The organism is Sphingobacterium micropteri (assembly GCF_014692515.1).
Lineage (GTDB): Bacteria > Bacteroidota > Bacteroidia > Sphingobacteriales > Sphingobacteriaceae > Sphingobacterium > Sphingobacterium micropteri.
The window spans coordinates 1-57,671 of record NZ_JACOIK010000003.1 but is presented as its reverse complement, the minus strand read 5'-3'; the positions used below and the strand labels follow the sequence as shown (position 1 = coordinate 57,671).

At 43.6% G+C, this 57,671-nt stretch carries 39 protein-coding genes; 21 read left to right on the top strand and 18 right to left on the bottom strand.

Features of this window, described 5'->3' with window-relative positions; translation table 11 throughout:
- The first annotated feature begins 143 nt into the window (after positions 1–143).
- A complete protein-coding gene (locus H8B06_RS04475; RefSeq protein ID WP_190993114.1) occupies positions 144–836 on the top strand; it encodes a hypothetical protein in 693 nt (230 codons plus the stop codon).
- 15 nt (positions 837–851) lie between these two features.
- On the opposite strand, the gene H8B06_RS04470 is transcribed toward H8B06_RS04475, so the two are convergent.
- The gene (locus H8B06_RS04470) at positions 852–1,106 is read right to left on the bottom strand and encodes a DUF3050 domain-containing protein (RefSeq protein WP_317170852.1); all 255 of its coding nucleotides are present in this window, start codon (positions 1,104–1,106) and stop codon (positions 852–854) included.
- A gap of 120 nt (positions 1,107–1,226) precedes the next feature.
- On the opposite strand from H8B06_RS04470, the gene H8B06_RS04465 reads away from it, so the two are divergent.
- Positions 1,227–2,189: a PD40 domain-containing protein gene (locus tag H8B06_RS04465; RefSeq protein ID WP_190993112.1), complete on the top strand. Its 963-nt coding sequence runs from the start codon at positions 1,227–1,229 to the stop codon at positions 2,187–2,189.
- A gap of 58 nt (positions 2,190–2,247) precedes the next feature.
- Complete coding sequence (locus tag H8B06_RS04460; protein ID WP_190993111.1) at positions 2,248–4,500, top strand: ATP-binding cassette domain-containing protein; 2,253 nt, start codon at positions 2,248–2,250, stop codon at positions 4,498–4,500.
- 297 nt (positions 4,501–4,797) lie between these two features.
- Here H8B06_RS04460 and H8B06_RS04455 read toward each other — a convergent pair whose 3' ends face one another.
- The 9 genes from H8B06_RS04455 to H8B06_RS04415 all read right to left on the bottom strand — a co-directional run bounded on the left by H8B06_RS04455 (position 4,798) and on the right by H8B06_RS04415 (position 20,086).
- Complete coding sequence (locus H8B06_RS04455) at positions 4,798–6,072, bottom strand: Gfo/Idh/MocA family protein (protein WP_190993110.1); 1,275 nt, start codon at positions 6,070–6,072, stop codon at positions 4,798–4,800.
- A 15-nt stretch (positions 6,073–6,087) separates the two neighbouring features.
- Positions 6,088–7,905 carry an alpha-L-fucosidase gene (locus tag H8B06_RS04450; protein ID WP_190993109.1) on the bottom strand — a complete coding sequence of 606 codons (1,818 nt, stop codon included), beginning with the start codon at positions 7,903–7,905 and terminating at the stop codon, positions 6,088–6,090.
- Positions 7,906–7,907: 2 nt separating this feature from the next.
- Positions 7,908–8,867 carry an SGNH/GDSL hydrolase family protein gene (locus H8B06_RS04445; RefSeq protein ID WP_190993108.1) on the bottom strand — a complete coding sequence of 320 codons (960 nt, stop codon included), beginning with the start codon at positions 8,865–8,867 and terminating at the stop codon, positions 7,908–7,910.
- A 12-nt stretch (positions 8,868–8,879) separates the two neighbouring features.
- Complete coding sequence (locus H8B06_RS04440) at positions 8,880–10,331, bottom strand: alpha-L-fucosidase (protein WP_190993107.1); 1,452 nt, start codon at positions 10,329–10,331, stop codon at positions 8,880–8,882.
- Between the two features lie 4 nt (positions 10,332–10,335).
- Positions 10,336–12,738 (bottom strand): glycoside hydrolase family 31 protein, encoded by a 2,403-nt coding sequence (locus H8B06_RS04435; RefSeq protein ID WP_190993106.1) that lies wholly within the window; start codon positions 12,736–12,738, stop codon positions 10,336–10,338.
- Positions 12,739–12,805: 67 nt separating this feature from the next.
- Positions 12,806–14,647, bottom strand: a complete 1,842-nt coding sequence (locus H8B06_RS04430; protein WP_190993105.1) for a RagB/SusD family nutrient uptake outer membrane protein — start codon at positions 14,645–14,647, stop codon at positions 12,806–12,808.
- A gap of 12 nt (positions 14,648–14,659) precedes the next feature.
- Positions 14,660–17,977, bottom strand: coding sequence for a TonB-dependent receptor (locus H8B06_RS04425; protein ID WP_190993104.1), 3,318 nt, complete (start codon positions 17,975–17,977; stop codon positions 14,660–14,662).
- A gap of 262 nt (positions 17,978–18,239) precedes the next feature.
- A complete protein-coding gene (locus tag H8B06_RS20890; protein ID WP_190993103.1) occupies positions 18,240–19,421 on the bottom strand; it encodes a FecR family protein in 1,182 nt (393 codons plus the stop codon).
- 65 nt (positions 19,422–19,486) lie between these two features.
- Positions 19,487–20,086, bottom strand: coding sequence for an RNA polymerase sigma factor (locus H8B06_RS04415; RefSeq protein WP_190993102.1), 600 nt, complete (start codon positions 20,084–20,086; stop codon positions 19,487–19,489).
- 436 nt (positions 20,087–20,522) lie between these two features.
- On the opposite strand from H8B06_RS04415, the gene H8B06_RS04410 reads away from it, so the two are divergent.
- The 10 genes from H8B06_RS04410 (at position 20,523) to H8B06_RS04365 (ending at position 37,624) form a co-directional block, all read left to right on the top strand.
- Positions 20,523–21,116, top strand: coding sequence for an RNA polymerase sigma-70 factor (locus tag H8B06_RS04410; protein WP_190993101.1), 594 nt, complete (start codon positions 20,523–20,525; stop codon positions 21,114–21,116).
- Positions 21,117–21,206: 90 nt separating this feature from the next.
- Complete coding sequence (locus H8B06_RS04405) at positions 21,207–22,214, top strand: FecR family protein (protein WP_190993100.1); 1,008 nt, start codon at positions 21,207–21,209, stop codon at positions 22,212–22,214.
- A gap of 81 nt (positions 22,215–22,295) precedes the next feature.
- Complete coding sequence (locus tag H8B06_RS04400) at positions 22,296–25,517, top strand: SusC/RagA family TonB-linked outer membrane protein (RefSeq protein ID WP_223857474.1); 3,222 nt, start codon at positions 22,296–22,298, stop codon at positions 25,515–25,517.
- Between the two features lie 11 nt (positions 25,518–25,528).
- Positions 25,529–27,022: a SusD/RagB family nutrient-binding outer membrane lipoprotein gene (locus tag H8B06_RS04395; protein ID WP_223857473.1), complete on the top strand. Its 1,494-nt coding sequence runs from the start codon at positions 25,529–25,531 to the stop codon at positions 27,020–27,022.
- Positions 27,023–27,058: 36 nt separating this feature from the next.
- A complete protein-coding gene (locus H8B06_RS04390) occupies positions 27,059–29,539 on the top strand; it encodes a phosphocholine-specific phospholipase C (RefSeq protein ID WP_190993099.1) in 2,481 nt (826 codons plus the stop codon).
- Positions 29,540–29,629: 90 nt separating this feature from the next.
- The gene (locus H8B06_RS04385) at positions 29,630–30,244 is read left to right on the top strand and encodes an RNA polymerase sigma factor (RefSeq protein ID WP_190993098.1); all 615 of its coding nucleotides are present in this window, start codon (positions 29,630–29,632) and stop codon (positions 30,242–30,244) included.
- A gap of 112 nt (positions 30,245–30,356) precedes the next feature.
- Positions 30,357–31,292, top strand: coding sequence for a FecR family protein (locus H8B06_RS04380; protein WP_190993097.1), 936 nt, complete (start codon positions 30,357–30,359; stop codon positions 31,290–31,292).
- Positions 31,293–31,382: 90 nt separating this feature from the next.
- Complete coding sequence (locus H8B06_RS04375) at positions 31,383–34,550, top strand: TonB-dependent receptor domain-containing protein (protein ID WP_190993096.1); 3,168 nt, start codon at positions 31,383–31,385, stop codon at positions 34,548–34,550.
- A gap of 12 nt (positions 34,551–34,562) precedes the next feature.
- A complete protein-coding gene (locus H8B06_RS04370) occupies positions 34,563–35,999 on the top strand; it encodes a RagB/SusD family nutrient uptake outer membrane protein (RefSeq protein ID WP_190993095.1) in 1,437 nt (478 codons plus the stop codon).
- Between the two features lie 11 nt (positions 36,000–36,010).
- The gene (locus H8B06_RS04365) at positions 36,011–37,624 is read left to right on the top strand and encodes a calcineurin-like phosphoesterase C-terminal domain-containing protein (RefSeq protein ID WP_190993094.1); all 1,614 of its coding nucleotides are present in this window, start codon (positions 36,011–36,013) and stop codon (positions 37,622–37,624) included.
- Between the two features lie 49 nt (positions 37,625–37,673).
- On the opposite strand, the gene H8B06_RS04360 is transcribed toward H8B06_RS04365, so the two are convergent.
- Positions 37,674–37,934 (bottom strand): hypothetical protein, encoded by a 261-nt coding sequence (locus H8B06_RS04360; protein WP_190993093.1) that lies wholly within the window; start codon positions 37,932–37,934, stop codon positions 37,674–37,676.
- A 168-nt stretch (positions 37,935–38,102) separates the two neighbouring features.
- Here H8B06_RS04360 and H8B06_RS04355 point away from each other — a divergent pair, with 168 nt between their 5' ends.
- The 5 genes from H8B06_RS04355 (at position 38,103) to H8B06_RS04335 (ending at position 48,345) form a co-directional block, all read left to right on the top strand.
- Positions 38,103–39,080 (top strand): FecR family protein, encoded by a 978-nt coding sequence (locus H8B06_RS04355; RefSeq protein ID WP_190993092.1) that lies wholly within the window; start codon positions 38,103–38,105, stop codon positions 39,078–39,080.
- A gap of 167 nt (positions 39,081–39,247) precedes the next feature.
- The gene (locus tag H8B06_RS04350; protein WP_190993091.1) at positions 39,248–42,583 is read left to right on the top strand and encodes a SusC/RagA family TonB-linked outer membrane protein; all 3,336 of its coding nucleotides are present in this window, start codon (positions 39,248–39,250) and stop codon (positions 42,581–42,583) included.
- 10 nt (positions 42,584–42,593) lie between these two features.
- On the top strand, positions 42,594–44,195 hold the full coding sequence (locus tag H8B06_RS04345) for a RagB/SusD family nutrient uptake outer membrane protein (protein ID WP_190993090.1): 1,602 nt from the start codon (positions 42,594–42,596) through the stop codon (positions 44,193–44,195).
- A gap of 71 nt (positions 44,196–44,266) precedes the next feature.
- Positions 44,267–45,919 carry a glycoside hydrolase family 28 protein gene (locus H8B06_RS04340; RefSeq protein WP_190993089.1) on the top strand — a complete coding sequence of 551 codons (1,653 nt, stop codon included), beginning with the start codon at positions 44,267–44,269 and terminating at the stop codon, positions 45,917–45,919.
- Positions 45,916–48,345 (top strand): alpha-L-rhamnosidase-related protein, encoded by a 2,430-nt coding sequence (locus H8B06_RS04335; RefSeq protein WP_223857472.1) that lies wholly within the window; start codon positions 45,916–45,918, stop codon positions 48,343–48,345. Before H8B06_RS04340 ends, H8B06_RS04335 begins: the two co-directional genes overlap by 4 nt.
- Before the next feature lie 10 nt (positions 48,346–48,355).
- On the opposite strand, the gene H8B06_RS04330 is transcribed toward H8B06_RS04335, so the two are convergent.
- Complete coding sequence (locus tag H8B06_RS04330; RefSeq protein ID WP_190993088.1) at positions 48,356–48,922, bottom strand: RNA polymerase sigma factor; 567 nt, start codon at positions 48,920–48,922, stop codon at positions 48,356–48,358.
- A gap of 217 nt (positions 48,923–49,139) precedes the next feature.
- Here H8B06_RS04330 and H8B06_RS04325 point away from each other — a divergent pair, with 217 nt between their 5' ends.
- Positions 49,140–50,003 (top strand): AraC family transcriptional regulator, encoded by an 864-nt coding sequence (locus H8B06_RS04325; protein ID WP_190993087.1) that lies wholly within the window; start codon positions 49,140–49,142, stop codon positions 50,001–50,003.
- A 77-nt stretch (positions 50,004–50,080) separates the two neighbouring features.
- Positions 50,081–50,800, top strand: coding sequence for an FAD-binding oxidoreductase (locus H8B06_RS04320; RefSeq protein ID WP_190993086.1), 720 nt, complete (start codon positions 50,081–50,083; stop codon positions 50,798–50,800).
- 25 nt (positions 50,801–50,825) lie between these two features.
- Here H8B06_RS04320 and H8B06_RS04315 read toward each other — a convergent pair whose 3' ends face one another.
- Positions 50,826–52,064 carry a BamA/TamA family outer membrane protein gene (locus H8B06_RS04315; RefSeq protein ID WP_190993085.1) on the bottom strand — a complete coding sequence of 413 codons (1,239 nt, stop codon included), beginning with the start codon at positions 52,062–52,064 and terminating at the stop codon, positions 50,826–50,828.
- 298 nt (positions 52,065–52,362) lie between these two features.
- A complete protein-coding gene (locus tag H8B06_RS04310; RefSeq protein WP_223857471.1) occupies positions 52,363–55,179 on the bottom strand; it encodes a glycoside hydrolase family 2 TIM barrel-domain containing protein in 2,817 nt (938 codons plus the stop codon).
- A 245-nt stretch (positions 55,180–55,424) separates the two neighbouring features.
- Here H8B06_RS04310 and H8B06_RS04305 point away from each other — a divergent pair, with 245 nt between their 5' ends.
- A complete protein-coding gene (locus H8B06_RS04305; protein ID WP_190993084.1) occupies positions 55,425–56,069 on the top strand; it encodes a hypothetical protein in 645 nt (214 codons plus the stop codon).
- A gap of 54 nt (positions 56,070–56,123) precedes the next feature.
- On the opposite strand, the gene H8B06_RS04300 is transcribed toward H8B06_RS04305, so the two are convergent.
- Genes H8B06_RS04300 through H8B06_RS04285 form a run of 4 tightly spaced genes read right to left on the bottom strand, consistent with a single transcriptional unit; the run spans position 56,124 to position 57,527 of the window.
- Positions 56,124–56,294: a hypothetical protein gene (locus H8B06_RS04300; RefSeq protein WP_190993083.1), complete on the bottom strand. Its 171-nt coding sequence runs from the start codon at positions 56,292–56,294 to the stop codon at positions 56,124–56,126.
- Positions 56,278–56,472 (bottom strand): hypothetical protein, encoded by a 195-nt coding sequence (locus H8B06_RS04295; RefSeq protein ID WP_190993082.1) that lies wholly within the window; start codon positions 56,470–56,472, stop codon positions 56,278–56,280. Before H8B06_RS04295 ends, H8B06_RS04300 begins: the two co-directional genes overlap by 17 nt.
- Complete coding sequence (locus H8B06_RS04290; protein ID WP_190993081.1) at positions 56,469–56,975, bottom strand: DUF5675 family protein; 507 nt, start codon at positions 56,973–56,975, stop codon at positions 56,469–56,471. The genes H8B06_RS04295 and H8B06_RS04290 overlap by 4 nt, the downstream gene beginning before the upstream one ends.
- Before the next feature lie 3 nt (positions 56,976–56,978).
- Complete coding sequence (locus tag H8B06_RS04285) at positions 56,979–57,527, bottom strand: fibronectin type III domain-containing protein (RefSeq protein WP_190993080.1); 549 nt, start codon at positions 57,525–57,527, stop codon at positions 56,979–56,981.
- Between the last annotated feature and the right edge of the window lie 144 nt (positions 57,528–57,671).

The window sequence follows — 57,671 nt, the reverse complement described above, 5'->3', positions numbered from 1 at the left end:
CATTATGTACACCCGGAGCATACGCTCCGGGTGTTTTATTATTGCTATCGAATGCGATATACGCTCTTCTTATTTCCTAGTATCCACCTGTAAAACCTATTTTTGTTTGATAAATGAAAAAATTATCTTAGCTTGCTTAGTATATGGACAGATCGATACGCATTTCTCAACGTTTCTCCTTATATTGGTTTATCTATTGCATCCTCTTACTCGTTGCACTACAAGCTTGCCAATCATCAAGCAAAAACGATACGCAAGCGAGACAAGCAGACCTTCTCGAGTTACAACCCCGATCGGTCAAATTTCTTTGGCGCGAGGAACAATTCATGGAAGAATACGACGCGACTGTCAGTACCATCATGCTGGACGAAGCCTATGTAGATAGTATATCCGACCCCGAAAAGGCCGCACTAGGCTATGTTGCCACTTTCATCGGCAACGAATGTGCCTGGGATGGCAAAGCAACCGCATCACGCAGCAACCTAAAATGCAAGATACTTACCGCACTAAATCTCGGTTATCAATGTTCAGATACCCACCTTGGCTTCCTGCGCAAGTGGTTTCGTGACGACAAAGCTGTCTTGAAAAAACTGGAAAGCTGTCCCACCATCCCCGATGGTGCTACTTCTCAAGAAACTTTTGACCGGATTGACCTCACCGTTGCTGATGGCAAAATTGCCATCGCTTATGAGGTTACAGGCATCAATACACGGGAAGGTAAACAGTGGACGTGGAAGGCAACAGATCTCTTTATATATCAGAACAATGGCCTAAAGCTGGTCAAGGCCGAAAAGTCGGATCCTGTCATTACCGATTTTGAATGGGACGTTCCGTAAAAAGTTATCAGCTATTTAGTGGTCAGACATTAATCCATCCGCGATAGCATCCCATTTAGATTCGTCATCTCCACCGAGCTCGCGTATCCTCTCCATAGCTAGTGGCCCGTGCTCATCGCCATCTAATTCGATATGCCGTTGGAAATAATATGCCAATGGCTTCATATCTACTTCAGAAAACTGCTGTTGCAATTCACGTAATATAGACGTGAACATATCTGGGATTAAATCTTCCCGCCCGAAAGTAAACGCGGAAGCGATCCCAAACACTCCTAAGCTCCCTTGGCTGGGCGAGATTTGCTATTCGTTATAAAATCCCTGTATTCGTGGATTGACCGATCTACCGAAATAACCGAAATTGGTGTTTTATTTACATAAAGAGGTAAATCGATGAAAACAAATACTATATATCTACTGCTATTGGTATTCCTAGTATTCGGATGTTCAAAAGATTCAGATACGGGTGAACCAAATGATAACGGGATGCTTTCTGGAAAGCTCTTCTTCCAAAACTATGACGGACATACGTCGATAGCGCTTCCCTCCATGACGGAAGTAATATGGAAAACAAGTCGAAGCTGGTATGATTGGGACATATCGCTGGACGGCGAAAACATCCTGGAAATGCGGGATGGCCGAAGTGATGGCATGCCGGACCAAGTCAAATTTACCTACCGACGTTTTGCTGAAGAGCAAGCTATTAACGAGTTCTACTACAGGCCAATAAACGGCGGTACAGTGTACATTTCGGGAACGCTATCACCCGATAAAAGCCTATTTTGCATTGATCCAACATTTGATGAAGGCTTTGTAGTCTTATCACCTCAAGAAGGCAAAATCATTGCCCACATCGAAAGAATAAACAATGAGCAGGTAGATCGCAACTCCAATTCTTGCTGGCTACCCGATAACTCGCTGGTGATCACCTGGAAAAACGCCCTTGTAAGATTCCCGCCTCCTTATACCAAAGGTGAAATCATCAAGGAATTTCCTAATGAGAATTTTGGACAGATTACGGCAGATCGACAAGGAACAAAGCTGGCCATGATTTACCAAAAGCGGATCTGGATACTAAATCTCACAACCGATGAGTTTTACCAAGCTACGGAAAGTCAAGAAAGAGAAGCCAGTCCAGCGTTCTCGCCCGATGGCCGCTTTATCGTGTTCGGAGCTGGACAAACTACAATAGGTGTACCGGGGAGTGTGCCGAGCTATCAAAGTTACATGAAGATCGTCCCTGTCGATGGAAAGACCTATCAAGTGGATACGGATGGTCATGGTGTTATTCCGGTCATTGCTGCAGGAGAAATCTCGTCTGAAGCATTGAAAGGCCCTGTTGTGTGGACAGAATAAAAACTTTCATCCTTATAACGGAACATTTATTGTTAGCTATTTTCAATAGTCAACAAATATGAAACACATTCGCGTCACAAATGCACGTCAAAATAACCTGAAAAATATCTCTTTACAGATACCCAAAAATAAGATAACCGTATTTACAGGTGTGTCCGGTTCGGGTAAATCGTCATTAGTATTTGAGACAATAGGCGCTGAAGCACAAAGACAATTCAACGAAACACAGGGGAGCTTTATCCGAAACCGTTTGCAGCACATTGGCATCCCAGACGTGGATAAAATTGACAACTTAAATGTTCCTAATATTATTAACCAAAAGAGATTAGGAGGAAATGCGAGGTCGACCGTTGGAACAGCCACCGACGTTTATGCATCTTTAAGATTACTTTTCTCCCGTATGGGAAGCCCTTTTGTAGGCTATTCAAATGTCTTTTCATTTAATAACCCTTTAGGAATGTGTAAAGAGTGTGAAGGGCTAGGTTTTGTACAAACCGTCCGTATAGACACCCTTATAGACAAGCATAAGTCTTTAAACGAGGGTGCGATCATGTTTCCGACTTTTCAACCCGGTGGGTGGCGTTTAACGAGATATACGTTATCAGGTTATTTTGACAATGACAAAAAACTTGAAGACTATACGAAGGAGGAATGGAATATACTTTTGAACGCTACCGAACACAAACCGAAGAACCCTAATAAAGAGTGGGGAAAAACAGTCAAGTATGAGGGTATAATACCCCGAATTGAAAAAGCATTTTTAAAGAAACAGTCAAAGGAAAATATTAGTCGAAAAGAAGTTTTAAAAAATATTGTTATCACCAAAACTTGTCCTCTATGTAATGGACAAAGGTTGAATGACAAAATTTTATCCTGTAAAATAAATGGAAAAAACATTGCCGAATGTGCCACTCTTTCGGTAGACGAGCTCTTGGAATTTATTGGTTCTTTGCAGTCGTCGTCCTTTGCGATAATTCTCGACGAACTAAAAAAGAAACTTCAAAACATCGTTCAGATAGGCTTACAATATTTGACATTGGATAGAAGAACAGACACCTTGTCGGGTGGGGAAAGTCAACGCATAAAAATGGTGAGGAACCTTGGAAACAGCCTTACCGATTTACTCTATATTTTTGACGAACCCAGTATTGGACTCCATCCTAAGGATTTGCAAAATATCTCTTCCATTATTAAACAAATACGGGATAAAGGCAATACGGTATTAATCGTTGAGCACGATCCGGATTTAATCAAAATCGCTGATTGGGTTGTTGACATGGGTCCCGAATCAGGAAGAAAAGGCGGAGAAGTTATCTACGAGGGGACATTCGAAAACCTGAAAAATTCAAGAGGGAAAACCGGTCTGTACTTTGCAAAAATCCCAAAAATTAAGGACAAACCCAGAATTTCGAATGAATATTTACAAATCCGAAACGCTAATCTGTATAATCTTAAAAATATCCAGATTGAGATTCCCAAAAATGTCATAACGGTCGTTACAGGAGTTGCCGGTTCAGGCAAAAGTACACTGATCGGCAAGGTACTGCCCAAATTTTATCCAGAAACCACGATAATCGACCAATCGTTATTTGCGGCAAGCATACGCTCAAATCTACTTACCTATCTGGGGTTGTCCGATGATATAAGAAAACTGTTTTCAACGACAAACCATGTATCAGACAGGCTTTTTAGTAGAAATAGCGAAGGAGCCTGCGAAAATTGTAAAGGAATTGGAGTGGTAAAAATTGATCTGGCATTTATGGATGATGTGGAGCAGCCCTGCGAAGTGTGCATAGGCTCTGGCTTCAAACCGCAGGTCTTAACCTATCAATACAACAACAAAAATATCGTCGAAATAATGGATATGACCGTGGAAGAAGCCGTTGATTTTTTCCGCGATGATCGATATCAAAAATCTTTCGACACATTGCTCCAGTTAGGTTTAGGGTATCTTACATTAGGGCAAAGGCTGAGTAGTTTTTCCGGTGGCGAAAGGCAACGATTGAAATTAACCAAAGAACTGAAGAACTCCAATAAAATAATCGTTCTTGATGAGCCAAGCACAGGCTTACACCCAAGCGATGCCAAAAAGTTATTGAACTTTATGAATAGTATCATTCACAACAATAATACGCTCATCGTTATTGAGCATAATCTTGATATAATCGCTCAAGCAGATTGGATAATAGATATCGGGCCTGGAGCAGGCAAATATGGTGGTGAGGTTGTGTTTTCCGGGAATGTTTCAGATTTATTGAAAGATCCTAATTCCATTACAGCCGATTGTTTACGGCGGCATATCAATTTATAATCTGCATATACCTACAGCGACGTACTGAAGTACGTCGCCATAGGTTGAACGCCTCTTTGCTCCCAGTTGTTTTTTGTAATTTCATTTATAGAAGATGCAGTAGAGATAGAAATGCGAAGATTCGTTTTTTGTTAAAATTTACCCATTCGTGTTTTGCAACCATCAGATCAATACGATGAGCGGCGCGATTAATTTAATGATCATAACTTGCTATTATTCCATAAAGATACTCAAGATTATAAAATGACGGGTTGCAAAAAAACAACAAAATAACGTACCAGCGAGTATTATTCCTGACTATAAACTCCAATCTCCTCGATAAGGTCGGCTTCGCATCATATTGGCAAATGGATCGTCAAATTCCTCTTTTACTGGATCCCATCGCAATTTCCTTTGTAACTCATAAGCAATATTAACTGCGTTACAAACTGTCGATGTACGCTGACCGATCTCCACGTCACAAATCGGTTTTGAACGGTTTTGAACAGCTTTCACCCAGTCCTGATAGTGATTATCACTATAATACAGACGCTTATCGTTAACCGTTAAGTTTTGGTCGGCAAGTGCCGTCGGATTTGTTTTTAAAAACGACCGGCCTACTTCTATGATGCCGTCGGTTCCTATGAACTGGATGGCATTAGGTTCTCCCCAATCAACATGATTGACACGTGTACCCTGCTCATAGATATATGTCAAGCCCTTTTCTGCCTGTGGAGCTTCAGGAGGTATAAACTGAACTGGCCCACCATTATCCATACCTAAAGCCCATTGAATAATGTCAAACATATGTGCTCCCCAATCCGTAATATACCCTCCACCAAAATCCCGATATCCTCGCCACCATGCCCATTTATCGTCTTCTATAGGTGGGGATAAAATGGGGTTATAGCCACGGTACAAAGAGGGGCCGATCCACATATCCCAATCTAAATAATCAGGTATAGGAAAGGAAGGCAGGTCACATTGTCTTACGGGCTCCCCTACCGACACATTGATTTCCTTCACATCCCCAATATATCCGTTGTATACCAATTCCGCCGCTTGTCTAAAGTTAAACGACGAACGTTGCATGCTCCCTGTTTGAAAGACAATCTCATATTTCCTGGCGGCGTCCACCATAGCTCTTCCTTCTGCTATGGTCAGGGCTAGTGGTTTTTCGCAATAAATATCTTTTTTTGCTTTGGCTGCATCCACAGCGATCTGCGCATGCCAATGATCTGGCGTTGCGATAACGACAGCATCCACTGATGCTGACGCCAACAGTTCTCGAAAATCTACATATTTACCAATGGAGGAGTTTGATTTCCTCATCGTACTTTGGGCCGTTGCAGCCGCTTTGACAAAGTAATCTAATTTCTTACTATCCACGTCACAAGCCGCCTGAACAACCACCTCCGGGCACCCGTTCAATCCCTCCAACAAATTCAGACTCTGTTTTCCTACACCGATAAAGCCAACTTGAATTTTGTCACTTGGCGCCAAAAATCCGCTTCCGCCCAAGACACTGCGCGGAACAATGGTAAAAGCAACCGCAGACTTCCAACTTCTATCTATAAAATCTCTTCTTTTCATTGTTCTCGTGTTAAATCAATCTTGTTTAGGAACTAAGTTCACAGCACTAATTTCCGGCAAAGCGTTTCCCTCAATAGAGAGCGCTTCCAATACAAACGGAACAAATGGCTCCCCGATTGCTTTTTGCGGTATTTCGATCGTGCCAATTTTTACTTCTTCAAACGCTTTTAATTCCTTTGCTTCAAAGCGGTAAGTTAACTTGGTGCCGTCCGTGTGGAAAACAATTGTTCCTCCGTCTTTAGGTAACGGTAAATAATTTATCAACACATCGTATTCCCCCGGCCGCTGTATCTTTACTTTCCAAGACACTTTATCATCGGTATGGCTCCATCCGGCGAGGGCGTTAGGACGTTTAAAATCATGGCTCGCACCACTTAAACTCATCCCATGTGTCGTATGGATATCGGCGTTATCAGCGGATAGGACAATCCTTCCGTCCGATAATGCCTGTGTCACATTCTCTTCTATCTCCAGAGCTCCCTCGACCTCCATCACCAACACCTTGGGTCCATCCTCCAACGAAAATGAGGGTATAGAAATTCCTATACCTATTTCCTGCGGAACTGCTTCCATCGGAATATCTTCCGACCCCATCTCGTGGAGACTTTTCACGGTATTTTTCAGAGGCACATTAATTACATTACCACTCGGGATATCAAAGACATGTAGATAAAGCTTGTTCCCTTTTATGGTACAATAACCCCAATCCAGCTTTCTAAACGGACTCGCCTGTGTTCCATAAATGGATTCGCTATTTACCGACATCCACTGTCCTACCCTCTCCAATATTTCCATCGCCTGGTCTGGAATCTTACCGTTACCATCAGGCCCCACATTTAAAAGAAAATTTCCACCCTTGCTAACAGTTTCTATCAGCAAATGCATAATCTGTGGAAAACTTTTCCAGTTTTGGTCATGTGCACTATAACCATAACTTTCGTTCATCGTATGATTTACTTCCCAATTGATTCCAGCAATACCTGTAGGTGGGACATATTTCTCTGGTGTTCCAATATCTCCATTTTTATTTTCCAATCCGTTCCAGAACCTATTATTAATCAATATATTCGGCTGCCATTTAATAAGATCCGCTAACATTCTTTTGGTTCCCCAACTTTCGCCTTCATAGTCTTTATTACTAAAATCAGCCCATAATACGTCCAGTGAACCGTAATTGTTTGCCAACTCCTTTACTTGCCCATACAGATAATCCTTGTATCGTTCATGGTCGGGAACATGCCCTGCTGGATTAGGGTTTAACTGAAAAGCTTCATACGAATCTGGATGTTGCCAATCCAATAACGAGTAATAGGCCCCTGTTTTTAGCCCTTCTTGCTGGAAAGCTTCCATAATCTCCCGGTAAAGGTCGCGTCCGGCAGGCGAAAGATTCGCCGTTCCGGTTACATCATTAGCCATAGCAAAAGGTTGCCTACTGTTAAATAAGCTGAAGCCCTCGTGATGGCGTGATGTCAGGATCATATACTTTGCCCCCGACTCTTTCACTAACTTGGCCCATTGTTTCGGATCAAAATCACGCAATGTAAATTTAGGTCTTAAATGTTCTGCATATCGCTTACTAGGTACTTTACCCCAAGTTTGTATCCATTCCGCATAATGCTGTGGATACGTTTTGCCTTCAAAAACACCTCCGGCAGCACTATATAACCCCCAGTGAATAAATATACCGAACCGTGCTTCCTTAAACCAAGCTAGGCGCTTTTCCTGGGTTTCAAGCCATCCTGGAACACCTTCAAAAGGCTCGGATTTACTTTGAGCAGTTAAATCTTTAATGGGTAGCAACAGAAGAAGAAAAATGATAATCTGATATTTCATTGTTATTGAATTTGATTGATGTTTTGTAATTTATGTATTTCATTTTTGATGCGCATACTTTCTTTGTTCGCTTCATCAAGTGGAAGTCCAGCCGGCAATCCCGGTCGTTTATGCCCTGTATATGTTAGCCATGCATTTTTTACTATTTCCTGTCGCTCTTCCAATAATTTATAAAGGGAGTAATAACCGGAAGTAGGATCAAGGCAACGGGATAAAAAATCCTTTGCGGCAAAAGTATCATCGACATAACGTATTAGTTTTTCTGCTATGAACCGATGTCCTTCCAAACCAGGATGTATACCATCTTCTGCTAGTTTAAAATTAGGTTCAAGGGTCTTTTTTGCCATCAGGTAGTCTTGCATAGGAAAATGTATATCTATTACTTCCCAGTTTCTTTCCTTTCGTTGATCAATTAGCCATTGCGCATATCGATTAAGCACGAGGTTATAGCCGTTAAGCCCCAATATAGGATCTTCATGTACACTTGGTGTGATAAAGATGATCCGTTTAACCTGTGCCGCTTTAAGCTTTGTATATAAAGCGGTCATCCCCTCTCTGTAACGCTGAAAATTCGACTCACTAAAAGGCTGATAGATTCCGTCATTCATACCATAGCACGCAAAGACAACGTCCGGTTTTATCCGTTTGATGACATTATCAAGCCTGCTAAACAGCCATGGACGAACAAATGCTCCATCAGCATGACCATCTTCACTAAGACCCGAGACAGTTTCGCTCGGCAATCCTAGATTAATGGTTTCAATTTCTGCGGTTGGAAACGCCGTTATCAAAAAACTTTCGAATAGGGCCACATAGTACCCCGCATACGTTATGCTATTTCCCAAGAACAGTATTTTTTGAGCATCTCGTATGGAAGAAGGATTTTCTAAAGGTCGGGTTTGGCCACTCCCATCGACACCAAAACCTAAAAATAAAACAAAAACGATATAGATGCGGTTCATTACTATCTGGATTTAATTTTGTGTTATTTTTAAGGTATACCCTTTCGGTAATTTCCGAACTAATTTTGGTAGTTTTACTGTAAGTCCTTCTTCTGTTTGTCTAAAAGCAACTTTGCCGACCCCCAGTATCTCCACTTGTTTCACATCAACTTTTCCCCTAGCTAAGCTTTTCACAAGGGCTATATGGCTCTCGGGCAATTCCAGTGATATAGCATAGAGTTGATTCCCACGTTCCGTAAACCAAAAGTCTTCCGATGTGAATTCAGCTTTAAACCCTTCCTTCTCGCGTTGTTCAGTATCTGTTATACTAACGGTCGTCGGACCTTCGCGCTGCACTTTCCAAGGTTTAGATCCGTATATTGCTTGGTTGTTCACCGTCATCCAACTACCGAGTTTTTGTAGGTTGTTCATGACTGTTGGTGCAACATTTCCTTTCGCGTCCGGACCAATGTTTAGCATATAGTTGCCACCTTTACTCACAATTTCAACAAGCCAGTAAAGTAACTCATCTACATTTTTCCAATCTTGATCGTACGCTTTGTACCCCCAGGAATGGTTAAATGTGCCAATGGCTTCCCAAGGTTTATCAAATTGGTCGTCTGTCGCCGGGATACGGTTGTCTCCAGGAATTGCATAATCCCCCATATCATTGCCAATACGTTCAGCGATAATGACATCTGGGTTGATATCATATACCGTTTTATAAAATGCATAGCTCTGTTCCGGTGTCATCAGCCCTGGCATATCGAACCAAATATAACGGATATCCGGATATTGCTCCAGTAATTCTTTTACCTGCGGAATTGCCTTGCTTTTAAGATAAGAAGAAAAGGTATTGGGACTAGGATCCCATAAATTTGCGCCGAAGCCATCCGTATTTTTACCCATCAGATCATTGGCTGCTTTTGTTGTCGCATATTGTGCGTCAGTCCCATCTGCCCAATCAATATTATGGGAGTAATACACCCCGAACTCCAACTGGTGCCGTTTACAGGCTTCATACAATTCCCGCACAATATCACGCTTAAACGGCGTTGCATCCATGATATCGAAATCGCTGACTTTCGACTCGAATAGTGCAAAACCGTCATGGTGTTTGCTAGTGATGACGATATATTTCATTCCGGCTTCCTTGGCCATGGTGACAATATGGTCCGCATCGAAATCGACAGGATTAAATAAAGCGGCTAAATCGGCATATTCTTTTCGGGGGATCTTCGCAACTAACTGTATCCATTCTGCTACACTGGGAATCCCCATTTCCTCCATTGTTTTTCCATTCCATATCCCACCGGGAATAGCATATAACCCCCAATGTATGAACATACCAAATTTTTGCTGCTGGAAGTCCTGTAATGCACGCTCTTTTGATCGATTCATCTTATGCCAATCGTTTTCCATCGATTGACATAATACTTTACCACTCCAGAGAGCGATCAATAATAACATTATAAAATATTTCATACACCTAATCCTCCATTGAAATTTTTAACAACTGCTGCCTATGAATATCCGATTGCTGTACCGAAACATGTAATACACCCTTTTTCGTTTCCCAAGTTTCGAGTAACCGACCATTTAATTCGACGCGGGAAGGCGTACGATGCTCATTAAACACAATCTCATAAACTCGTTTTTCTAACATTCCTTCGTATGAACCTACTGCGGGAGATATGATGAATTCGATTTCATTTTCTTCTTCTTTGCATTCGAAGTAAATTTTGGAAATCTTTGCTTGTTCAAAATCAAACGATACACCATCGTCTTCCAATAAAGTGTATGCACTGCTCCCTGCCGGATAAACCTTCAAGATTAGTGTGTCTAACGAATTTTGACCAACATATTGCATCGGCTTTTGGAACGGAATTATGGCACCAGCCTTCACAAAAAGCTGACCACCAGTATGTGCAGGAATGCTTGGCGAAACGGTCTGCCCACCCTTTATCTTTTCACCCGACCAATAGTTCACCCATTTACCTGCCGGCAAATAGATAGAATCTGTAAACGCACTAACCAACAGATGTTCTCCAAACATAAACTGCGTCGTCATATTTTCCACTTCCTTATCCTGTGGAAATACTAAGGGCATTGCCCGCAGGATGGGCATTCCAGTTTGGCTGCCGTATATAGCGGTTGAGTAGATATACGGCAATAAGCTGTTACGCAATTGTGCATAGAAGCGGAATGTTTCCTTGTATTCCGGAGAAAAATACCAAGGATAATGCATACTTGCCCAACTATTGATTTGCACCCATGGCAGGAAAAACCCAAAATGAAAACCTGCTTTCACATCTTCTACCGCATCCAATACATCCGCAGAAGTATTAAGGAATCCGCTCAAACCGAGATTCAGTTGGTCATAGAGTGCATCCCGACCACCGCCATTATCACCGGCGGTGGATGCTCCCCAATGTTGGCTTCCAGCATATCCGCCACAATAGTGATGAAAAGACCGAACTCCTTTATGTTCGCGGAAAACACGATACATCTGTTTGGGCAACAACACTTGATTTAAATTGTGCATTTCCCGGTCCGTATATCCATTGTAATATATTCTATCGGGATGCTCGTCCAACGTACGTCCCGGATCTAGCTTAAACCCCTCTATTCCCTGATCAACAAATTTCATCAGATGGGGGAACCAATGCGCTTGGCCCGATTGTTTACCGCCGTGTTGAGCAGCCAAATGATCTTCCTCTTCAATACTCAGATCATGATCGATACACAACCATAACGCTACATGGTAACCTAGCTGGCGTAATTTGGATAAAAATAACTGTTTGTTCTCATAACGGTTACCTTCGCCTTTCTGCCAGAAAAAGTAAGCCGGAAATTTGGACAGATCCCAATCTTTCTCCGCAGAATAATCATAAAATTTAGCCATCCACTGCGGTTCGATCCAATATACATCAACCGGAATATTTTCCTTTCGGAACTGTACTGCATTGTTCAACATCCGGAATTGATCTTCCATCATATTCCCTCCGAACGCTAATCCATAAGCCCATTTAGGTAACAGATATGGCTTACCCGTTATCGTGGTATACAGATCGATGGTGTTTTCCAAGGAATGCCCCGTCATCAAATAAAAGTCAACTGTTCCATCCGTATTGTACACGTAAAGTTGATCTTCTTTAAAATGTCCTACATCAAAATAGTTCAAAGCCGTGGTATTGTTGAAAATCCCCCAACCACCTGAGCTAACAAGAAATGGCGAAACCATATCCGACTGCTGATACGTCGCCCATATTCGCAGGAGTGATCCTCGGTGCTCAATAGCTTTACGACTGGCCGCACCAGCACCATAGAAACGTTCATCTGGTCTAATCGATAGACGCGCTATAGCCGGTTCTAAGGGGTTTTCTCCTTGTTTAACAACTTCCGAAATGCGATCTTCGCTTGTCGTATCTCCGATAATTTCCCTTTTGGTTAGTGCTTGCTCATAATCCGTCACAGCTTCATGCAACCCTTTGTAGGTTTTATTCCCCTTTTCCAATACCGACAAACGGGTGATAATTTCCCTTCCAGATTGCGACCTAAGGACAATCTCCCCATCTTTCCCATTGATTTCCAACAGATTTTGATCTGTTGTTATCCGGTAATCCGAACCATGCTTTATTACTTTTGTTTTACCATCCCAATCTTTCTTTACAATTCCATAGCGCTCCATCAATGTTTCGGGAAAACTGTTCGACGGTGAAACTCTTATTCTGAATGTTTGGTTATTACACGTTTGTATATTTAAAAAATTGCCATTTGAAAGTTCAATAGTATGTCCTTGCCCAAACGAACGCATCCCCAACGAACAGCTTAACGCTATCATCACCAGCCAGCCCATACGGAGAGCTAACTTCCATTTTATATTCATCATATTTCTTAAATTAAAGCTGTGCGGCTATATATACCGCACAACCTATTAGAACAGACTGATTGACCGATCAATAACCAGGATTTTGTATGAGTAAATCGTTTTTGAGTATTTCATCGCGCATAATGGGAAAGAAATACAACTTGTTATCCCAAATTCTCAAATCACCAGGAATCTGAATACGATTATACACAGGAGTGCCCCATGTTGATCCATCAGGCTGCCGATAAGACGCGACTTGTGTTCTATTCACCGTATAACGGATATCTACCCCGTGTGTTTGATGAGCAGCCTCGGGTCCGATAAGCCATCTTCTTACATCCCAAAAGCGGTGGTCTTCAAAAGCAAGTTCTATACGACGCTCCTGTCTAATTGCTTTCCGTAAAGCGTCTCCGTTGGTCGTTTCAGGTAAATCGGGTTGTCCCGCACGCTTACGCACCCTATTGACATAATCCCTTGCTTCCGCGTCTTCACCCAGTTCGTTACACGCCTCCGCATAGATCAATAGTATCTCAGCATACCGCATGTACCGAAATGGTATATCTTGCTTTTTCCCATCCGTCGGCGAAATGGTGGGATCCACCGCTTTACGGAGATAATATCCAGAATAACTACCGTTCCAATCCTCAATTGGTCCTTTCCTGGTATCTAGGCCAGCTTTGATCAGGGTACCGTTAGTGTTATAAACATATCCTGTCTGAATCTTGCTATAAGGATCCATCACCAGCGCATCCGAAGGTCGAGTCGCCCATTGTACCCCTTCGTAAAGCACCGTAGCATAAAACCGCGCATCACGATCAACGTAAGGATTCGCTTTGTGCACTGGATTTCCCCAATCGAATTTAGAACCGTCCTTCATTTCGTAGTCATCCACCAGATCGCCGATAGGATTCTGGTTGCCTGTTCCATGATATCCATTTGGATTGGACGCAATAACGGGATCTACCCAACCGCCGGTTGACGTTTTGGGTGTATAGTGTATCGTTATCATATCTTCCGCTGTCAATTCTTTCATGAGAAAATAATCAGCAATGGTTTGTGGAATAGAATCCCCTTCGGCGGGATCAGCAGCATATAAACTATACGTTTGCATATCGATAACCGCTTTGGCAGCATTTTTTGCCAGCCTCCAGCGATCAGTAGCAGAACCGTTAGTATAACCTAACAATTCGGGATTGGCATAACCATGGAGTATAGCGCCATTTTTCTCGGGATTATGCAGATCGCTTGCAGCGTATACCAATACTTTAGCTTTAAACCCTAGCGCCCCACCTTTCGTAATCCGCCCGGCTCTATCTGCTGAATAACTTTCCGGCAACAACGAAGCAGCACTATCAAGCTGCGAAACGATAAAATCTATACATTCCGCATAGTTATTCCGGGGAAGAAGAAAATCGTCATTTAGTCCGTACACATCTGTAACGATCGGAACACCACCATAAAGCGTTGTTAAATAATGATAAGTAGCCGCACGCATAAAATAAACTTCCCCTTTCAGCCGATTGGAAAATTCTGGATCATCCGCAGCAATCTCCTCGATTTTCGAGAAAAATATATTGGTCTGCCTAATATTGGCATATAGCGAATTCCAATTTAAATGAGCTGTAGCGTATGTTGCAGGCCAAGTATACAAATTATCCGAAGTAATTAATCCCTTATTAAAATTGCCTGTACCCCAATCCGGCACAAAATGGGATTCATCGCTGTAATCCGAAAGACGCCAAGCGGCAAAAGGTGTTCCGAAAACGTTTATATACATTTTGTTTACAAATGTTTCCGCTAAGTTCAAATCTTTCCAGACGTTGGTTTCCGAATATTCACCCAGCGGTTCTAAGTCCAGAAAATCCTTATCACATGCCACGTGGATGCAAAGACAAAAAAATATGATCGTTTTAATAAGTAGCTTTTTCATTTTCATTCTCTTTTAAAAAGTTAAACCAATCCCCATATTAATGATCCGCTGCGCAGGATATGACCGACTGGTTTTAATCGCCTCTGGATCAAAATGTTTTAGTTTATCCACCGTAAATAAGTTGAATGCGTTCGCATAAATACGCAGCCTTTCCACACCGATTCTTTCGGTCAAATTCCGCGAAAAACTATACCCCAATTCGATATTTTTCAGACGGATATAGTCGGTCGGTTTTAACCAAAATGTATTCGCAGAGTTAGTCCAATAAGGTTCTGATCGGTTGTACGCCCTAGGGTATGCAGCCCCAGTGTTGTCTGGTGTCCAATGGTTTTCCGCAAAAAACTGATAGTAGTTTCCCCAGTCGCCAGATTCCACCATGTCAATATACTGCACAGCACCGGTAGCTCCTTGGAAGAAAATACTCATATCAATTGCTTTTTTATAGCTAAAATTCAACGTCAACCCACCGAGTAACCTTGGCATACTTGACTTCGTATTCATCACCCTATCCAATCCGTTTATTTCCTGATCGCCGTTCACATCTTTAAATATGATATCGCCAGGAGCAGCACCAGGGAGGTGAGGATGCGCATCAATTTCAGCTTGGTCTTTGAATATCCCAATGGCTTCGTAATATAATGAGGAACCCATCGGGCGTCCAGTAGACTGTTGATAATCCGGTATACCGGGGGTTTCATCCCAAAACACAATTTTATTCTTGGAATAACTTGCGTTAAAAGCTATCGAATAATCGAAATCACTTTTACTGTCCTGGTAGCCAATATGAAATTCGAATCCGTTGTTCCTTACTTTTCCGATGTTTTCCGGTGGCAAAACCAACCCTGTACTCCCCGGTACAGAGGCGTTACGCGTCACCAGTATCTGCGATCGCAGATTATTGAAATAATCAAATTCCAAAAAGAATTTATTTCCAAACATATAAGTATCAAATCCAACATTAAATTGGTTCGCCACCTCCCAGGTTACATTAGGATTAGGAATTTTCATTTCTTCCAGCAGTTTGTTATCGATTGTCGGAACGCCGAACCCGTAATTTCGATCAGAGAATCCGTATGTAGCGAGGTACTGGTATTCGGCGATACGGTCGTTACCGGTTTGTCCCCAAGATGTCCTTAACTTTAGGTCGTTGATGAAGGACAAGTTGTCTCCCCAGAAATCTTCGTCGGAGATCCGCCAGCCCAAAGACACACCAGGAAAGAAACCGAACCGTCTATCTTTAGGAAACATATACGAACCATCATACCGCCATAAAAATTCGAGCAGATATTTATTTTTGAAGTCGTAATTTGCACGACCAAAATAACTCATGTATTTATTATGGGAGGCCGATCCCCAATTGGACATAAATTGATCCTCTGCCCCCGCAAAGAGTTCCTCAATAGCATCCGAAATAAAGTTTCGTCTAAATGCGCCAAAGTTGTTCCCTCTTCCTCCACGAGTTTCCATCCCGGCCATCAATTTTATATGATGTTCCGTATCAAATGATTTCGTGTACGTAGCAAACGTATTCAACAAGTAATTATCTCCCCCCGAATAGTTTTCTGTCAATTGTGCAGAATCGAAGCCGCGTTTTCCTCTCGTCGTTACGTGATCCGGATTTCCATCCCATGTATATAAATACCAAGGTTTATTAAATACCTTTTGCAAACGAAAAGAACGGTCATAAGCGGCATTCCCCGTCAGCGTGAGTCCTTCTACCCAAGGTATACGGATATTAGCCCGAAAATTACCTTCGAAGACGTAGTTATCCACTCTGTCATAACCTGGCGCATCGGAAACAATTACAACCGGGTTATCGCCGCGCTCGATGTCCGGTCCAGGATCCCCGTTCGGCCAGTATGCCGGCATGTTTGGTTTTCCCCGGGTAATCATCGACCAGATAATATCTTCGGTAGGTCGTGTCGGCAAATTGTAATCTTCCAAACGGCCAGCGACGTCAAATGCTACATCGATATACTTATTCACTTTGGCGTCAACATTTGATCTAAAATTATATTGGCGATAATCTGATGAGCTTTTTCTATAATAGGCATCCTGGTACTTTTCGCCTGCCGAAATAAAATATTGCACATTGTCTGATCCACCGGATAATGTGATACTTGTTTGATGCTGTGCCGACCAAGGTTTAAGCGTTTCCGAAAACCAATCGGTGTCGGGATGTCCCCAGAGGTCAGATCCATCACCGAATAGTTTGATATCTTCTTCCGTAAATCGTTGATACCATCCTCCATCGGGGTTTTTATAATATTCCAGTTCATTCAACAAAGTCGTGTATTGTACGGCATCTGCCATTTTCGGTATACGAGTGGGTTGATTCATTCCCATTCCGAGATCAAGATTTATCCTAGGTTTACCCGAATTCCCTCTTTTCGTCGTGACGATGATAGCACCGTTGGCAGCCTGTGCACCATAAATGGCAGCCGCAGCATCCTTTAACACGGTAATACTCTCTATATCATTTGGGTTTATGCGTTCGAAGCTACGGTTAGGAACACCATTTACGACAATTAGTGGACTGTTATTACCGAGTGTATTTAACCCTCGGATTAGCAAATTTGCTCCATCCCGACCAGGTTCACCACTCGGTGAAATTGCGCTCAAACCAGGTACCCTGCCTAGCAAGTTGTTGGTCACATTAGTTGCCGGCGAAGAAGCAATTGTCGATCCTTTAATAGAAGCAATCGCACCCGTGGCGGTTTCTTTTTTCTGCACACCATAACCAACCACCATGACCTCCTCCAGATCACTAACGGCTTCCTTCAAAACTATATGGATAATAGATTCTTCGCCGACTAACTTTTCCGAAGGCGTAAATCCGACGCTGGAGAAGACTAGAACGGACTTGGTATGGGGTACTTCTATTTGATAAGCCCCCTCTCTATCCGAGTTCGTGGTAATTGCTTCGCCTTTAACAGTGATTGTTGCACCGATAAGCGGCGTCCCCTGTCCGTCCGTTATCCGTCCTGTTACACGCCGTTGCAAAGGAACAGATGTGGATCGTTCGTTGCTCGCTTTTGGATAACGACGCTTTACTACTATTGTTTCATCTTTGATGACCCACTCGAGGTTTAAAGGTGCCAGTAGTTTGCTCATGGCTACATCAAGCGTTTCATTTTTAATTTCGGCACTTACACGTGCAGTTGCTATTGCCTTTCCGTTCAGGAAAAAAGCATATCCGCTTTGTTTCTGAATACTTCGCATGGCATCGGTAAGCGTTAAATTATTTACTTTTAGGTTTATCGTCTGCGCAGTTCCCTCGGCATGTACCTGCAACATGGCAATGAATAGAAATACGATCACCAGCTTCATAATAACGAATATTCGGTAAGTTAAAGTCCAATAATAGACTTTAACACATGGACAAAAAATCATATGTTTGTAATGTTTTGTGTTGTTTTTATAATGGTTAACTACAAGCCGTCATTTTGGCGGCGTATAAAAGCATTCAAAATTTTAGGTAGTGCCCCCCAGCACTGCCTTTTTTGCTTTTTCGATCTTACTATATTAAGTTGGTTTTCTTTTCATTCCAGTCATTTATTAAGTTTACAATCAAAAATTAACTCACCTACATTTATTGTGTGGATAGTACCGTCAATACATTTTTCGTTTTCTCTTTTGTTAACCGGAAGCGTACGTTACCCTCTTCCAGTATATTCAATACATTTTTAAGTGACTTACTTCTCGGTATTTCTCCATAAAAATAGGTTTGAGAAACATCCCCGTCATACCTAATTTCTATATCGTACCAACGACTAATCTGGAGCATCGCATCCGTCAACGCCGTCTCATCAAAGTAAAACAGACCTTCCCGCCATCCAACTTGCTCCATCAGATTAACCTGTTTCACCTTTATTTCGCTGCCCTTTTTAAGAATGGACTGTTGTCCCGGATATAGGTATACGGAAGATGATAAAGCACCGTTCTGACCGACCTTTACCTTTCCCTCCACCAAAGTTGTACGCACGGCACGTTCGTCGGGATAAGCACTAATATTGAACGTTGTGCCGAGTACTTCCACCGTTTGATCCCCACTGGTAACCTTAAATGGCCGCGTAGGGTCTTTTTGAATTTCAAAATATGCCTCTCCTTCAATTACCACTTTCCGTTCGTGGCGACTAAACTTAGATGGATAGATTAATTTCGACGCGGCATTCAGCCAAACAGTACTTCCGTCATCCAAGGTAACCCGATACGTACCACTATTCGGGGTAGAAAGCTCATAGAGGACTTCCAACGCATTGGTACTTTCCGTTACTTGCGTCACCTCCGATCCGTTCGTGTAGATAATTTCATCCCCCATAATAATGCCATCCTGTGCCTCGTTCAGGACGATGACGCTTCCATCGGCCGTTTTAAGCACGGCCTTATTGGAGCCGGGCGCTACATCAACAAGTTTTGTATACTGCCGGGTTTCGCGCGTGGTTTTCTGAAAGGTATCGTTATATAGATAAAGTCCGAACAGGCAGATGAGAAGGACCGCAGCAGCAGCCCAAAGCGGGATTAACCGCCTTACTTTCCGCTTCTTAGACACTGCTATCGTTTCGGAAGAAATCTTTTGGTAGAGATCTTCGAATTTTTGATCACTCAGCTTAGCTGTATCAACTTCTTGGAGAAGACTTTCCCATAATACTTTATCGACATCGTCGTTATTGGTAGACAATTCGTCGTAAAGATATTCTAATTCTTCCCGCGAACATTTGCCATCCTTATATCGCTGTAACAGCGCTAGTATATTAGATTTATATTGATCCACTTTCAGTCTATTTTTAATAAATACACCTATAAGTGAGAAAAGGTCTGCTCTATCTATTATTTTTTTTAAGAAATACCCAGATAGAAGAAAATAAGGAGTAAGGAAGAAAGGCTTCCTTCGTACATTAATACATCTTTAATGAATTTGTTAGCCTTTACGATGTGGTCACGTACGGTAGAAACTGAAATCTGAAGTTCCTCAGCTACCTCCTGATAACTTTTTCCATCTAATTTACACATCCTAAAAATTCTTTGTCTTTGCAGTGGAAGTTGACTGATTACATTTTCTATCAGCTTCTGTACCTCTTTTTTATGGAGTATGCTGTCTACGGACTCTACAAATCCAGTGCTATCATAGGCTAGGTGTATGGCAGATTCGATCTCTAATTTCAATCTTCTTTTGAAATTGAAGACCGCGTTTCTTGAACAGGTAAATAAATAAGCGGAAAATGACAGATCAGGATCGATTGAGGAACGGTGTTCCCATATCTTTACGAAGACATCCTGCAATAAATCGTCTGCAACAGATTCATCGCTGATGAACCGCATGATGTTGCCATATATTAGTCGACTATAACGTTCGTAGAGCATACGAAAAGCATCTTCATCTCCCGATTGCAGCCGAAGAAGAATGTCATGTTCGGATAGGTTTTGATCGTCTATCATTGTCGATTAGCTTTGTTGGCTTATTTAATCAGCCAAACACCAGCCAAATATAGCATATAATTTTGGTACTTCTGAATTGAAAACTTTAACAAAAATGAAATATCAATTATATAGGGGAGTTATGTATGTACAGCGATATGCGCTTTACCATGATAAAACCCCTAATTTTCGGGATAGTTTCCAACCTAACACTTTCGTTTATCTTTGGTTTATCTAAACTGTTATACAGGTTCAGATGAAACAATAGCGCTACGACTTCGCGAACTATCTTGAAAATCAAGGAATAATCTTCGCCAATTTATCTAATAGATCACCTCTCCTTAAACTCTTATTTACTTCCACAAGCAAAAATTAACGTTTATTTCACAGCTTTTTAACCGTGCTATTGCATAAAAAAAAGAAGTTTGTACACGAGTAACAAATTGTGATGAATGATATGTTAGATACAATATGTGTACAAAATATAGCTTGTTCCGACTATAAAGCGTTCAGTCACCTCTATGATAAATACTGGGATTTACTTCTTTCTATTGCGCGGAAAAAAACAGGAAACATCGATGTTTCTATGGACATCGTACAAGATCTTTTCGTTGATCTTTGGCAACGACGCAGTTCATTGCCCCAAATTGATGATGTCCGTAGATACCTTATTAGTTCGTTATACTTTAAAGTATTCATGCATTTTAGACACCAAGGCATCCAACAGCGTCATGTAAGCTCGTACATTACATTGGGCGTCGATGAACAGGAAGAAGACTTTCTACAACTATTGGAAGGTGAGATACAGCATAACCACTTAATAAACATTATAACAGAGTCTGTAGAAGATATGCCTGAGCGTATGCGGCAGGTTTTTAGTCTAAAGTATCATCGTTCATTAAGCAACCTAGAAATCGCCGAAACCATGGGTATATCTGTTCAGACGGTAAAGAATCAGCTTATGCGTTCCTTGCAGCATATACGTAACTATATTCCAGAACACCTATCCCATCCCACCGCCTTCCTTTTTTTGCTTTTTCTCCTTTCCTAACACCTGCGTTTTATTTTCATCAAAACTTTACATAACGTTAACGTGATTATCGTGGTACGTTATTAACCTTTTTGCAACTACTATGTATATATGCAAGAACAGAAAAAATATGTAGAACGGTTAATCAGCGAATATTTGCTCGGCACCATCACGCCAGAAGAAAAAAGGCATTTAGAAAAATGGATAGAACGCTTAGATATATCGGACGAACAGCCTGCGATAAACGAATTTCATAAAGTAATTATGAAAAAACAGATCGATCTTCGTACTGGAGCACTTGAAAATACAGTTCCTTTGCGTAGACGTAAACTGTGGTGGACTGGTGTCGCTGCTTCACTTCTTATCGCATTCACTATCGGCGCCTATTTCTGGCCATCCGATCAAGCGGACATAGAAAATCAGCAAGCCTTAACCGTAAATCAAACGCCCGACTTCATGGAGTTTACCAATCGCAGCGATAGGGATACACTCCTATCCCTAAAGGATGGATCCGAGGTACTCCTAAGCTCGGGAAGCACCTTGATCTGGCCGACTGATTTCACATCGGATGCTCGTCAGTTAACGTTAGACGGAAAAGCTTTCTTCCGTGTTGCAAAAGACGTCAAGCGACCTTTCTCCGTACACACCGAGGACATCATTACCACCGCATTGGGTACCTCTTTTTGGATAGAAAAAATGAAAGGTAACCGCTCACCAATGGTAAAACTAGTCACGGGTAAAGTCAGCGTCAAACGACGGATGACAGATGGCCGGGATAGCCTTTTGGCTATGTTAGCACCGGGACAGGAATGGAACGTGACGAAGCCCCAAGCACCTATTCGACGGAAAACGAACAACGAATTGAAAGAAAAGAAATCCGTCCCAGAAGTAGCAGATCTGATCTTTCATCACGCGCCGCTATACGAGGTATTTCCACGGTTAGCAGCTTATTACAACGTAACCATCAAATTCGATGTCCATGAACTGGAAGGAATGTCGTTCTACGGCACATACGACGACGAAAACCAGGTACAGGAAATCATGCAAACAATCGCTTTAGCAAATGACCTAACCGTAGAGTACAATGAAAACGAAGCAATATATACGATAAAAAAGTAAACAGATAAACAAATAGTATTCACCATAAATGAACGGCTAAAATAGCCGTAGGGAATTTTTATATCAGAATAACAAACAAATATGAACAAATCCATTATCAATCGCACACCTTTCAAAGGTTTCTTTACCTTCCTCCTGTTTATGGGAGTGAGCAGCTGGACGATGGCTCAAAAAGTAGGCGAACTCGTTGTTATCGTACAAGATGGCCAGTCACAAGCTATTCCGGCAGCCACCGTTACGGTCAGTAATGCCGCACTCGATATTACACGTACCTCTGCTTCCGACGATAAAGGCAAGTCACTGTTTAGCAATCTGCCAGCAGACAGCAATTATTGTATCTCTGTTTCTTTCACCGGCTTGCTGCCTAAGCAGGAATGCCATTATATCGTCTCTGTCGGAAAACGATCAAGCGCTGTTTTCCTATTAAATGAATTCAGTAGCACAGACATGGACGAAGTCGTGGTTACAGCGATCGGCATCAAGCAGCAAAAAAGAAAAGTAGGATATGCCACACAGGAAGTACCGACAGAAGTATTGGAGGAATCGAAGACGATGAATATCGGTAACGCTCTTTCCGGTCAAGTAGCCGGGTTAATCGTCAACAATCCCACAGGTGTCTTTCAAGCACCTTCTTTCAATCTCCGCGGGAAAAAACCCTTGATCGTCATTGACGGTATTCCGGTAGAAACTGATTTGTTTGACATTCCGAGCCAACATATCGAGAACATTAACGTTTTAAAAGGAACTGCCGCTTCTGCCCTGTATGGTTCCAGAGGTAAAGACGGTGCTATCTTGATTACGACCAAGAATGCCAAAAACGAAACATTGGAGTTTACGGTAGGTTCTACCAACATGGTTTCGGCAGGCTTCACGGTATTTCCGGAGTCCCAAACAGAATTCGGCAGTGGTTCCAACGGCAAATACGAGTTTTGGGATGGTGCTGACGGCGGTATATCCGACGGCGATATGACCTGGGGACCCAAACTTAATACCGGGGAAAAATACGCGCAATGGAACAGTCCTATCCGCGACAAGCAAACCGGCGAAGTTATCCCTTGGTGGGGCGATGTCAGCGGTACTATTTACAACGATAAGTCGCGGTATGAACGCGTACCTATCGACTGGGTAAGCCACGACAACTTACGTGATTTTTTACGCCCCGGCTTCGTCACTGAAAACAATTTCACCCTTTCATTCAAAAATGATAAGCTCAGTTTATTTACCTCCGGAAAATACGCCCTGCAACAAGGGCAGGTTCCGAATACCAAACTTAGCTCAGGCGGTCTGAATATGAATTCTTCTTACATGTTCCTTCCGACATTAAATCTGGACCTAAACGTCTCGTACAACAAGGTACACTCTCCCAACTATCCCCGCTATGGCTATGGACCCAAAAACCACATGTACACTATTCTGCTATGGATGGGAAACGACGTCAATGGCCATGATCTCGCAGATCACTTCTATGTGCCGGGACAAGAAGGATACCGCCAGGCCAACTACAATTATGCTTGGTATAACAATCCCTACTTTGCCGCCTATGAGCTGAATCAAGTCTATGACATGGGGGTACTTCACGGGCAAACACGTCTAAACTGGCAGGCCACATCCAAACTCAACCTACAAGGACGTATGGCACTACGCCAACGCACCACATTCGAAGACATGCAAAGCCCCAAATCGTACATGAATTATGGCGATTCGCGCAACGGAGATTATAAGATGTGGGATAAAGATCAACTCAATTTCGATGCTGATGTACTGGCAACCTACGAAGATTCCTTTGGAGAAAATCTGGGATTAACCATCAATGCCGGCGCTTCGACGTTTAAACGAACCTATAATGAAGGGTTTCAATCAACTGACGGGCTTGTTGTACCCGGCATCTATAACCTCGGGAATACGCAAGGCCCCGTAAAGGCCGAGAATCTGCATCAAGAGAAAGTCATCCGAAGTGTATACGCTTCGGTTAATATCGATCTCTTCAAATCTACCTACCTAAACGTATCCGGTCGTAACGATTGGTCGTCTACCCTATCCAGCTCCAACAATTCCTATTTTTATCCAGCCGTGTCACTCAGCACGATGCTATCCGATTATATCACCTTGCCCAATCAAATAGATTTCCTAAAACTATACAGCTCATGGGCGTCCGTATCCGATGACCTAGATCCCTATAGCTTGCGGTCCTATTATAAAAAGAATATCACACACGGTTCCATTCCCTCCGTCACATACCCCGAAGGAATCGCCAACCCTTATATCCTTCCGGAGCAGTCCATTTCCTGGGAATTGGGCACATCGATGGCCTTCTTCAAGAACAGATTTTCACTCGACGTAGCCTATTATAACGTACTGGACAAAAATCAAATCATCGACCTCATCGTTTCAGAAGCTTCCGGTTTCAAGTCACATAAAGTCAACGGCAATTACTACCGTACGCAAGGCTTAGAGGTCATGCTGAATACCGCATTGATCCGAAATACGGATTTTTCATGGAATACAACCATCAACTGGATGCGCTCCGTGCAACGACTGGAATCTATTTACGATGATCAAGCCAAGTTTGGTAATCTCCAAAAAGGCGATCGTGCCGATGCGTATTATGATAACGTATGGCAAAAAAACAATGCCGGTGAACTTATCCTCAACGCGAACACGGGGATGCCGATACGTGATCCATTCCCACGTTATTTAGGCTATTTCAATCCCGACTGGCAATTCGGTTTCCTCAATACATTCAAATGGAAAGATTTTACCTTAAATGTCGACATTGACGGATCGGTCGGCGGCGTGATGCGCTCCCAGACTATAGAAAAAATGTGGTGGGGCGGTAAACACCCCTCTTCCACCCAGTACAGACAAGAAGAGTACGATGCCGGGGAATACATCTACGTTCCCCAAGGTGTCGTGGTAACGGGTGACGATGTGCAGTATGACGTAAACGGCAACATTACATCCGACACTCGCACCTACCAGCCCTTTGAGAAAGCCATTAGCTGGCAAACATGGAGTCAAAACTATCCCTACCAAGCACGGGTAACCGAGTCAGAAAGCAGCACATTTGCCAACGTATACGACCGTACCTTTGTCAAACTCAGAAGGCTCTCTATCGGTTATGATCTGAACAAGATTATCCGCAGCAAAAAAATGAAGAGCCTCGATGCATCCCTATTCGGCTATAATCTACTTGTCTGGAAGAACATTCCATACATCGACCCTGATTTTGGTATTGGTAATGACGACAACCTGCAGGATCCCTCTACAAGATATATTGGCGCATCGTTAAACTTTAAATTTTAATCCCTATAGCAATGAAAATCATCCGACATATCCTATCGACAGGTCTTGTGATCCTGTGCGTCTTATTGGTTAGTTCTTGTCAAAAACTGACCGAAATAAACGAAAATCCAAACGAAGCCTCAACCACCCATCCCCAGGCGTTGCTCACCAAAGTGGAATGGGAAACCTTTCGTACCTGGCACGGTACCACACCACTTTACATCCTAAAAATGATCGTACAGACCGATGGTGAAAATGCCAATCAACTCTACAACTGGCAGCGCGGAAGTTTTGAACAGTACCAGCAACTGCGCAATGTGACCAAGATGATGGAAGAAGCCGAGAAAATCAATGAAAGCAGTTACCTCGCGCTCGGTAAATTTTTCAGGGCCTACTATTTCTACAACCTGACGCTCTTTTTCGGAGATATCCCCTATTCGGAATCCTTACAAGGTGAATTATCAGGCATATACCAACCACAATACGACAGCCAGGAAGATGTTTTTAGAGGTATCTTAAGCGAATTGGAAGACGCAGCTTCTATCTTGCATGACAATCCAAATCTCTTTCAAGGAGATATCATCTATGGTGGCAACCCCGAGAAATGGATCCGTCTAATCAATTCTTTCCGTTTAAAAGTACTGATGACCTTATCCAATAAGGAACAACATCCCGCCCTTAATATCGCTGAGCAATTTGCACAAATATATACGAATGAGCCATTGATGGGAAGCCCTGAGGACGATGGGCAGCTCCATTTTGTAGACCAACAGGATGTGCGCTATCCCGAATTCAACTCCAGCGGTTACGGATCAGGGATGTATATGGATTCCACCTTTATCAAGCGTCTGCAAGATCACCAAGATCCCCGCCTTTTTGTCATTGCCACCCAGACCCGTTTGGGCAAGGAAGCCGGCGCGGCATTGGGCGACTTTAGTGCTTACGAGGGTGGCGATCCCATTGCCCCCTACGCGCAGGTAAATGACAAAGCCATTGCCGGCCGGCTCTCCAAAGTACACGATCGTTATACGGACGATCCAACCTGCGAACCCCTCGTATTAATGGGATATGCGGAGCAACAATTTCTTTTGGCAGAAGCCGCCGTTCGCGGCTGGATAGATGGCGATGCAAAAGAATGGTATACCGAGGGTGTTAAAGCATCGTTCGCTTTCTATTCCACATACGCAAAGAACCTGAGTTCATTTGTTTCCGAAGATAAAGTTGCTGCTTATCTTGCACAGACAAATGTCGATTTAGACGCTGCCGTTTCTAAAGAAGCCAAACTCGAACGCATCATGATGCAGAAGTACCTGCGATCTTTCCACCAAGGCGGTTACTCCAGTTATTTTGACCACCTCCGCACGGGATATCCCACACTACGCAAGGCGACTAACGTGAATGTTGCTTATCGGTGGATGTATCCCCAAGCCGAATACAACCAAAATACACAGCATGTCAGTGATGCTATCCAGCGGCAATTCAACGGCAACGACAATATACATAGCAAAACCTGGTGGTTAGATTAAACATAAAAATTGGAAAAACAATCGTAAATTGACGCTATGAAGGATAACAGAAGAACGTTCTTAAAAAAGGCAGCGTTACTGGCCGGTGCAACGGCTGCATATCAGCTTATGCCCAGTTCAATCCAACGTGCCCTCGCTATTGACGCACCACAAGGAACAACTTATCTAGATGCTGAGCACATTGTTTTCCTCATGCAGGAAAACAGATCGTTTGACCATTGCTATGGCACCTTAAAGGGAGTCCGAGGATTCAATGACCCACGTGCCCTACAGTTAGATAGCGGCTTGCCGGTATGGCTGCAGACGAACACAAAGGGAGAAACATTTCCGCCTTTCCGTCTAGACATCGAAAACACCAAGGCAACCTGGATGGGTTCACTTCCACATGGATGGAAAGATATGGTCGGCGCAAGAAATAACGGGAAAATGGATACGTGGCTAGAAGCCAAGAAAGCAGGCAATCCGGCCTACCAGCATATGCCCTTAACCATGGGTTATTATGCACGACAGGATATCCCTTTTTACTATGCCTTCGCCGATGCGTTTACCGTATGCGATCAGCATTTCTGTTCTTCCCTAACGGGCACCAGTGCCAACCGATCCTATTTCTGGGCAGGTGCTATACGCGAAGAACCCCATAATCCCGAGTCCACCGCTCACGTGGATAATGGTCAAATAAACTATAAAGACGTCCGTTGGACAACCTATCCCGAACGTCTGGAAAAGGCAGGCATTGATTGGAAAGTCTATCAGAACGAGCTAAGTCTGCCCGTTGGGCTCAACAGCGAAGAAGAAGATTGGCTCGCTAATTTTACGGACAACAATTTAGAATTCTACGCCCAGTACAACGTGCGTTTCCATCCCGCCCATCACCATTATATGGTACAGGAAGCCGAACGGCTAAGAAAAGTATTACGCGAGGAGACGACAGACATGCAGGAGCGTAACAAGATGCAGCAACGGTTATCGCAGCTCGAAAAAGACATCGTCTATTATACACCAGAAAATTTCGAAAAGCTAGATGCTACCGCCCAACATATACATCAGCGAGCATTTGTAACCAACACGGCCGATCCAGACTATCACCAACTCGAAAACATCACGTATCAAGATAGTGAAGGTGAAAAATCAGTAAACGTACCCAAGGGCGACATTTTCCACCAATTTCGACAAGATGTAAAGAGCGGAAATCTGCCCACCGTATCGTGGCTAGTGGCTCCCTGCCGCTTCTCTGACCATCCCGGATCCCCTTGGTATGGTGCCTGGTACGTATCCGAAGCGTTGGATATACTGACGGCCAACCCGGAAGTCTGGAAAAAAACCATATTCATCCTTACCTACGACGAGAACGACGGTTATTTCGATCATGTACCGCCATTTGTCCCGCCACACACTGCCCGGCCCCATAGTGGAAAAACTGCCAATGGATTAGATACCCAAGCAGAATACGTCACGGCCGAACAAGAGAAAAAACGTACCGGCAACCCAGATACGGATCTCGATAGCCCCATTGGTCTAGGCTTCCGTGTACCGCTCGTCGTTGCCTCTCCCTGGACCAAGGGCGGATGGGTCAATTCCGAAGTGTTCGACCACACCTCCACCCTGCAGTTTATGGAACATTTTCTGGAGAAAAAATTCAACAAGAAAATTACCGAAACCAATATAAGCCCCTGGAGACGCCTCATCTGCGGCGATTTAACCTCGGTTTTTCGCCCCGCCCAAAAACTAGCTGAGACAGCACTTGTACCAGTCGACCGCAATGCGTATGTGCAGCGAATTTATTCGGCCAAAGAAAAAACACTTCCGAATAACTTTAAGCCCATAGGTACGGAAGAGCTTCAGCAATGGCGTGAGGGGGATATTCGCCAATCGTTGCTTCCCGCACAGGAAGAAGGTACAAAACCGGCCTGTGCCTTGCCTTACGATATCGAAGTCAATGCGCAGGTAGATCGCGAAGATGGAGAATTGGTTATTCAATTCGCTGTGGGCGGCCAACTGTCCAAACACAAAGCTGCCGGTGTTCCCTTTATTGCCGTCACGTACGATCAATACAACGATGCATCGGGGAATCCCGGCATATGGAATTTTGCTGTTGACAGCAGCGAACCGTTATCCTATCGCTGGCAGCTTAATCGATTTCAGAAAGACATGTATCGCGTAGACATCCACGGACCGAACGGTTTCTACCGCTCTTTTCAAGGAAGCACTACATTACTAAGCGATTCCATGAGCACCCTCCAGCAACGAAATCAGGAACAGGTTTTAGAAATCGACATGCGCAACAGTAGTGGCAAATATAGCATACAAGATCTCTCTTATGGTTACGGCACCATAGCTGAAAGTTCATCCGAACGTCGCATCATCCATGTCGATCTAAGCAAAAGCCAAGGATGGTACGATCTGGAAGTACGCTCGGCAGACGATGAAACCCAAATATATCGTTATGCGGGGCACTTGGAAACAGGCAAACCCAGCATAACCGATCCGCTGATGGGTTACGGAAAAATACGTATGTAAAAATAAAACCGCTTTCAAAAATGAAAGCGGTTTTATTTTTATCACTATATTAATATTGCCTTAATCTCCATCATTTACTTTTGCAGTATCATGGAATCAATAAAGACGACAAACGGACTTCCTTCCAACCATGATCAGACTTTTGTCAATGAACTAAAAAAATCAGGTGCTGATAAAACACTGCACAAGTTATTTGATCATTATTGGAAACCATTATTTCAATTTTCCTTCAACATATTACGTGATGACGACGACGCCAAAGATGTCGTCCAGGAAGTATTCATCGCCCTGTGGGATAGAAAGCTAGATTTAGTCATCCATAGCTCTATCGAATCCTATCTATTTACCTCCGTGCGTTACAAGTCACTAACCAAACTATCGCAGCGACTATCGTCGAACGAGCGTAACTTGCCGCTTGAAAATTATATTGAACAAACCTTTTCAGATGCGGTAGATCCCTTGATTATGAAAGAACTGCAACAAGAAATCGATCTTCAGATCAACAAACTACCAGAGCGTATGCAGGAGGTCATCCGTTTAAAAACGAAAGAGAGCCTCAGCATACGGGAGATTGCCGAAAAGCTTGACATCTCCGAAGATACCGTCAAGAATCACCTAGCTTCGGCCAGAAAGCGTTTACGTATTCAACTGAGAGATGTAGCCTACACCGCATTTGTAATCAGCCTCTCCGCGCCTCTTTCATAAACGGAGCATGTCCTTGCTTCCTATTCTTTATATTTTGTTAATTATTTGATAACATCATGTACTAGCCCTTCTGGTTAAAAAAAAAGACATACAAGTGAAAGCTCATTTGTATATGGAATTTAAAAAGATTAAGGGAATCATTGAACGTTATTTAAAGGGAAACCATGCGATCGTCGAACAACAAGCCGTAGACCAATGGCTCGATAGCTTAAGAAGAAAACAGCTTCCCCACAGTTCAGAAAAACTCGAGTCCATACGTCACGATATCTGGCAACATGTCAATTACCAATACGAATACTTATCTCGTCGTCGCACCTCCCGCAAGCGGTTCCTATGGCGCAGCGTAGGTAGCGTTGCAGCAACCTTCTTAATCGGCTTTATCCTGTTTAAGTATATACGTGTCGATTACGATATACGCTATAGCACTGGTCCGGATGAAACAAGGGAAATTTCCTTATCCGACGGTTCCTCTATCATCTTGGGAGAAAACGCTGAGCTACTCGTGAGTAAACAATTTGAAACAGACTCCATCAGATTAATTGAACTGTACAAAGGAGAAGCTTTCTTTCGTGTCAAGAAAGATGCCAGCCGTCCATTTGTCGTTAAGAACGAGTTGATGAAAACGGAAGTACTGGGAACATCATTCACTATCCGAACGCACGACGTGCTGGGGACATGGAACATACATGTAAAAACAGGTCAGGTGCGTGTTTCAACAATGGAAAAAGACAGCCAGCATTATACGCTATTAGCGAATGACAGCCTTTCCTTCGACCAAAAGAAAAACAATATCCATTATATGCATTTTGCAGACTTACCACGCGGAAAACTGATTTTCGAAGAGGAGAGTTTACAAAAAGTCGTACAGAAACTGGCTAAGCAATACGACCGCAATATACAGGTCACGGAAGAAATCGGGCGAGCTCATCAGGTTTCAGGCGAATTCGATGCGGATGAACCCTTTGCCTCCGTATTGGAAATCATTTGTATCGCCACAGGTACGCAGTATCAACTTCAAGGGGACACCATCATACTATTAAAAAAATAGATCAGATCGAAACATTTGAACGGCGCGCTTGACTATTAGGTTCAACGGTATTTCGTATTTGATCGTACTTAAACATATCATAATAAAAAAATGAAAAACTATCTATTATTCATTGCCGGTGCCTGTCTTTGGAACGGGTCACTTGCAGGAAGCACGCCAGTGTCTATCCCCGTCAGCTATATCCAGCAGGGCAAGGACAATTCCCTGCTTCATGCCATACAGCAAATAGCGGAACGAAACGGAAAAAAACTGATTTACGACAAAGAGATTCTAACCGGAAAAACCGTCCATCCATATGATGACGAGTTACCCTTAGAGCAGCTTTTGCCATTGGTACTGTCAGGCTCCGGTGTCGGTTACCAATTAAAGGGCGATAAAATTATTCTCCACAAGGTGGCTACTACCGTTACACCCGTTACCCGCGCTGTTGCCCAACAGCAAGAATGGGTAAATGGCACGATCACCGACCATCGTACAGGCGCACCAATTGTGGGCGCAACGGTACAATTGGTAAGCACCAACCGGTCCATACAAACTGGCGTCCAAGGTGAATTCAAACTACCGTTAGTCGCTGCAACAGAAGTTGTTTTACTGCGCGTGCGTTATATCGGGTATAAAACAAAAGACGTCACATTAACGCCGGAACAGCTAAAACAACCGTTAACCATAACCTTAGAGGAAGATTTGTTCGGTCTCGATGAAGTTGTCGTTACGGGCCAAGGACTGGACATGAACAAACGGCGTCTTTCCACTAATATTGCCACCGTAAGCGGCAAGGAACTGGAAAAAATCCCAGCAGCTCGGTTTGATCAATTGCTACAATCGAAACTCCCCAATGCCCAGATCCGTTTAACGGGCGGACAATCGGGAGCCACCTCTATCATTCGTGCACGCGGTGTGGTATCTGCCTTCAAAAATTCTACACCTGTCATCTATGTAGACGGTGTCCGGATGGACAACCTAAATACCGCTTCGACAATTGGTGGCGGCAGTGCCCAAGGATCTGGAGTCAGTTCACTTGCAGACATCCCTATCGACAATATTGAACGCGTAGAATACGTCAATGGTGGCGCAGCCACCACATTGTACGGTTCAGATGCCGCCAATGGCGTCATACAAATTTTCACGAAGAAAGGTGGATCCGATCGCACAACGGTTACGGCAGAAGCAACCATTGGTGCAGAGCGGGCTACAACTGATTTTTTACATTTCGACAGAACAAAGGAACTGCTGTTTGAGCCAGGAATGTTTCAACGTTATAATGTTGCCGTCAACGGCAATAGCGGAAAAGTAGGCTATAGTGTGACTGGCGCCTACCTCAACAGCTCCGGTGTACAGGTCTTCAAACAAAACCAGAACAAGCGTATCGATTTGCGTTCCGGTTTCAAAGCCGAACTCCATGACAAAGTTACCTACGAAAGCAGTTTTACTTTTGTGAACAATAGCTATAAACGTAATCGTAACGGGAATCAGGGAGGCTATACAGGTCTGTGGTTTACGGAGAGTGGTGCTTCTGCAACAACGGGACCACAACCCAGATTTAATCCAAGACTCGATGAGCTCAGCGATGAAGAATTTGCCAAGATGAAGGAATATGTCCACACGGCCGAGCGTCTACAAGATAATGAGATTGTTGTGAATAGGTTTCAAACTTCACAAAGTTTCCAGTACCGCCCGATGCAAAACCTAAACATCAAAGCAGTCGGTGGAATAGACTATAGGGTTTTACGCAATCAGGCTATCCAGACGAACGAATATCTTACTCATACCACCGGCAACTTGACCACCGATCGTGGAAACATCAACAATAGTGAGCGGAAATATTGGGGGCTTACACTCGAGTTAAACGGACAACATAAAGCCGACATCGGCGACCTATCGATTATTACCACCTTGGGGGGGCAACTATTTCGGAATGAAGATCGACAAGTTGCCTACATCGGTTCCAACGTTCGCGACGGAGCCAGAAATATATCAGAAGCCACTACGACCAGCAGTAACGAATTCTATTCAGAAGTAGTAAATTACGGTGTCTATCTACAAAGCAATCTAGGCTGGAGAAACAAGCTGTTTCTAGATTTGGGATTGCGTGGCGACGGGAATAGCGCTTTTGGTAAAGATATCGGCGTACAATATTATCCGAAAATCGGTTTTTCCTATATCCCGTCTACGGAAAGCTGGTGGAGCGAAAACTTGTCATTTATTCCATCCGCAAAGCTGCGCGGAAACTACGGTCTAGCCGGTAACTTCCCTCCTCCATACCGCAACCTTCGTACCATGACCTTTCCCAGCTATCTTGGAAGCCAAGCTGCGACATTTGGTATGCCCGGTATTGATCTTCGGCCCGAAAAAACAAATACATTGGAAGCAGGTGTAGATCTCGGTTTCTGGAACGACCGCCTAACCCTTTCGGCCGGATTCTATCATGCCATCACCAACAACGCATTGTTCAGCGTACCTGCTGCACCCTCTACAGCTGAAAACGAAGCGTTACGGAATGTTGGAAAAATCATGAACCGTGGTTTAGAGTTCAGCACGCAGATTACCGCAGTACAAACAGAAAACACGGCATTACGTTTCAATCTTGCCGTGAACACCTTAGACAACAAGGTGCTATCCTCCAGTGGTGCTGCACCTTTCAACATTGCTGGGTTCAGCGAGCGCACCATACAAACGGTTGTACAAGAAGGACATCCTGTCGGTTTTATCCGTGGTAGTTACGGTGAGTTCGGTGAAGATGGCGTGATGGCAACATCTACTCCCCTCCAATATCTTGGGACAACGATTCCCGATTTATTTGGTAGTATGGGCTTCGACTTACAGTGGAAAGGATTAAACGTTTTTGCCAACGCGGATTATCAACAAGGTGCTGTTGCCAACAATTGGGACAGCCAATTCCGCTACAACTATGGCGCAGGCGATGAAGGTATACCGACAGGAGAAATTAATTCCGAATACGGCCGCACACGCTGGTTGAGCTTTACCAATATGTTTATCGAAAAAACAGATTACATCAAAATCCGCACCATCGGTGCCACATACACCCTACCCAAATCTGCAATTGGTTCCTTTGCCAACTACGTCGTTATCGGTGCCAGTGTCATGAACCCTTTCAGTTTTGCATCCTCCTCCTTTGACCCAGAGGCGACTATTAGTGGCAGCGCCGAAGGGCAGGACGGTGCTACTACCGGCGGTATTTCCTATGCCACCTATTCCGCCCCAAGACAATTTTTAATGTCCGTAAAAATCTCATTCTAACTCCTTATTATCATGAAACGATTCAAAAAACCGATATACATGCTAGCTGGCACCATGTTGCTGCTTAGCTCCTGTGAACTGACCGAAGTCACCAATCCCTATGTAACAGAAGACCGCTTTATCCCGAGCTTCCAATCTTTAGAGACCTGGTTAAATGGCGTGCGCCGGCAAGCCAGCGTCACCGTTGGGACAGTTGTCGAATTTTCCGAACTAGTGTCTGACAACTATTTTAACAACTACACCCAAAGCAGCAAGGTATTTGACAACCCTGAAATCAATTATTTTGATCAGGACGTCGCCAATATTCAAGCTGCTATCCATAAACTCATGGAAACGAGCAGATTCGGTCTGGAGGAACTTATTCCCTTGCAGGACGAAGATGTCAGCCAGCAAAAAGCCGAATTGCTCTTCTATCAGGCCTATGCCCATATACTCGGGGCTGAGCTCTATATTGGCCTACCTACCGAAGCACGGGGAGAAGTTCGATCACCTAACGAGCTTTTGGAAAGTGCCATCGTCCTCCTCACGGAAGCATCCAGCCTCTTTTCTGAAACCGAAGATCAAGCGGCATGCACGCTCTTACTGGCCAGATCTCACTACCGGTTAGGCAATCTAACGGAAGCTGTCGAATTTTCCCGTGAAGCGATTACCCATCCGTTATCTTTGCGGCAGGTACACTACGGTACAGAAAACGGCCCGTCTAACAATTTCCAAAGCTATATTTTTTCATCCGCAACCAACTCGTTTGCGCCACTCCCCCGTCTGGACTTCTTGGACCCTAAATATTTCCACCAAACGACAACGATCTTCGAGGATGAAAAACCGATCGCGATAGCCAAGGCTGAAGAGGCGTATCTGATTCTCGCGGAAGCACTCGTTGCGCAACAGAATATTGCGGCGGCGAAACAAACATTGAAAGATCTGCTCACCAACTGTGTTGGAAAAAGACCAACAACGATGCTCAACGATAGCAAAGAAAAACGAAACGGTGGTAACCGAAAAGATTATCCCCTAACGGCTGCTTCCGTGAAGTTCGACACCGAGTCGGTTACCAAAGAAGGGTTGGTATTAGATCGCTCGCTAGGAAATATTCCAGCGTATTCCGTATCAGGTACTCATATTACGTTATCCGATGTTGATGGAGCAGTAACAGCCGACGAAACCCTTTACCTCATCTATCTGCTGCGGCAGGAGATTTTCATTGCCGAAGGACGCCGCATGACCGATCTTGGTATCCGATTCCCCATATCGCAACGTGAACAGCTTTCCAATAGCCATGTAACCGATAAACATACCAAAGCCATTATTCCCGATTTCATTCCCAAGAATAGAGGTTTGGATGATTTCACCTACGACACAGCATCGGGAGTCGTTACCATCAAACACGATATGAACCGCATATTGGTTCAACATAAAAATTCACCTTACATCATGCCCTTTCATAAATAATCTGACACAAAATGAAAACAAATTTAAAATTGTTGCTCAGCACGGGTTTTCTTCTGCTATCCGCATGGAGTTATGCCCAACAACAAGCGCAAGGAACCGTCTATCTAGATGCCAATCGTAACGGCAAAAAAGACGGTATAGAAACCGGTTTACCAAATGTGCCCGTCAGTAATGGCGTTGATGTTGTTTTAACCGATGCACAAGGCCGCTATACCTTACCGGTCGGCAACGACGATATCATCTTCGTTATAAAACCAAGTGGTTATACTATACCGCTGGACAGGCATTACCTACCGAAGTCATTCTACATACACAAGCCGCAAGGATCTCCAACAGATCTCACGTATGCTGGTGTGACTCCAACAGGACCACTTCCCAAAAGTATTGACTTCGGCCTTACGAAAAGCCGGGAAAACGACCAATTCCGCGTATTGGTATTCGGTGATCCACAAGCCTATACAGCACAAGAAATGCTCTTTTTTAACCGTGCCATTGTGGACGAGGTCGTAGGCATCAAGAACGTAACTTTTGGCATCAGTTTAGGCGATCTCGTAGGTGATGATCTAAGCCTCCATCTAAGTTATAAAGAGAGCGTAGCGCGTATTGGGTTGCCATGGTATAATCTCAAAGGTAACCACGATATGAATTACGATGTGCAGGCCGACAGCTTGTCTGATGAAACCTTCGAAGCGAATTTCGGGCCGGCAAACTACTCCTTTAACTACGGTAAGGTACATTTCATTGTCTTGGACAATGTGCGCTACCCTAATCCCCGGACCGGCAAAGGTTATCTCGGCGGTTTTCGCAAAGAGCAACTCGATTTTGTAAAAAACGACCTGAAGCATGTTCCTACAGACCATCTGATTGTGTTGGCCTTCCACATCCCTTTGGATCACCGTAATGGCGACACGTTCCGGGCAGAAGACAGGCAGCGGTTGTTTGATCTACTCCGGGAATATCCGCACACACTTTCCCTTTCTGCACACATGCATACCCAGACACAGCATTTCTACGATGAAAAAGATGGTTGGCATCAAGAAAAGCCACATCACGAATACAATGCAGGCACCACTTCCGGTGATTGGTACTCTGGTCAGTTAGATAATCGAGGAGTACCGAGCGCTACCATGCGCGACGGTACACCGAATGGTTATGCATTCATCGATTTCGACAAAAACCAATACCGTATCCGCTACCAAGCGTCGGGGCGCGATTCTACCTACCAGATCAACCTCTTTCATCCCAAGGTTGTGGGACAAGGAAAAAGGAGCCGCTCCGCTATTTTTGCCAACTTCTTTATGGGGCATCATGGTAATATGGTAGAATATACGGTAGATGGAGGCGAATGGAAAAAAATGATGCCGGTTCGCACATCCGATCCTGCCTATCTGGCCGAACTATACCCTTGGGATAATCTAGACACGCTACTGCCAGGGCGGCGGCCTACCGACGCTATGCCCAGTGCACATCTTTGGCGTGTGAGCCTGCCGGTAGATCTAGCTGTCGGCGAGCATCGTATCCGTGTACGAGCCACAGATGACTACGGCAATACCTATGAAGCATCGAGCAGTTACCGGATTGCGCCAACTAAAAACTATCCCGATCCGCCATCACGCAAGCACTGATTAAAAAAAGTATTAAAAAACGCTCCAAAGCAGAATTGCTCTGGAGCGTTTAAAACACTTCTCCTAGTCCAAGCCTAAAACCCCGATACCCTTTACTTACCCCATAATCGATGGCTATATTCGTCCCAGACTTTTTGTTGAAATTGATCCGTGCTCCGGCACCCGTACCTACATTCCAGTTTCCGAAAAGTTCTGTATTCAGTCCGCGCGTAATATCCCGACGATATTCCGACTCTACAAGACCGAAAAATCGGAACCTACGATGACGGATTTTGATGTTTCGATCTAAATAAACAGCTTTTTTCTGCACGCAACAATAAGACGTTTACAGGCAGCCTGTTGGAACTTGTTGAATAATGTGTTATCCCATGATTTAAGCACGATATCGAAAAAAAGAAAAATTCTTATAGTAGACTTCAGATGTATTTACGTATTAACTAAAAATGGGAACACAGATTCCTATATAAATAATACGGATATGAGTCAAGATCTACAGACACTTTTACAGAAATATACACATTCAACGATCAGCAACGACGAGTATCAATTGCTCAAAGCGATGTTAAAAGACGCATCTGATAAGCAAATAGAAGACGTATTATCTGTATTATGGCACACATATGAGCATAAAGATTCAACGCCTCCAGGAGATTTCGAAGCGTTAGCGAGTAAATTAGGCATAAGAAAAGAAAACCGCATCCGACCAATTTTCATACAGATTGCAAAGATAGCAGCTATTTTCATCCTATTTATTTTTGCTGGATATTACGTATTGAAAACTAGTAGCCGAGACACTTTCATGCCTAACAGGCCAATGCTGGTGGAAGTCAGAAGTGGAGAAAAAGCAGAAATAATATTGCCTGACGGATCAAAGGTTTTCTTGAATGCTGCATCTACCCTTTCCTATGCACCTGACTTCGGACATAAAACTCGAGAAGTAACTATAAACGGAGAAGCTTACCTAGAAGTCGCCAAAGACGAACACAAACCTTTTCTGGTCCACACAGAATCCATAGAGATCGAAGTGTTAGGTACAAAATTCAATGTTAATGCTTACGACGATCTAAACACGATAGAGACCACATTGTTGGAGGGCAGTGTTCGACTGCGGACAAAAGGGAATGAGGTCATTTCGACCGTCATGACTCCTTATCATAAGGTCATATACGACAAAGAGAAACACCAACTCTCCGCTAAACAAACCAATACGGAATTTGAAACGGCATGGACTCGAGGAGAACTTGTTCTTCGCTCGTCTACCTTACACGAGGTGATAAATAAGTTAGAAAAGCGTTACGGTGTAGATATCGAAATTATTGGGGATTCTTCTCATTTGGGCTCCTTTACAGGCAGCTTCAAAGAGGATAATGTCTATAAGGTACTTGATATACTAAGCCTTCATTACAACTTTACCATCCAACAATCGCAGGAAAAAATAAACATACAGCTTCGCTAATCAAATTGTTCCATAAAATCATCAAACTTCAAGTAGAAAAATGAAATATCAACAACGCTAACGAAAAAATATCGTACACATTTGAAGGCCTGCATTTGAAACAGTGCAGATCAAAATCAAGATTCATGAATACGTGAATCTTAAACTTAAATTACATAGATAACCATATGATTTTAGATTATTTTAAAAAAAATAATACGTTCCGTGTATTATTTGCATTATTCGCACACACATTCGTGTCATTAACCAACGCAGCTGTTTTCGCACAACAGCAACACACTGTTACGATTACCGTAACAAATCAAAACCTCAAATCCGTATTGGATGCCGTTGAGGAGAAAACGGTTTACCGGTTTAACTACCGGGATCAGGTCCTCCCCCGAACAAACAATGTTACCATAAAGGCAGAGAACATGAAAATTGAAGATTTTCTAACAAAAACTCTCACTGATGCGGCGTTGACATATCGTAGAAACGGAAATATGTTCTCGATTATATCCAGGCGTACTACAGCAGAAACGAAAAGCCAACAATCTGATATTATCGTACAAGGGGTAGTACTGGGCGAAAATAGACAACCGCTAGGCGGGGCGTCGATAACGGTTAAGGGCTCATCTCAATCTACCGTTAGTAATGAGCAAGGTCATTTCTCGCTCTCCTGCCCACCTCAATCTACCTTGGTCGCTTCCCATATAGGGCACGTATCACAAGAAGTGTCACTAAGTGGCAAAGAAGAGGTAAATATTATTCTTCTACCAGACGACCAAGTATTGGATGAGGTCGTGATCGTCGGTTACGGCACGCAGAAACGATCGAATGTGACCGGGTCAGTAGCCTCTTTACGACCTGCTGATTTCAATGATCTGAATATGAATGCCACCAATGCAATCCAAGGTCGGGTAGCTGGCGTAAATGTATCCAACGGAAATATTATTATTAGAGGAGCTGCATCTGTAAATGGATCAGATCCACTATGGATTGTCGATGGCGTTCCAGGAACAGCTCCAAACATGAATGATGTAGAATCGTTGGAAATATTAAAAGATGCTGCTTCAACCGCAATTTACGGTGCGCAGGGAGCTGGTGGCGTGATCCTTGTTACCACCAAACGGGGAAGAGCAGGTAAGCCAGTGGTAAACGCACGTTATAACGGAGGTGTGGCCTTGCCAATAGATATTCCCAGGTTATTGGAAACGCCAGACTATGTCGACAGAAAATTAGCAGCGGGATTTACGAATAATCCCGATGCCGGATGGGACGATCCCTCTTCCCTACCTAATACCGACTGGGAGGAATACGTCTGGAGAAATGCCGCCGTTACACAGAATGTGTTCGTACAAGCTACCGGCGGAAGCGAACACACGAACTATAATACTTCCGGTGAATTTGTTCGCAATCAGCGGATAGAGCAAGGATCGCACGACATCGCCGGAAACCTTCGGTTTTCTTCACAAACAAAATTCAGCAATCGATTTAAAATGACCGAGATCCTTACACTAGGTTTCACCGACAGAGCGCCCAGTGTATTTGGTGATGCAACATCCAGCAAAATTTACTACCGGCAGGTTCCTACCATGCTCCCGTACGATCCGGAAAATGTCATGGGTGGAGGCTGGGGAATGCAGCCTCCAGGAGGATACTATGAAGGTCCTAACCCCGCAGCAATCATTGGATCCAATCATTACAACCAACGCGGATATAACGGCGGTGCAAATGTGATATTTGATTGGGAGATTATTGACGGTCTCGCCTTGCAAACCACTCTAACCGGACGATACAACTCATCCGCGAGCAACTGGTTTCAAGAATACTGGAATACCGGAAATATCAGTCAAGAACAACGATATACAAAAGATTACGGCGAGGAATTCCATATGCGGATGCTCCACACGCTTACCTATTCCAAGACATTTGCCGAAAAACATAATTTTAAAGTGTTGGCCGGCTATGAAGCCTCAAAAACGGAATCTTCCAGCGCCGGAGGTTGGAAAACGGGCTTTAGTGTAGAGCCTGTGGAGGACATGAGTCTAGGTTCCGGTGCTACAGAAGCTTTAGGAAGTAAAGGGTTGCGGCGGAGCTTATCACAATTCGCCCGTTTAAATTACGCCTACGAAGATAAATACCTTTTTGAAACAAGCATCCGTCGGGACGGTTATGACAATTTTGGGGCAGAAAACCGCTTTGGGCTATTTCCATCGGCTTCAGCGGGCTGGAATATAGCCGAGGAGTCGTTTATAAAAAACAGCGCACAGATGCAGTGGTTAAATCAATTGAAGCTAAGAGGAAGCTTGGGACGAATAGGGAACAATACCATTCCCCAATTCCTTTATGAACCAGCTTACACCAGTAATTACCTATATTACGCATACAACAACCTCGTAACGAATCGTGGCTTCTGGTTTTCAAATATCCCAAATGCAGCTATCAAGTGGGAAGATGTTACCCAGTGGAACCTTGGGCTCGATGCCGGCTTCCTACAGAATCGTTTACAGACCACGATAGAATATTATCAGAAAAAAACGACCGACATGCTCTATACAATCTCTGCCCCTCCGTCATCAGGAGCATACAACAGCGATATCTTCGCGCTTTCTCCAAGTTACGTCGCTAACATTGGAGAAATCAGCAATAAAGGTTTTGAACTTATGGTACAATGGAAAGATGCGATCCAAGATTTCAAATACGATGTCGCATTTACCCTATCGACAAATGAGAATAAAGTCATCAAATTGAGTGACCAAGTAAACCCACTGATATGGACAGGAAGCTCAACGGCCATCAACAGTTCAATTTATCGAACAGAGAATGGTTTTCCAATGGGTCAAATGTACGGATATATAGTCGATGGAATTTTTCAACATCAAGCTGCCGTTGATCAGCTAAATGCCGCATCACCAGACGGTGTTTATCAAACACCCGGAACGTCGCCAGGTGACTTTAAATATCGGGATCTAGATGGGGATAACAAAATAACGGTAGATGATCGAACCTACATCGGAAACCCTTGGCCAAAAGCAATCTACGGCATGAATATTAACCTAAGATGGAAAGGTTTTGATCTTTCTATGGCTTGGCTCGCACACACCGGGATGGACATATTCAATAGCACCAAGGCTTATGAAAGAAATTTCTTCGGGGATTTTAACACAACTTATAAAGTCTATGATGCATGGACACCCGAAAATATGCAGACCGAGCATCCTCGCGTTACCCAGACTGACCCAAATAATAATTTTAGAAACGTATCATCGTATTTCGTAGAAGATGGTTCTTTTCTTAAATTGAACAATCTACATTTCGGATACAATATCCCAAAGAAAGTCCTCTCCCCACTTGGTGTCCAAGGCCTTAAAGTTTACATAAACTGCGATAATATCATGACGTTAACCCGCTTTCAAGGAGACCCCGAGATTGGCGGTGGATACCTCGCGCGTAATCATTATACCGAAAAACGTTATCCGAATACACGTTCGGTTATCGCTGGTTTAAACCTTACTTTTTAATCCACTTATCATGAAAAAAACAATATCCATTATACTAACTGCTATTTTAATTTGGGGCTGTTCAAACGATTTCTTGGACGTCTCGAATCCCTCCCGTCTCTCTCCCGCAGTCTTTCCGAAGTCCATAGCCGACATGGAGCAGGTCGTTACAGCCATCTACGGGCAATTGACCCAACAGGGGCTCTACGGGAAACGAATCTTTGCCAAAGGCACGTTCGTAACGGATCATACCGTGGATATGTCGTGGACGGCAGATGCTTACTGGAATCAATTGGCAACCAACCAGATTACACCAGACAACACGTATATATCGACGCTATGGTTCGCTCTTTATAAAGTGATCAACTGTGCCAATACCGTGCTCTTAGAAGCTAGTAGAATCAATACAGCTGGCTTCTCGCCAGAAGATATGAAGCGATTAAGCCAGATGAAGGGCGAAGCGTTGTTTTGGCGAGGTTGGGCACACCAGCATTTAGTAGCGCTTTGGGGGGAGGGTTATGCAGCCAACGGCGATGGGGGCAAACAAGGTATCCCACTCCGATTGGAAGTGGCCTCTAGCCCTGAAAAGCTAAATATCCCACGTAATACCGTTGATGAAGTTTATGATCAGATTCTATTGGATTACAAAGAGGCTATAGACTTGTTACCCGCCAGTTGGAATGACAGCGAAAATTTCCCACGCCCAACATCCTTTGCTGTCAAAAGCTTTGTGGGGCAATTGAACCTGTTTAAAGGCGATTTAGCTGCGGCCAAAATAGTATTAAAAGACGTAATCGATAACGCCGGCAAGGAACTCGTTTCATTTGCGGACTATAAAGATATGTTTAACGAAAAACAGATCAAATTCAACAGTGAATCGATTTTAGAAATCAACTTTAGAAATGGAAATTCAGGTGCAAACTTCTGGAATAGCGAAGGTTCCCAGCATGCATTACTTGCCGCATTATGTTTCGAAAATGCTGCAGGCAATGTGGAGTCCGCAGGATGGGGAAACATTTTCTTTCATGATTCGAACGTTGAGCGCTTCGGTTCCGATCCTCGTTTACATATAGCCGCCCTTCAGCCGGGTACACCAGTGACCATGCGTGGTGCCAATACAGTGGTCATGAAATATAAAGATATCGAGAGCAGTTATCAAGGCTGGAGTCTAGGGAAATATATCCCTAGGAATGCACGCGTTGGCGATAACCCCTACGTTGGCAATAGCGTGGGCATCAACATGTATTTGATGCGATTGGCGGACGTTTATCTGCTATATGCCGAAGCCAACCTAGTCGATAATGAGGAAATAACAAGAGAATACATCAATAAAGTCCGCCGACGTGCATACGGTTTACCGGCACATGTGATTGCCCCCCAAGTAGATATCGTTTCCAGCGGCACGCAACTACGAGACGAACTGCGTGAAGAACGTTTCAAAGAGTTCTGTGGAGAAGGCGTACAGCATTGGATAGACGTATGTCGTTGGAAAACTCTCGACCAGGAAATCAAAACTTGGTATCCCAATACCCGAGTCGGGGCACCTACGTATAACAAGCAAGACCTATACTATCCTATACCCATGGCAGAGCTGGAAAGTAATCCAAATATGACCCCAAGTACAGGATATTAACATACAAGGCGTTTGTCACGGGCCTACAAATGTACCGTGACAAACATTTTTCAGATTAATGATCATCAAACATGCAACACAATACACTTTTTTACCGCCACGTCATTTACTTTATTTTCCTTGCTCTTATTTTCCCGTTAACCTATGTACACGCCGTTACAAATTCAACCATATACGATGTTCAAGATTATGGCGCAAAAGGCGATGGAAAATCTCTTGACACCAAATCGATTCAAAACGCGATTGATGCCTGCCATTCCGCAGGGGGCGGCGTCGTTCAATTAAACGGGGGGACGTTCATGTCCGGCACCATTTTCTTAAAAAGTGGTGTTCGTCTACATATCGAAAAGGGTGCAACACTATTAGGTAGCACAAACGCACAGGACTATCCAGACATCGGTGTCCAGGACCCTACCAAAGAAGAACGTTATAACGCCGGAAAGGCGTTAGTTTATAGCGAGAATCAACACCATATATCGGTATCGGGCCAAGGTGTCATTGATGGGAATGGAGCTACGTTAGCCAGCCTCAACCAGGTGAGGACACACATTATTCACTTCAAAGCCTGTCACGACATCAAGATCAATGATGTTTCCTTGGTAAACGGGTCATGGTGGATACAAAAATACGACGCCTGCAATAACCTCCAAATCGATGGTATCACCGTAAATAGCAAGGAAAACAGCGATATGGATAAACCCCGTTATGCCGATACACCTGGCAGAAATACAGATGGTTGTAATATCGTCGACTCGCGGAACGTCCAAGTATCAAACTGCCATATTTTCAGTGGTGACGACGGGATCGTTTTAAAAAGCTTCTCAAAAGATCTGGGTTGCCATAACGTGACGATCAGCAATTGCATCATCAGTACCAATGCTTCCGGCATTAAAATCGGAACAGAATCTGCGGGCAAATTCCACGACGTGTTAGTCAATAACTGTATCGTATATGATACGCGATTAGGTGGGGTTGAATTGATGGTCGTGGATGGAGGCAGTATGGAACGCATCGTCGTTACGAATATTTCGCTTAACAATATTCTCGGTGCCGCTATATATGTTCGATTAGGAAATCGAGGAAGAGAATATACACACAACAAGATGCCTTCAGTAGGTAGCGTCAAAGATATTCTCATCCAAAATATCTATGGAACAAAGATAGGGCGCTATGGCAGTTCTATAACCGGCATCCCTAGTGCTCCATTAAAAAATATTACGCTAGAAAATATCGACTTAACCTTTACTGGAGGAAATACCCCCTTATATTTTGAGGGTTACCCGACGAAACCTGTAGAAGAACGAACGATAGACCAAGTTCCTGAAGAGGAAAAATCCTATCCCCGGTGTGATATATTCGGTAAGTTACCCGCCTATGGGTTTTACATACGACACGTTGAAGGAATCGATCTTCGTAACATAAAATTAAGATTTGACGAAGAAGATACGCGTTCCGCTATTGTTGCCGATGATGTTTCAAATTTCTTTTTGGATGGCTTAAAAGCACAGATATCGCCACATGCACCCGCTGTAATTCAGGGAAGAAATATACAAACGGCAGCTATCATAAACTGCATAAGTTTGAGTCCGGCAAAATCATTTTTACATGCTTCGGGAAACAAAACGCAACATATTGTATTATCTTCCAATATATGGAGAAATTTAGTGACCACCCTGTCTACCGATAATTCGTTCCCTGTATCCGAAATTAACGAAAAAAAATGAGTATATCGCTACGCATACATACACTATCCACGCTAGGTATGGCTAAACTGGCTATTGTCCTTTACCTTATCCTAGGCGTTTACCTGTCAACAAGTTCGCAAGAAATTGCCATCAATGCTAACCTGTCGGGTCAGCGGTGGTCCGCCCATTGGATTAGGGCAAGCGATGGTTCCGCAAACGGTTATGGCGTTTACCACTTTCGCAAAGTATTCGATCTAGCTGATAAACCTTCAAAATTTATCGTCCATGTTTCTGCGGACAATCGCTACAAACTGTATATCAACGGCGAATTAATTTCGCTCGGCCCTGCACGTGCAGACGTCTACAATTGGCCATTTGAGACTGTCGATATCGCGCCTTACGTTAAAAAAGGAAAAAATGTGCTAGCAGCGGTTGTATGGAACTATGGAGAGCATTTGCCAGTTGCGCAGATGAGCTTTTACAAAACCGGGTTTATCCTCCAAGGCGATAGCGAGCCAGAACAGGTCGTCAATACCAATACCACCTGGAAAAGTTTCGTTAATTCCAGCTATCGTCCCACCACAACCGATCTTCAGACGTATTACGTAGCAGGGCCTGGCGATCAGATTCAAGGAGAATTATATCCATGGGGGTGGGAGTCTGCGGATTATGACGATTCCTTTTGGAAAGATGCTGCCGAGATCATGATGGGGGCAGGAAAAGGTGCTCATGATTATCCCGGATGGCAACTGGTTCCCAGAAAGATTCCACAAATGGAATTAACCAATCTACGGATACCTCTATTGCGAAAAGCCGAAGGAGTCGAAAAATGGCCAGAATTTCCACAAAAGAAAGGCAACTATACTGTTCCTGCTCATTCTACAGTTAACCTACTGGTTGATCAGACCCATCTCACTACGGCCTATTTCAATGTATTGTTCAGCAAAGGAAAGGGAGCCAAAATCAAAATTAAATATGCCGAATCGTTGTTCGAAGACCGTAAAGATGATAAAGGACGGTTCCAACATAAAGGCAACCGGAATGAAATTGAAGGAAAAGTTTTCATCGGATATTACGACGAAATTCTTCCAGACGGCGGTGGAAACCGTCTGTTTACGTCGCTATGGTGGCGAACGTATCGCTATGTTCTTTTCGAAATAGAAACAAGCCAAGAGCCCTTGATACTGCACGACGTATACGGCGAGTTCACCGCCTATCCATTTGAACAAGTTTCTCATTTTCATAGTCTGGAACAGCCGGAACTTCAGGACATATTATCTACAGGGTGGCGTACAGCACGTTTATGTGCGCATGAGACCTATGAAGATTGCCCTTATTACGAACAGTTGCAATATTTTGGGGATACACGAATACAAGCGATGATTTCGCTTTACAACACGCGCGATGACCGGTTGATTAAAAATGCCATAGACAACGGACGGCAGTCTATCATTTCAGACGGCATTACGATGAGCCGTTACCCAACCCATCTACACCAGTTTATTCCGTCGTTTTCCATTTGGTGGATTGCGACAGTTCACGACTACTGGATGTATCGTGGCGACGATCAGTTTATAACTGGTCAACTCTCCGCTATACGTTCCATTTTAGATTTCTATGAACAACACCTGGAAGAAGATGGTAGCCTGTCGAAAATCCCTTACTGGTTTTTTACAGACTGGACATCAGGTTTCGAAATGGGTATGCCTCCCCGGACAGCAGATGGAAAATCCGCTATTCAGGATCTGCATTTTCTGTATGGGCTGCAACTAGCTGCCGAGCTAGAAAGGCAACTCGGCGAGCCTGCTCTCGGCTCCCGTTATGAAGCGTTGGCTACCCGTATTATCGTAAATCTCCAAGATAAATATTGGAACGAAAAACGAAATCTATTTGCCGATACACCTTCAGCAGATAGCTTTTCTCAACACACTAATATCCTGGCCATTTTAACAGGTTTGGTTGATGGCGAAAAAGCAAACTCCGTATTGAAAACAATGTTAGCAGATGAAGATATTACACAGGCGAGTATTTATTTCAGATACTACCTGCACATGGCGCTGGTCAGAGGTGGGTTGGGCGACACTTACTTAGAAATGATGGATCCATGGCGTACGCAGCTATCATTGGGATTGACCACGTGGGCAGAACAACCAGAGCCATCCCGGAGCGATTGTCACGCCTGGGGTTCGAGTCCAAATATCGAGGTATTCCGCACCGTATTAGGTATAAAAAGCGACGCTCCCGGTTTCAAAAAAATCCGTATTCAACCCCATTTAGGAAAACTTCGCGAAGTTAACGGCAGCATCCCGCATCCGCTGGGTAATGTGGTGGTTGATTATCAGGTTGGCGATATCGAATCTGTAGCCATAATCGACTTGCCAATGAAAACGACAGGCATATTGCAATGGTTTGGAAAAGAGTTTGTTTTGAAGCCTGGTATACAGCAGATCAGCATAGTACATTAACGACGTTCATTCAGAAAAACAGTGCGAAGAAGGCAAGAGCGGTGTAACCGACTTCCTTCTTCAATATCTGTAACGCCACAGAGAGCGTGTTGTACACCGTTTGCTCGCTGATAGCCAGGTTTTCAGCAATTTCCTTTGCAGATTTACCCTGCTCCTTGCTCAATTCAAAGATTTCCTTTTGACGAACCGTAAGCTTTGTTTTCGCATTTTCAAGCCGTTTAATAAATAAATCCAAATCCATCTTCGAATCGGAAGTAGGCTCACTACTTTCCAAGGTATCACAATAGTCCATATAATCATCAAATACAGGGCTCGTGATCTGTTTCCGCAATCGATCGATAATGATATTTTTGGAAATCTTAAACAAATAAGATTTGAAGGCTCCATCAGCACGAAGCTTTTCTCTATTGACCCAAAGTTTGATAAACGTTTCCTGAACGACTTCTTTACTTATACTGTGCGATTTCACCAATGAAAAAACGAAACCATACAGGTTATCATGGTATAACGCATATAATTCTTTGAAATCATTATAGGAACCACGTTGCAGCCCTTTTATACAATCAATATGTTCCATATGGTATCAAAATCCCTCAAAATACTGACCCTAAGTTAAGATAAATTATCAGATAATGATGTAAACCGACATAGATACCAGACGGCGCATCATGATCCAATAAACCAATCCCCAGAAGCAGTATTGATAAGCCCGTAAACCGGAGATTTGGCATAACAAAACTTTTTAAGTAGGTTTAGCTATTGCTTAATGTCCTAATTTAGGGAGACGAAACAACATGCGCACTACATCGAATAAAAAAGATATCCCCATAAGAACATTGCCTAAAGAATACGGCCATGGCATAGCCGTGTCAAAAGTGTCTGCAGCATCTTTTTTGGCAGACGATGAAACGATGCATGCACATCGGCACGATTACCACTTTTTTGTGTTGCAGGAAAAAGGCGTTACACACACCGAAATTGATTTTGAACAACATGTAATCAGCACACCTACAATTCTTTATCAATCGCCCAATCAGGTGCACCGTGCTTTGAAAGTAGAAAATATCGAAATGTATATGCTCATCATCAGCAACGAAAATATCCATCCAGATTACCTCAAACTGTTACAAAGTATTGCTCCGTTAAAGCCATTGCCCATTCAATTTAAAGAACTCACCATCGTTCGTCAAGCATTTAATCTGTGTACAAATCTGTACGAAAGAACATCCGATAAGCTTTATCTTCCTTCCCTGCAAGATAGCTGCAATGCCTTGGCAGGACTGATCATTTCGTTATACCTAAAGCAAGTAAAACCTTCCGAATCGCTCTCGCGATTTGAGCGGATCACCAATGAATTTTTTCGCTTGTTGGAACACGCTTTCCTGACGAAGAAACGCCCTTCCGATTACGCTGAAACCTTACATATTTCAGTTTCCTACCTCAATGAATGTGTGAAAGATGTGACCGGTCATTCGGTATCCTACCACATCCAGCAACGTGTTATTTTAGAAGCGAAGCGTTTGCTTTATCATTCCGATAAATCAGTTAAGGAAATCGCTGCTATATTAGGTTATGATGATTATCCTTACTTTTCCCGACTATTTACCAAAGCAGCTGGAATGAACGCGACAGGCTTCCGAAACAAAAACCGCGAATAGTCCAACAACTACACTTTTCCGTCCTTTTTCATTTTGCACAGACTTTCGTCCTTTGTTAGTAATTAAAATGAACGATTATGCCAAGTGCTCCAAAATGGGTTTTTGATACCCTTGATTTATTTATATCCAAAATACCGACCGTAACGATCGACGAAACAACATATCTATCGCCATCTGTCAAGCAACTCCAATTAAAAGGAGATTTTAAAAACCTGCATTTTCCGGTTGGTGCTTTCTTCGACATCAGAGTAAGCGATACTGAAGCTCGACGCTACACTGTTGCGCAGGTAAACGAGAAAAAAGACAAGTTAACACTTATCGCACACCTGCATGGAAAAGGCGTTGGAAGCGATTTTATGCATCGACTAAAAGCAGGTGACATTATACTTCTTAACAATCCCCGTACAGAGCAAAAATACTATAACGAAACCGCAAAAAGAATCGTATTCTTTGGTGATGAGACATCGTTAGCTTTAGCAAGCTCGTTTCTTCCGGTTGTGAAAGAAAACAAATTGCCTATCCGGTTTATATTTGAACTCGACGAGGAAAATAAACACATACCTCCCGTATTAGGCTTAGAAAACAGCATCGTCTATTCCAAGAATAACCTGTTTCAAGACACGGCGTGGATACAGGAGCATCTCCATATTCTCGATCACGAAAATTGGCAGGATGCGTATTACGTTTTGACCGGAAATGTAAAATCACTACAAACCTTTCGGAAAGTCATTAAAAGTAAAACGACCGGCAAGATCAAACACCACGGTTATTGGTTGGAAGGAAGAAAAGGATTGTAAACAAATGCTGTATATGGCCTTGCACCTAGAAAACTTCTCCCAGTCCCAGTCTAAAACCCCGATACCCTTTACTCACGCCATAGTCAATGGCTATATTCGTCCCAGACTTTTTGTTGAACTTGATGCGTGCTCCCGCCCCCGTACCCAAATTCCAGTTTCCGAAAAGGTTGGTATCGGGTCCGCTAACACTCGTTACATTGGCAAACAGGACGAATCCGAAAAGGCCATTACGCGTAATATCCCGACGATATTCCGACTCCAGATAGAATAAGGACTTACCTCGATACCTACTGAGCGGGAGTCCCCTTCCCGAGCTATTATATGGATCCCAGTTTAATGTCGGAAGATCCAGATAAGGTACTTTAGAATTAAAGACCGTCCAGAAAAAATTGCGGACAGCGATCATATGCTGCTTATTGGGATTATCCGTAAGCCTATGGTATCTTCTCACCTCTAGATATAAAGATTGCCAGTTCTCTGTACTTCCCATAAAAGTTGGATTTACACGAAATTGCAAATTCGCAAAATTTCCATCCCACGTATTGATGGAGTTCGCTCTTGTATCAAAAATAAGATTTAAGCTTAATCCGGAAGAAATACTAGATCCATTTTGTGCAGTACCATATGGATATCCTGTAAAATCAGCTATTGAAATCTCACTTTTGCTCCGAATATCGGCACGATAATCCAGGTCGTATCCCAGCCCCATAAAAAAACCACCGTCAATGCGTTTGAGAACGTGCTGATAAAATCTGACGTACGTATAATCCAAATTGATTTTGTCATGATGACCGTATTGCTTACCCAGCCCCCATATTTCATGAGGAAATTTCAACAATCGTATATCGCCATCGATAACCCATTTATTTTCCTTAAGCCATATGTAGGATCGGATAGGTAAACCAAACCGTTGCTTAAAATTCGTGTAAGGCGTAAAGTTAACGCGTGACATATGGGTGTCTTCCCGATCACCGAGATAGAAGCCCGCAGTCGTCGAGGTAATCAGCGCATAACCGCCACCGGGCACACTCGTGGAAAAAGGTAAAAACGAAAAATAAACCTTTTTTCCTATACTGTCTTGCCCTTGAGGAGGCGTAATACCAAATACCTGACGACCGATATCGATCAGATCCCGCTGTTCACTAGTGTCTGAACGGACAGCCGTAATCTCAATCTCATTTACAGGTCGTTGTGCGTTTACACGGAAAACAACCGCGAAACTAGCCCATAAAAACAGACAATTGTATCTCCTCAGCAACAACATCTCACCATTCAATAGCACAGACAGTACAGTGCGCGACTGCCTTTCCTAAACCACGGCCTCCTCCTGTAATAATTGCTTTTTTACCTTTTAATGCTGTCATGTTGATGTTGTTATAATCTACTCAAAAATACTAAGAATAGTTTTGAAAAACGACATCATAGGTAAACCTGTATCGGACATGTTTTGGATGTTGTCAGCTATTTTAGGTAATACGCTTATGATCACGCAAATGAGCAACGATTAGAGTTCGTTATACAGTCACAAGATAACAGTTACAAGATATCCTATCGTCCCGTATTTATGGATATTTTCCTACGAAATCAAACACCAGTTTACCTGCTATCCATTCTGGTCCTATTTTATTGGGTTGCCCCTCTGGACCATGATTTGTCGCTGCATCAAACTTGGTTCCGATAGCGCTGATGCCATTCAAAAAAGAGATGTCACCTGCAGGGAACGGAGGCGAATTATGGTCATTTTCTGCGGCTTGCGGTCCTGGTGGCGTATAAAGTCTTAAAAACAGATCATCGCTTTCGCTATAGATCACAAAGGGTTTAATCGTATTTTCAATGACAACCCAATTGAAATTACGGTAATAGCCTTTAAACTCGGGATACTCCCAGGATTCTCCGGTAACCGTATTATTGTACTTTTTATGCCAAACGCCGTAATGGTTACCTTTCATTCTATTTTTCCAAACCCGATAAGGGCCTCTTCCCATATATTTCACACCTGTTACCAGCTCTTCGGGAAAATCAAAGTTTATTCCCAAATAATCAAACGCATTGCCGGCATCTCCCGTGTCATGGTAATACGCGTAGTCCAATGTCAGCAAACCACTGGGAGCTAGTTTATACTTCACCCGTTTCAGCGGGCCGTTATAGTGTATTTCGACAAAGACACTGTCTCCTTTTGTAGCGTGCTCCATGGAGACAAAGTCCGCCTTTCCTACGGCCGGTTGAGGTCCGTTTGAGAAAGGAATCTGCTCATCGCCACTTTTTACCTGACGGATCAATCCCGAGCTTTTGTCGAAGCTGATGGCTAAACCACCGGCTGTTAGCGTTACATCACGCTCCGTTTCCATTACCTGTGCCTTTGCTTGCGGACGCGGTTCGTTTATCCATTGTTCGTTGATCGTTTTCACCGACTTGAGCGGCCAGGTCCATGAGTAGAGTTCTCTTCCGTGTACATCGGTAGCCTTTAGCGTTAAGAGATCGGCCATTTCCTTTTTTTGCTGATCCAAAGGAATTTTCATCTTCCCGCGTTGTTTGGGTTGCAGATCGGGTCCAGCAATCGATCCCTCATCCAACACCGTCTCTATCGTATCCTGCGCATAAGGCGAAGGAAAAGTGCTGAGTTTCCACGCAAACTGCACGGTATTTAAATTGGTGTAAAGGTAGCGGTTCTCTATTTCCAGGTCACCATCAAAATGAGTTGGCAGCTTTTCGTGGTCGATATAAACGGGCGACCAGATTTCTTTGATCGTATAAAAGCTGCCTTCTTTTTCACGATAAGGACCTAAAATGCCATCGGGAGCATGGTTGCCATCGGCATCGATACGACCACCTTGATCTAGCCTAACCACGCCTTCATCTGCAAATACCCAAAGAAAACCGCCGGCAGAAAGCGGATTGGCCATCATCTTGTTCCAGTGGTCGTTTAAACCGGCGCCGTGTCCGCCATCAAACAGGCCATGCAAAAACTCTGTGGGAAAAAACACCTCTTTGCCATTATATAGCGATCCGTCGCAGCAATCATAGCCTTTATAGTGTTGCGTGTCGGTGCCATTAAAAATATTCCAAGGATGAATGACGACTCTATTTTGGGGATCGTATTTGGCGTAATCTTCCACAAGTTCATGATTATTACCGCCTTCATTGCCATTGGCCCAGATAACGATGGACGGATGGTTTACATCCTTCGTGACCATCTCTTTCAATAATTTACGTCCAACAGCTGTATCGTACTTCTTCTGCCAACCGGTTAATTCATCGATAACGAAAAGACCAAGTGAATCACATACGTCGAGGAAATGGCCGTCGGGCGGATAGTGAGACATCCGTACCGCATTCATATTCATATCTTTCATGAGATTGACGTCCATGATGCTGATCTCCTTGCTCATGGTTCTACCGGAGGTTGGCCAGGCGCTATGTCTGTTGACACCTTTGAACATTACTTTAACATCGTTTACGAAAAAGCCTACTCCTCGCTTTAACTCGACCGTTCGGAATCCAAACTTTTCGGTTTTGGTATGCACCACATTTTGCTTCGCATCGAGCAGCTTCAGCTCGACCTGATAGCGATTGGGAAACTCAGGCGACCAAAGGTCCGGTGATTCCACCTGTGTGCGCAGGCTTGTTTTTTCTGCATCTTTTTCAAGCGGCATACGAAAAGGCGCACCCACTTTTTCTCCATCCAACGTTTTTATCTGGGCCTCCACCGTCTGATTTTTTTGATCCCCTTCTGTATAAACATTGATCAAAAAGCTACCATCTGCCTTAGCATCAATGGCGGTCCACTCGATATGGCTCTCTGGAACGATTTCCAGGTATACGGGCCTAAAGATGCCGCCAAAAACCCAAAAGTCCGACATACGCTCCGCTCTATTGACCGAGGTATCCGAAGAAATTTTCCGGACCATTACCTCCAGCAGATTCTCTCCGGATGATTTGAGCAGCTTCGTAATGTCGTACTTAAACCGGTAAAAGGAGCCTTGATGCATGGGGCCTGCCGATTTCCCGTTCACCTTTACCTCGGTGTCGGTCATCGATCCTTCAAAAACAAGCTTTATCGTCTTATTTTTCCAGTGAGCATCAGAAACGAATGTATGCTTATAATAGCCAATTTCATTTTTCTCGAAATCTTCCTGCCAGCCATAATGATAGGTGCCAAAACCTTTGGTTTCCCAGTTGGATGGCACTGGTATTTTACTCCAGGTGCCGCTATTGGCGCCACTACTCACCATAAAATCCCAATCTATGGTATGGTCTTTATCGGTACCCGAAAGATAGTTGATCGTTGTGGATTGACCGCAGACGGTAGTTATTGTTACGAAATGTAGCAGGTACATGGCCCACTTCATTGCATTTTTGATACTTCTTTTTTGGATCATGGTGTTTTTTTTATTGCCAAGCAGGATCTTGTTGAATATTGGGATTTGTATTTCGTACGGTTTACATCTCAAATATAGTAGTTTAAGTTCAAGCATGCAAAAAGACAAAGAAGCTACCTATAATAGAAAATCACAAAAGATTCGACAGTAGCATAAACTTCCGGTAGAAAAATCTATATTTGGCCTTTAATTAATCTAGCTGCATGGATAACATGCTTGTGTCCCTATTTATTTAGTATTTCAACATGAAAAAACTTTACATTTTAGTTTTAGTAGCTTGTTTACTTGCTACAGGTCGGTCTTATAGCCAAGACAGTAAATTCAACATCTCCGTCCATGCCCATTTAGGTACAGTGAACTCATCGACAGGCGCTTCATCTGGGGAAGGTACGGCGGAAATGAAACAATTCGCCATCACGCCCCGAGCGGTTTTTCGGATCGACAAAGTATGGGCCGTTGGCGCGCTATACAGCTACCGTAACGCTGAAGAGAGAACATACCTAGCGATCTCGGGAATGAGCGGAAGTCTAGATACTAAAACAGTCGATCAGCATGCCGGCGCCCTTGTCCAGACCTATCTTTTTGATAACGGAAAATTCGCGGCTTTTCTGGAATTAGACGGCACCATGGGAACCTCTAAAACGGAAATACTTTCTGGAGAATCGTCTAGTATATCGGGTACGGCTACCAAATCTGACTTATATTCCTCAGCATTCCACGCGGGAGGACGGTACACATTCTTCAAAGGGCTCGGTGCCGAAATACGCCTAAACCGTTTGGTTAGTTATCGCAAACTAAAAGGTAAAGAAATTGACATGGAAACAAGTCAGTTCGACTTGTTTAATAATATTTTGAGCCAAGCTTCCCTAGGACTTTCTTATCAATTCTAGGTAGTCTGATTCCGAACAAAAAACACCCGAAGCCTACGCTCCGGGTGTTTTTTATTATCGCTTTCGCCTTCTACCTTGCAGTAAGCGGCTGGTGAAGTAACTCACTGAAGCGCCTATAACGGCCATCAAAGCGGTATATGCGAGATTACTCCAGTCGAAGCTGTTCCAAACCGAGCAAACAGTACCGCCCAGCGTACCCAACTGCACATTACTCAGCGACCTCATCGCTCCCCTCCTTTCCTTCTGTTTTTGGCTTATCGGTATCATCCTGGATTACCTGCTCGATGATTCCCAGACCCACGGCGATGTATTTCAACACATTCAATGCCTTTGCCGGCAATTTTATCGGTGCCAGCAGTACTACTTGTACCGCTTGGCTTATTTTTTTGATTATCCTCCTCATTTTCTGCTATTTAAAAGTTCATTCCCCCATAAACTTAGTTCGTCCCCCCATGAACTTAGCTCATGAATTTTTATAAACACTTCTCCTTTTTCCATTGCTGCCGCAAGCCGCTTATACAGCGCTACGTAGGCCTTTCTGGACTGTCGAATTTCATACTCCTTCTGTTTCTTGAAGTACTTTACCTTTTGCCCCACCAACAAGCAACCTGCTGTGTCCGCGAAATTATTACCCATGTGAATATAGATGTAGGAAAAGTTCGGCACATTCATCAGCTGTATCATGCCCTTATGAAAATCGGGAAATAGCCGGTGATAACGCCCGTGCATACCACCATAGTGTCGGAACGCCAGTTTATAGCGGCCTGCAGGAATAGCGGTACTTCCTTTGATTTTCTTGTCCCGCACCGAATCCTCCAGCACATAACAGACCTGTTCGTCATCGATGTAGAGAACAGACAGGGTACTGTTCTCCCCCTGTCTGCTGCGTTTTACCTGGATTTCCATCCGCTAACGCACAACGTGTGTTACCATTTCCGACCAATCCGAGCGACCATAACCGTTTACCGCACGCACGCGCACGGCGTAGCGTTGATAGGGTATCAACGGCGCTACGATGTTCTGCCTTGATGATGACGTGGTATACGATTCACCCCACTCATCCGGCAGACCATTCGCGTCGATCTGGCACAATTGGTATTCGTACAATTTGGCAGACTGGTTTTTGTCGAAATCCAATCGCATCTGTCCTTTCTGCCGGCCGTCACCCACGGTAATCCCTGTCACTGGCAACGGCACATTATCCTTCTGCGGTAAGCTGGATACCGCAAATCCTGAACTCAAAAGTTTCGGCAGATCACCATCAGCCGTCTGTGTTACATAGAAAGCCAGTCGTTTCAACATTTGCTCCATCGCTTTTCTAGCTTGGTTCTTCGCGGCAGTGTCCTCCGGGCTTCCGCGCCGCTTCGCCATCGAGAGCTTCTGCTCATAATCGTTTAAAACTTGCGTCATCGTCTCCAAAGGCGGTTCCGGTGTTTCAAAGTTCACGTTGTCCGTCATGGCGAGCAACGCCGTTTTGGAGTTGCTACCTTTAGTGCGAGACAGATTTAATAAGTAATTTTAAATTTGTAGAGATGCATAGAAAGTTTGATGATTCATTTAAGATAATGGCGGTGGATCTGAGCGTTGTTAGAGGTTCGGTGG

Bases quoted from the DNA above. Each gene is read 5' to 3' on its own strand.
- H8B06_RS04465 (WP_190993112.1), top strand. From the start codon at position 1,227: ATGAAAACAAATACTATATATCTACTGCTATTGGTATTCCTAGTATTC.
- H8B06_RS04380 (WP_190993097.1), top strand. From the start codon at position 30,357: ATGGAATTTAAAAAGATTAAGGGAATCATTGAACGTTATTTAAAGGGA.
- H8B06_RS04435 (WP_190993106.1), bottom strand. From the start codon at position 12,738: ATGATGAATATAAAATGGAAGTTAGCTCTCCGTATGGGCTGGCTGGTG.
- H8B06_RS04335 (WP_223857472.1), top strand. From the start codon at position 45,916: ATGAGTATATCGCTACGCATACATACACTATCCACGCTAGGTATGGCT.
- H8B06_RS04310 (WP_223857471.1), bottom strand. From the start codon at position 55,179: ATGATCCAAAAAAGAAGTATCAAAAATGCAATGAAGTGGGCCATGTAC.
- H8B06_RS04330 (WP_190993088.1), bottom strand. From the start codon at position 48,922: ATGGAACATATTGATTGTATAAAAGGGCTGCAACGTGGTTCCTATAAT.
- H8B06_RS04425 (WP_190993104.1), bottom strand. From the start codon at position 17,977: ATGAAGCTGGTGATCGTATTTCTATTCATTGCCATGTTGCAGGTACAT.
- H8B06_RS04290 (WP_190993081.1), bottom strand. From the start codon at position 56,975: ATGGAAATCCAGGTAAAACGCAGCAGACAGGGGGAGAACAGTACCCTG.
- H8B06_RS04350 (WP_190993091.1), top strand. From the start codon at position 39,248: ATGATTTTAGATTATTTTAAAAAAAATAATACGTTCCGTGTATTATTT.
- H8B06_RS04320 (WP_190993086.1), top strand. From the start codon at position 50,081: ATGCCAAGTGCTCCAAAATGGGTTTTTGATACCCTTGATTTATTTATA.
- H8B06_RS04300 (WP_190993083.1), bottom strand. From the start codon at position 56,294: ATGAGGTCGCTGAGTAATGTGCAGTTGGGTACGCTGGGCGGTACTGTT.
- H8B06_RS04460 (WP_190993111.1), top strand. From the start codon at position 2,248: ATGAAACACATTCGCGTCACAAATGCACGTCAAAATAACCTGAAAAAT.
- H8B06_RS04430 (WP_190993105.1), bottom strand. From the start codon at position 14,647: ATGAAAAAGCTACTTATTAAAACGATCATATTTTTTTGTCTTTGCATC.
- H8B06_RS04415 (WP_190993102.1), bottom strand. From the start codon at position 20,086: ATGATAGACGATCAAAACCTATCCGAACATGACATTCTTCTTCGGCTG.
- H8B06_RS04370 (WP_190993095.1), top strand. From the start codon at position 34,563: ATGAAACGATTCAAAAAACCGATATACATGCTAGCTGGCACCATGTTG.
- H8B06_RS04315 (WP_190993085.1), bottom strand. From the start codon at position 52,064: ATGTTGTTGCTGAGGAGATACAATTGTCTGTTTTTATGGGCTAGTTTC.
- H8B06_RS04340 (WP_190993089.1), top strand. From the start codon at position 44,267: ATGCAACACAATACACTTTTTTACCGCCACGTCATTTACTTTATTTTC.
- H8B06_RS04440 (WP_190993107.1), bottom strand. From the start codon at position 10,331: ATGAAATATTTTATAATGTTATTATTGATCGCTCTCTGGAGTGGTAAA.
- H8B06_RS04395 (WP_223857473.1), top strand. From the start codon at position 25,529: ATGAAAATCATCCGACATATCCTATCGACAGGTCTTGTGATCCTGTGC.
- H8B06_RS04410 (WP_190993101.1), top strand. From the start codon at position 20,523: ATGTTAGATACAATATGTGTACAAAATATAGCTTGTTCCGACTATAAA.
- H8B06_RS04385 (WP_190993098.1), top strand. From the start codon at position 29,630: ATGGAATCAATAAAGACGACAAACGGACTTCCTTCCAACCATGATCAG.
- H8B06_RS04365 (WP_190993094.1), top strand. From the start codon at position 36,011: ATGAAAACAAATTTAAAATTGTTGCTCAGCACGGGTTTTCTTCTGCTA.
- H8B06_RS04405 (WP_190993100.1), top strand. From the start codon at position 21,207: ATGCAAGAACAGAAAAAATATGTAGAACGGTTAATCAGCGAATATTTG.
- H8B06_RS04475 (WP_190993114.1), top strand. From the start codon at position 144: ATGGACAGATCGATACGCATTTCTCAACGTTTCTCCTTATATTGGTTT.
- H8B06_RS04345 (WP_190993090.1), top strand. From the start codon at position 42,594: ATGAAAAAAACAATATCCATTATACTAACTGCTATTTTAATTTGGGGC.
- H8B06_RS04400 (WP_223857474.1), top strand. From the start codon at position 22,296: ATGAACAAATCCATTATCAATCGCACACCTTTCAAAGGTTTCTTTACC.
- H8B06_RS04305 (WP_190993084.1), top strand. From the start codon at position 55,425: ATGAAAAAACTTTACATTTTAGTTTTAGTAGCTTGTTTACTTGCTACA.
- H8B06_RS04355 (WP_190993092.1), top strand. From the start codon at position 38,103: ATGAGTCAAGATCTACAGACACTTTTACAGAAATATACACATTCAACG.
- H8B06_RS04375 (WP_190993096.1), top strand. From the start codon at position 31,383: ATGAAAAACTATCTATTATTCATTGCCGGTGCCTGTCTTTGGAACGGG.
- H8B06_RS04445 (WP_190993108.1), bottom strand. From the start codon at position 8,867: ATGAACCGCATCTATATCGTTTTTGTTTTATTTTTAGGTTTTGGTGTC.
- H8B06_RS04455 (WP_190993110.1), bottom strand. From the start codon at position 6,072: ATGAAAAGAAGAGATTTTATAGATAGAAGTTGGAAGTCTGCGGTTGCT.
- H8B06_RS04390 (WP_190993099.1), top strand. From the start codon at position 27,059: ATGAAGGATAACAGAAGAACGTTCTTAAAAAAGGCAGCGTTACTGGCC.
- H8B06_RS04450 (WP_190993109.1), bottom strand. From the start codon at position 7,905: ATGAAATATCAGATTATCATTTTTCTTCTTCTGTTGCTACCCATTAAA.
- H8B06_RS04325 (WP_190993087.1), top strand. From the start codon at position 49,140: ATGCGCACTACATCGAATAAAAAAGATATCCCCATAAGAACATTGCCT.
- H8B06_RS04285 (WP_190993080.1), bottom strand. From the start codon at position 57,527: ATGACGGACAACGTGAACTTTGAAACACCGGAACCGCCTTTGGAGACG.
- H8B06_RS04295 (WP_190993082.1), bottom strand. From the start codon at position 56,472: ATGAGGAGGATAATCAAAAAAATAAGCCAAGCGGTACAAGTAGTACTG.